The sequence below is a fragment of the Agrobacterium sp. a22-2 genome (assembly GCF_012276985.1).
Taxonomy (GTDB): domain Bacteria; phylum Pseudomonadota; class Alphaproteobacteria; order Rhizobiales; family Rhizobiaceae; genus Allorhizobium.
The window spans coordinates 280,092-335,283 of record NZ_JAAXMM010000005.1 but is presented as its reverse complement, the minus strand read 5'-3'; the positions used below and the strand labels follow the sequence as shown (position 1 = coordinate 335,283).

General features: G+C 61.9%; 54 protein-coding genes and 3 tRNA genes (1 of these 57 running past the window's edge). 39 read left to right on the top strand and 18 right to left on the bottom strand.

Annotated features, from left to right (window positions below):
• Positions 1-58: 58 nt before the first annotated feature.
• Positions 59-134, bottom strand: a tRNA-Val gene (locus tag HFC70_RS10620).
• A 345-nt stretch (positions 135-479) separates the two neighbouring features.
• On the opposite strand from HFC70_RS10620, the gene HFC70_RS10615 reads away from it, so the two are divergent.
• From HFC70_RS10615 to HFC70_RS10490, 26 genes are all read left to right on the top strand, one after another.
• Positions 480-556, top strand: a tRNA-Asp gene (locus HFC70_RS10615).
• An 89-nt stretch (positions 557-645) separates the two neighbouring features.
• Positions 646-722: transfer RNA gene (locus tag HFC70_RS10610), tRNA-Asp, on the top strand.
• A 244-nt stretch (positions 723-966) separates the two neighbouring features.
• A complete protein-coding gene (locus HFC70_RS10605; RefSeq protein WP_168473196.1) occupies positions 967-1,332 on the top strand; it encodes an NADH-quinone oxidoreductase subunit A in 366 nt (121 codons plus the stop codon).
• Positions 1,323-1,904 (top strand): NADH-quinone oxidoreductase subunit B family protein, encoded by a 582-nt coding sequence (locus HFC70_RS10600; RefSeq protein ID WP_168473195.1) that lies wholly within the window; start codon positions 1,323-1,325, stop codon positions 1,902-1,904. Before HFC70_RS10605 ends, HFC70_RS10600 begins: the two co-directional genes overlap by 10 nt.
• A gap of 17 nt (positions 1,905-1,921) precedes the next feature.
• Positions 1,922-2,524, top strand: coding sequence for an NADH-quinone oxidoreductase subunit C (locus HFC70_RS10595; protein ID WP_168473194.1), 603 nt, complete (start codon positions 1,922-1,924; stop codon positions 2,522-2,524).
• Between the two features lie 14 nt (positions 2,525-2,538).
• Positions 2,539-3,729: an NADH-quinone oxidoreductase subunit D gene (locus HFC70_RS10590; RefSeq protein ID WP_168473193.1), complete on the top strand. Its 1,191-nt coding sequence runs from the start codon at positions 2,539-2,541 to the stop codon at positions 3,727-3,729.
• A complete protein-coding gene (locus HFC70_RS10585; RefSeq protein ID WP_168473192.1) occupies positions 3,729-3,971 on the top strand; it encodes a hypothetical protein in 243 nt (80 codons plus the stop codon). Before HFC70_RS10590 ends, HFC70_RS10585 begins: the two co-directional genes overlap by 1 nt.
• 18 nt (positions 3,972-3,989) lie before the next feature.
• A complete protein-coding gene (gene nuoE / locus HFC70_RS10580; protein ID WP_168473191.1) occupies positions 3,990-5,135 on the top strand; it encodes an NADH-quinone oxidoreductase subunit NuoE in 1,146 nt (381 codons plus the stop codon).
• Positions 5,136-5,145: 10 nt separating this feature from the next.
• Positions 5,146-6,450 carry an NADH-quinone oxidoreductase subunit NuoF gene (gene nuoF / locus HFC70_RS10575; protein ID WP_168473190.1) on the top strand — a complete coding sequence of 435 codons (1,305 nt, stop codon included), beginning with the start codon at positions 5,146-5,148 and terminating at the stop codon, positions 6,448-6,450.
• 13 nt (positions 6,451-6,463) lie between these two features.
• The gene (locus tag HFC70_RS10570; RefSeq protein ID WP_168473189.1) at positions 6,464-7,243 is read left to right on the top strand and encodes a 5' DNA nuclease; all 780 of its coding nucleotides are present in this window, start codon (positions 6,464-6,466) and stop codon (positions 7,241-7,243) included.
• Positions 7,243-7,416: a hypothetical protein gene (locus tag HFC70_RS10565; RefSeq protein WP_168473188.1), complete on the top strand. Its 174-nt coding sequence runs from the start codon at positions 7,243-7,245 to the stop codon at positions 7,414-7,416. The genes HFC70_RS10570 and HFC70_RS10565 overlap by 1 nt, the downstream gene beginning before the upstream one ends.
• 15 nt (positions 7,417-7,431) lie before the next feature.
• Positions 7,432-9,513 (top strand): NADH-quinone oxidoreductase subunit NuoG, encoded by a 2,082-nt coding sequence (gene nuoG, locus HFC70_RS10560; RefSeq protein WP_168473187.1) that lies wholly within the window; start codon positions 7,432-7,434, stop codon positions 9,511-9,513.
• A 12-nt stretch (positions 9,514-9,525) separates the two neighbouring features.
• Positions 9,526-10,569, top strand: coding sequence for an NADH-quinone oxidoreductase subunit NuoH (nuoH, locus tag HFC70_RS10555; protein WP_168473186.1), 1,044 nt, complete (start codon positions 9,526-9,528; stop codon positions 10,567-10,569).
• Positions 10,570-10,609: 40 nt separating this feature from the next.
• Positions 10,610-11,101, top strand: coding sequence for an NADH-quinone oxidoreductase subunit NuoI (gene nuoI, locus HFC70_RS10550; RefSeq protein ID WP_168473185.1), 492 nt, complete (start codon positions 10,610-10,612; stop codon positions 11,099-11,101).
• Positions 11,102-11,256: 155 nt separating this feature from the next.
• On the top strand, positions 11,257-11,871 hold the full coding sequence (locus HFC70_RS10545) for an NADH-quinone oxidoreductase subunit J (protein WP_168473184.1): 615 nt from the start codon (positions 11,257-11,259) through the stop codon (positions 11,869-11,871).
• A 30-nt stretch (positions 11,872-11,901) separates the two neighbouring features.
• Positions 11,902-12,210, top strand: coding sequence for an NADH-quinone oxidoreductase subunit NuoK (gene nuoK, locus HFC70_RS10540; protein ID WP_168473183.1), 309 nt, complete (start codon positions 11,902-11,904; stop codon positions 12,208-12,210).
• Positions 12,211-12,217: 7 nt separating this feature from the next.
• The gene (nuoL, locus tag HFC70_RS10535) at positions 12,218-14,221 is read left to right on the top strand and encodes an NADH-quinone oxidoreductase subunit L (RefSeq protein WP_168473182.1); all 2,004 of its coding nucleotides are present in this window, start codon (positions 12,218-12,220) and stop codon (positions 14,219-14,221) included.
• A complete protein-coding gene (locus HFC70_RS10530; RefSeq protein ID WP_168473181.1) occupies positions 14,221-15,732 on the top strand; it encodes an NADH-quinone oxidoreductase subunit M in 1,512 nt (503 codons plus the stop codon). Before nuoL ends, HFC70_RS10530 begins: the two co-directional genes overlap by 1 nt.
• A gap of 17 nt (positions 15,733-15,749) precedes the next feature.
• On the top strand, positions 15,750-17,195 hold the full coding sequence (gene nuoN / locus HFC70_RS10525) for an NADH-quinone oxidoreductase subunit NuoN (RefSeq protein ID WP_168473180.1): 1,446 nt from the start codon (positions 15,750-15,752) through the stop codon (positions 17,193-17,195).
• A 23-nt stretch (positions 17,196-17,218) separates the two neighbouring features.
• A complete protein-coding gene (locus HFC70_RS10520) occupies positions 17,219-17,980 on the top strand; it encodes a biotin--[acetyl-CoA-carboxylase] ligase (RefSeq protein ID WP_168473220.1) in 762 nt (253 codons plus the stop codon).
• Positions 17,977-19,644, top strand: a complete 1,668-nt coding sequence (locus HFC70_RS10515; protein ID WP_168473179.1) for a ribonuclease J — start codon at positions 17,977-17,979, stop codon at positions 19,642-19,644. The genes HFC70_RS10520 and HFC70_RS10515 overlap by 4 nt, the downstream gene beginning before the upstream one ends.
• Positions 19,645-19,706: 62 nt before the next feature.
• Positions 19,707-20,111, top strand: a complete 405-nt coding sequence (gene mce / locus HFC70_RS10510) for a methylmalonyl-CoA epimerase (protein WP_168473178.1) — start codon at positions 19,707-19,709, stop codon at positions 20,109-20,111.
• A gap of 72 nt (positions 20,112-20,183) precedes the next feature.
• Positions 20,184-20,459 (top strand): DUF1467 family protein, encoded by a 276-nt coding sequence (locus HFC70_RS10505; RefSeq protein ID WP_168473177.1) that lies wholly within the window; start codon positions 20,184-20,186, stop codon positions 20,457-20,459.
• Positions 20,460-20,967: 508 nt separating this feature from the next.
• On the top strand, positions 20,968-22,290 hold the full coding sequence (gene proS, locus HFC70_RS10500; protein ID WP_168473176.1) for a proline--tRNA ligase: 1,323 nt from the start codon (positions 20,968-20,970) through the stop codon (positions 22,288-22,290).
• Positions 22,291-22,310: 20 nt separating this feature from the next.
• Positions 22,311-23,618, top strand: a complete 1,308-nt coding sequence (locus HFC70_RS10495; protein ID WP_168473175.1) for a lipoprotein-releasing ABC transporter permease subunit — start codon at positions 22,311-22,313, stop codon at positions 23,616-23,618.
• A 14-nt stretch (positions 23,619-23,632) separates the two neighbouring features.
• On the top strand, positions 23,633-24,322 hold the full coding sequence (locus HFC70_RS10490; RefSeq protein ID WP_168473174.1) for an ABC transporter ATP-binding protein: 690 nt from the start codon (positions 23,633-23,635) through the stop codon (positions 24,320-24,322).
• 25 nt (positions 24,323-24,347) lie between these two features.
• Here HFC70_RS10490 and HFC70_RS10485 read toward each other — a convergent pair whose 3' ends face one another.
• On the bottom strand, positions 24,348-24,932 hold the full coding sequence (locus HFC70_RS10485; RefSeq protein WP_246735719.1) for a hypothetical protein: 585 nt from the start codon (positions 24,930-24,932) through the stop codon (positions 24,348-24,350).
• A gap of 330 nt (positions 24,933-25,262) precedes the next feature.
• Between HFC70_RS10485 and dnaE the strand changes: the two genes are divergently transcribed.
• Both dnaE and HFC70_RS10475 read left to right on the top strand, forming a co-directional pair.
• Positions 25,263-28,760 carry a DNA polymerase III subunit alpha gene (dnaE, locus tag HFC70_RS10480; protein WP_168473173.1) on the top strand — a complete coding sequence of 1,166 codons (3,498 nt, stop codon included), beginning with the start codon at positions 25,263-25,265 and terminating at the stop codon, positions 28,758-28,760.
• Between the two features lie 95 nt (positions 28,761-28,855).
• On the top strand, positions 28,856-29,122 hold the full coding sequence (locus tag HFC70_RS10475; protein WP_168473172.1) for a hypothetical protein: 267 nt from the start codon (positions 28,856-28,858) through the stop codon (positions 29,120-29,122).
• A gap of 62 nt (positions 29,123-29,184) precedes the next feature.
• Here the strand turns inward: HFC70_RS10475 and HFC70_RS10470 are convergent, their stop codons facing one another.
• A complete protein-coding gene (locus HFC70_RS10470; protein ID WP_168473171.1) occupies positions 29,185-30,429 on the bottom strand; it encodes a L,D-transpeptidase family protein in 1,245 nt (414 codons plus the stop codon).
• Between the two features lie 145 nt (positions 30,430-30,574).
• Positions 30,575-31,879 carry a DNA polymerase IV gene (locus HFC70_RS10465; protein ID WP_168473170.1) on the bottom strand — a complete coding sequence of 435 codons (1,305 nt, stop codon included), beginning with the start codon at positions 31,877-31,879 and terminating at the stop codon, positions 30,575-30,577.
• A 134-nt stretch (positions 31,880-32,013) separates the two neighbouring features.
• On the opposite strand from HFC70_RS10465, the gene HFC70_RS10460 reads away from it, so the two are divergent.
• Positions 32,014-32,535 (top strand): GNAT family N-acetyltransferase, encoded by a 522-nt coding sequence (locus tag HFC70_RS10460; RefSeq protein ID WP_168473218.1) that lies wholly within the window; start codon positions 32,014-32,016, stop codon positions 32,533-32,535.
• Here the strand turns inward: HFC70_RS10460 and HFC70_RS10455 are convergent.
• Together HFC70_RS10455 and HFC70_RS10450 are read right to left on the bottom strand one after the other, a co-directional pair.
• The gene (locus HFC70_RS10455) at positions 32,530-33,177 is read right to left on the bottom strand and encodes a hypothetical protein (protein WP_168473169.1); all 648 of its coding nucleotides are present in this window, start codon (positions 33,175-33,177) and stop codon (positions 32,530-32,532) included. The two genes, HFC70_RS10460 and HFC70_RS10455, sit on opposite strands and share 6 nt — an antisense overlap.
• A complete protein-coding gene (locus HFC70_RS10450) occupies positions 33,177-33,470 on the bottom strand; it encodes a DUF3572 domain-containing protein (protein ID WP_368669610.1) in 294 nt (97 codons plus the stop codon). Before HFC70_RS10450 ends, HFC70_RS10455 begins: the two co-directional genes overlap by 1 nt.
• Before the next feature lie 138 nt (positions 33,471-33,608).
• Here HFC70_RS10450 and HFC70_RS10445 point away from each other — a divergent pair, with 138 nt between their 5' ends.
• Positions 33,609-33,980, top strand: a complete 372-nt coding sequence (locus tag HFC70_RS10445) for a response regulator (RefSeq protein WP_168473168.1) — start codon at positions 33,609-33,611, stop codon at positions 33,978-33,980.
• Between the two features lie 18 nt (positions 33,981-33,998).
• Positions 33,999-35,372: a PleD family two-component system response regulator gene (locus HFC70_RS10440; protein WP_168473167.1), complete on the top strand. Its 1,374-nt coding sequence runs from the start codon at positions 33,999-34,001 to the stop codon at positions 35,370-35,372.
• Between the two features lie 828 nt (positions 35,373-36,200).
• Here HFC70_RS10440 and rpmG read toward each other — a convergent pair.
• The 6 genes from rpmG to topA form a co-directional block, all read right to left on the bottom strand.
• Entirely contained in the window at positions 36,201-36,368 is a 168-nt protein-coding gene (rpmG, locus tag HFC70_RS10435) for a 50S ribosomal protein L33 (protein WP_007626161.1), read from the bottom strand.
• 93 nt (positions 36,369-36,461) lie between these two features.
• Positions 36,462-37,646, bottom strand: coding sequence for an MFS transporter (locus tag HFC70_RS10430; protein ID WP_168473166.1), 1,185 nt, complete (start codon positions 37,644-37,646; stop codon positions 36,462-36,464).
• Positions 37,647-37,656: 10 nt separating this feature from the next.
• A complete protein-coding gene (locus HFC70_RS10425) occupies positions 37,657-38,352 on the bottom strand; it encodes an NUDIX hydrolase (protein ID WP_246735718.1) in 696 nt (231 codons plus the stop codon).
• Positions 38,349-38,807 carry a DUF983 domain-containing protein gene (locus HFC70_RS10420; protein WP_168473165.1) on the bottom strand — a complete coding sequence of 153 codons (459 nt, stop codon included), beginning with the start codon at positions 38,805-38,807 and terminating at the stop codon, positions 38,349-38,351. Before HFC70_RS10420 ends, HFC70_RS10425 begins: the two co-directional genes overlap by 4 nt.
• A gap of 26 nt (positions 38,808-38,833) precedes the next feature.
• Positions 38,834-41,197: a ribonuclease R gene (gene rnr / locus HFC70_RS10415; protein ID WP_168473164.1), complete on the bottom strand. Its 2,364-nt coding sequence runs from the start codon at positions 41,195-41,197 to the stop codon at positions 38,834-38,836.
• Between the two features lie 3 nt (positions 41,198-41,200).
• The gene (gene topA, locus HFC70_RS10410) at positions 41,201-43,882 is read right to left on the bottom strand and encodes a type I DNA topoisomerase (protein WP_168473163.1); all 2,682 of its coding nucleotides are present in this window, start codon (positions 43,880-43,882) and stop codon (positions 41,201-41,203) included.
• Between the two features lie 260 nt (positions 43,883-44,142).
• On the opposite strand from topA, the gene HFC70_RS10405 reads away from it, so the two are divergent.
• Positions 44,143-44,376: a hypothetical protein gene (locus tag HFC70_RS10405; RefSeq protein ID WP_168473162.1), complete on the top strand. Its 234-nt coding sequence runs from the start codon at positions 44,143-44,145 to the stop codon at positions 44,374-44,376.
• Here HFC70_RS10405 and dprA read toward each other — a convergent pair.
• Genes dprA through HFC70_RS10385 form a run of 4 tightly spaced genes read right to left on the bottom strand, consistent with a single transcriptional unit; the run spans position 44,329 to position 48,357 of the window.
• A complete protein-coding gene (dprA, locus tag HFC70_RS10400; protein ID WP_168473161.1) occupies positions 44,329-45,480 on the bottom strand; it encodes a DNA-processing protein DprA in 1,152 nt (383 codons plus the stop codon). The two genes, HFC70_RS10405 and dprA, sit on opposite strands and share 48 nt — an antisense overlap.
• 3 nt (positions 45,481-45,483) lie before the next feature.
• Positions 45,484-46,083: a glycerol-3-phosphate 1-O-acyltransferase PlsY gene (gene plsY, locus HFC70_RS10395; protein WP_168473215.1), complete on the bottom strand. Its 600-nt coding sequence runs from the start codon at positions 46,081-46,083 to the stop codon at positions 45,484-45,486.
• A 43-nt stretch (positions 46,084-46,126) separates the two neighbouring features.
• Complete coding sequence (locus tag HFC70_RS10390; RefSeq protein ID WP_168473160.1) at positions 46,127-47,419, bottom strand: dihydroorotase; 1,293 nt, start codon at positions 47,417-47,419, stop codon at positions 46,127-46,129.
• Positions 47,416-48,357: an aspartate carbamoyltransferase catalytic subunit gene (locus HFC70_RS10385; protein ID WP_168473159.1), complete on the bottom strand. Its 942-nt coding sequence runs from the start codon at positions 48,355-48,357 to the stop codon at positions 47,416-47,418. Before HFC70_RS10385 ends, HFC70_RS10390 begins: the two co-directional genes overlap by 4 nt.
• Before the next feature lie 133 nt (positions 48,358-48,490).
• Here HFC70_RS10385 and HFC70_RS10380 point away from each other — a divergent pair, with 133 nt between their 5' ends.
• Both HFC70_RS10380 and HFC70_RS10375 read left to right on the top strand, forming a co-directional pair.
• Positions 48,491-50,134 (top strand): acyl-CoA dehydrogenase family protein, encoded by a 1,644-nt coding sequence (locus HFC70_RS10380; RefSeq protein WP_168473158.1) that lies wholly within the window; start codon positions 48,491-48,493, stop codon positions 50,132-50,134.
• A gap of 45 nt (positions 50,135-50,179) precedes the next feature.
• A complete protein-coding gene (locus tag HFC70_RS10375; protein WP_168473157.1) occupies positions 50,180-50,809 on the top strand; it encodes a GNAT family N-acetyltransferase in 630 nt (209 codons plus the stop codon).
• A gap of 18 nt (positions 50,810-50,827) precedes the next feature.
• Here the strand turns inward: HFC70_RS10375 and HFC70_RS10370 are convergent, their stop codons facing one another.
• Positions 50,828-51,751: an AEC family transporter gene (locus HFC70_RS10370; protein ID WP_168473156.1), complete on the bottom strand. Its 924-nt coding sequence runs from the start codon at positions 51,749-51,751 to the stop codon at positions 50,828-50,830.
• Positions 51,752-51,934: 183 nt separating this feature from the next.
• On the opposite strand from HFC70_RS10370, the gene HFC70_RS10365 reads away from it, so the two are divergent.
• Both HFC70_RS10365 and HFC70_RS10360 read left to right on the top strand, forming a co-directional pair.
• The gene (locus HFC70_RS10365; RefSeq protein WP_168473155.1) at positions 51,935-52,105 is read left to right on the top strand and encodes a hypothetical protein; all 171 of its coding nucleotides are present in this window, start codon (positions 51,935-51,937) and stop codon (positions 52,103-52,105) included.
• Entirely contained in the window at positions 52,102-52,434 is a 333-nt protein-coding gene (locus tag HFC70_RS10360; RefSeq protein ID WP_168473154.1) for a DUF6105 family protein, read from the top strand. The genes HFC70_RS10365 and HFC70_RS10360 overlap by 4 nt, the downstream gene beginning before the upstream one ends.
• On the opposite strand, the gene ruvX is transcribed toward HFC70_RS10360, so the two are convergent.
• Complete coding sequence (gene ruvX, locus HFC70_RS10355) at positions 52,377-52,865, bottom strand: Holliday junction resolvase RuvX (protein ID WP_168473153.1); 489 nt, start codon at positions 52,863-52,865, stop codon at positions 52,377-52,379. The genes HFC70_RS10360 and ruvX overlap by 58 nt on opposite strands.
• Before the next feature lie 110 nt (positions 52,866-52,975).
• Here ruvX and HFC70_RS10350 point away from each other — a divergent pair, with 110 nt between their 5' ends.
• The 3 genes from HFC70_RS10350 to gatA all read left to right on the top strand — a co-directional run.
• Positions 52,976-53,680 (top strand): metal-dependent hydrolase, encoded by a 705-nt coding sequence (locus HFC70_RS10350; RefSeq protein ID WP_168473152.1) that lies wholly within the window; start codon positions 52,976-52,978, stop codon positions 53,678-53,680.
• 68 nt (positions 53,681-53,748) lie between these two features.
• Positions 53,749-54,036 (top strand): Asp-tRNA(Asn)/Glu-tRNA(Gln) amidotransferase subunit GatC, encoded by a 288-nt coding sequence (gatC, locus tag HFC70_RS10345; protein ID WP_168473151.1) that lies wholly within the window; start codon positions 53,749-53,751, stop codon positions 54,034-54,036.
• 106 nt (positions 54,037-54,142) lie between these two features.
• On the top strand, positions 54,143-55,192 hold the 5' portion of the coding sequence (gatA, locus tag HFC70_RS10340) for an Asp-tRNA(Asn)/Glu-tRNA(Gln) amidotransferase subunit GatA (protein ID WP_168473150.1). 432 nt of this gene lie beyond the right edge of the window; 1,050 of the gene's 1,482 nt are visible here — the first part of the coding sequence; its start codon is at positions 54,143-54,145; its stop codon lies off the right edge, out of view.

The following is a 55,192-nucleotide window of genomic DNA, read 5'->3' as shown; positions in this document are numbered from 1 at the left end:
AAGCCCATGGAAAGCAACGCTGCCACGGTCAAACATAAATCTCAAACAAAAGGAAAAATGGTGGGCGATGACGGACTCGAACCGCCGACATCCTCGGTGTAAACGAGGCGCTCTACCAACTGAGCTAATCGCCCTAACGCTTGAGGCAGGTTGTCCCCGCCGCGTCGGTGGCCGTGATCTATGCGGATCGGCGAAAATCTGCAAGAGCGTTTGTGAAGTTTTTTTGTTTTTTTTAGCGGGTTGCACCGGCCGTAGTGCTGCAGTGCCTTGTTTGCCGGGCTTCTCGGCTCATGGGGAGGGGAGGGTGGAAACGGTGGAGGATTCCGTGCCGAAGCCGTATGCAAAACAATTTGCATTCCGTCACGGTTTTGTCTTCGATCACGCTTGACACCCATTCGCGAACCCCTTAGTTAGCCGCTCATCGACGGGCCACGGTTCGTCGGACAGGAGCGCTTGCCGCTCCCGTTTTCAAGATATGCGCGGGTGTAGCTCAGTTGGTTAGAGTGCCGGCCTGTCACGCCGGAGGTCGCGGGTTCGAGCCCCGTCACTCGCGCCATCTCTTGAAAGTTCTGTTTTGCTGCGGTTCGAACCTGGCTTTGCCGGTTCGTGTCGCAGACCGGATCGCAGAAATGTGATCCACAATGCGCGGGTGTAGCTCAGTTGGTTAGAGTGCCGGCCTGTCACGCCGGAGGTCGCGGGTTCGAGCCCCGTCACTCGCGCCATTTTCACCACAACCTCCCTGACATTCCTCAATTTTTATTGCGCCGCAACGGGATAATATGCCGATTTGCCGCGACACCCTTTTGACCGCCTGTTAAAGTCGCAGAGGTTGCGGGTGAAAAGCCCCGCCCGGTCTTGCGCAACCGCTCAGCCTGCGCTAACCACGGCTCTTAGCAACACTCTTTTCGGCTTGTTGGCTTCGGCCTGAAATGCCGCCCGGCATTCAATCAAGCGGGGATGGATATGATGACTGAACTGCTCAGTTCCTACCTTCCGATAGCAATTTTCATCGGTATCGCGCTGGTAATCGGCCTAGCTTTGCTGATCGCGCCCTTTGCCGTGGCCTTCAAGGCGCCGGACCCGGAAAAGCTTTCCGCGTTCGAATGCGGCTTCAATGCCTTCGACGACGCCCGCGTCAAATTCGACATCCGATTCTATCTGGTTTCGATTCTCTTCATCATCTTCGATCTGGAAGTCGCCTTCCTGTTTCCCTGGGCTGTGTCCTTCGGTGAAATCGGCTGGTTCGGCTTCTGGTCGATGATGGTGTTCCTCGGCGTCCTGACCATCGGCTTTATCTATGAATGGAAGAAGGGAGCCCTCGAATGGGAGTAGCCCCAGTGAACACGACCCTGGTTGCGCAGCAGCCCAAGGGGCTTGTGGATCCTTTGACCGGCAAGCCGGTCGGCAGCGACGATGCCTATTTCGGCGAGATCAACAATGAGCTCGCCGACAAGGGCTTTCTGGTCACCTCGACCGACGAGCTGATCACCTGGGCCCGCACCGGCTCGCTGATGTGGATGCAGTTCGGTCTGGCCTGTTGTGCCGTGGAAATGATGCAGGCCTCCATGCCGCGCTACGACATGGAACGCTTCGGCTTTGCGCCGCGCGCCTCACCGCGTCAGTCCGACGTGATGATCGTCGCCGGTACGCTGACCAACAAGATGGCGCCGGCCCTGCGCAAGGTCTATGACCAGATGCCGGAGCCCCGTTACGTGATCTCCATGGGCTCCTGCGCCAATGGCGGCGGCTACTATCACTATTCCTATTCCGTCGTGCGCGGTTGTGACCGTGTCGTGCCGGTCGATATCTATGTGCCGGGCTGTCCCCCCACGGCAGAGGCACTGATCTACGGTGTTCTCCTGCTGCAGAAGAAGATCCGCCGCACCGGAACGATCGAGCGCTAAGGGCAAAGGACAATACCATGAGTGAAGCCCTGAACGAGCTTGCGTCCTATCTCAAGGAGGCGCGAGGCTCGGTGATCTCCTCGACCGAGGTCAGCTATGGCGAGTTGACGCTGCTGACCACGCCGGCGGCCGTCATCGAATTGCTGACCTTCCTGCGCGACGACGTGCAATGCGGTTTCGTCTGCATCATCGATGTCTGCGGTGTCGACTGGCCGCAGCGCGAAAAGCGCTTCGATGTCGTCTACCACCTGCTGTCGCCGCGCCAGAACCTGCGCATCCGCGTCAAGCTGTCGGTGGCCGAAGATGAGCCGGTGCCCTCGGCAACCGCGGTCTATCCCGGTGCCGACTGGTTCGAGCGCGAAGCCTGGGACCTCTATGGCGTGATGTTCACCGGTCACCCTGACATGCGCCGCATCCTGACCGACTACGGTTTCGAAGGTCATCCGCTGCGCAAGGATTTTCCGACAACGGGTTTCGTGGAAGTGCGCTACGACGACAATGCCAAGCGCGTCATCTATGAGCCGGTCGAGCTGAAGCAGGAATTCCGGAATTTCGATTTTCTCTCGCCCTGGGAAGGCACGGATTATGTGCTGCCGGGCGACGAGAAGGCGGCCAAGTAGGGAAGCGGATTGCCATGACTGAACATAACGTCCGCAATTTCACCATCAACTTCGGCCCGGAACATCCCTCCGCGCACGGCGTGCTGCGTCTCGTTCTTGAACTGGACGGCGAAATCGTCGAGCGCGTCGATCCGCATATCGGCCTGCTGCATCGCGGCACCGAAAAGCTGATCGAGACCAAGACCTATCTACAGGCCGTTCCCTATTTCGACCGTCTCGACTATGTCGCGCCGATGAACCAGGAGCATGCCTTTGCCCTTGGCGTCGAAAAGCTGCTTGGCCTGGAGATCCCGATCCGCGGCCAGCTGATCCGCGTGCTTTATTCGGAAATCGGCCGTATTCTCAACCATCTGCTCAACGTCACCACCCAGGCCATGGACTGCGGCGCGCTGACGCCGCCGCTCTGGGGTTTCGAGGAACGCGAAAAGCTGATGGTGTTCTACGAGCGGGCCTGCGGCGCGCGCATGCATGCGGCCTATTTCCGGCCGGGCGGCGTGCATCAGGACCTGCCGCCGGAACTCGTCGACGATATCGACAAGTGGTGCGACCAGTTCCCGGCACGGCTCGCCGATATCGACAAGCTTCTGACCGGCAACCGCATCTTCAAGCAGCGCAACGTCGATATCGGCGTGGTCTCGCTGGAAGACGCCTGGGCCTGGGGTTTTTCCGGCGTCATGGTCCGCGGTTCCGGTGCGGCCTGGGATCTGCGCAAGTCGCAGCCCTACGAATGCTATTCGGATTTCGACTTCGACATCCCGGTCGGCCTGAACGGCGACTGCTATGATCGCTACCTGGTGCGCATGGAAGAGATGCGCCAGTCGGTACGCATCATGAAGCAGGCGCTGGCGCGGCTGAAGGGCGAGGCCAGAAGCGGTCCAGTGTCGTCGCTGGACGGCAAGGTCGTGCCGCCGAAGCGCGGCGAGATGAAGCGCTCGATGGAAGCCCTGATCCACCATTTCAAGCTCTATACCGAAGGCTATCACGTGCCGGCCGGCGAGGTTTATGCCGCGGTCGAAGCGCCCAAGGGCGAGTTTGGCGTCTATCTGGTTTCGGACGGCAGCAACAAGCCGTACCGGTGCAAGATCCGCGCTCCGGGCTATGCCCACCTGTCGGCCATGGATTTCCTGGGTCGCGGTCACATGCTCGCCGACATGGCGGCCCTGATCGGGTCCCTCGACATCGTGTTCGGAGAGGTGGACCGCTGATGCGATCTGGTCTGCTGGCCCTTGCTGTCGTGACATTTGCTGCCGGCGCCGTGGCGCAGGACAGTGACGTTTCGTCGAGCAGTTCGTCGGCAGACATGGCACAGCTCATCGATCAGGGATATGAGATCAAGGCCGCCGCCCCCAACGGCGCCAAGTTCGTCGTGTTCCTGCAGAAAGAAAAGTCGGCCTATGCCTGCGAGTTCGCCTCGGTGACGAATTCGCGGTGCAAAGCCATAAACTGAGATAAGGCGTGAGGAAGTATGTCCGTTCGTCGATTAGCCGAAGATCAATTCCAGCCTGCAGCTTTCTCCTTCAGTGAGGACAATGCGGCCTGGGCCGAGGCCACCATTCGCAAGTATCCGGAGGGCCGCCAGCAATCGGCGGTGATCCCGCTGCTGATGCGCGCCCAGGAGCAGGACGGCTGGGTGACGCGCTCGGCTATCGAGTTCGTCGCCGACAAGTTGTCCATGCCCTATATCCGCGTGCTGGAAGTCGCGACCTTCTATACGCAGTTCCAGCTGAAGCCGGTCGGCACGCGCGCCCATATCCAGGTCTGTGGCACCACGCCGTGCATGCTGCGCGGCGCCGAGGAGTTGATCAAGGTCTGCAAGAGCAAGATCCACGCCGAGCCCTTCGAGCGCAATGCCGACGGCACGCTGTCCTGGGAAGAGGTGGAGTGTCAGGGCGCCTGCGTCAACGCGCCGATGGTGATGATCTTCAAGGACAGCTACGAAGATCTCACGCCGACCCAGCTCGAGCACATCATCGATCGTTTTGAAGCAGGCAAGGGTGCCGACATCAAGCCCGGCCCGCAGGTCGACCGTGTCTATTCGGCCCCAGTTGGAGGACTGACCTCGCTGACCGAAGAGATCAAGCCGGTGAACACGCTGGATGTCCAGCCTGCGGCACCCGCGGCCTCCGTTCCGCCGGCCAATGCCGGTCGCCCGAATACGGCAGCCGACGAGACCAACCCGGCGCTGAAGACGCCGGCGACCGACAAGAAGGCTGCCGCTGCCAATGCCAAGGTATCCGGCGAGAATGCCGACAAGGCGGGCGACGCCGTGGTGACGACGGGCGAGGGATCGCCGTCCGCCAAGGCCGCCGCCGCGCCGAAGCCGTCGCTCGACGATCCGGCCCGTCCGGCCGGCATCGAGAAGCCCGCCACCGTCGACGACCTCAAGCTGATCTCGGGCGTCGGTCCGAAGATCGAAGGCACGCTGCACAGCCTCGGCATCTTCACCTTCGCTCAGGTGGCCGGCTGGACCAGTGCCGAGCGCGAGTGGGTCGACGGTTACCTGCGCTTCAGCGGCCGCATCGAGCGCGACGACTGGGTCAAGCAGGCCGAGGCGCTGGCCCGAGGCGGCGAAGCGGAATACATCAGGGTCTTCGGCAAGAAGCCACGGTAAGGGTTGAGACATGTTAAAAGATCAGGATCGCATCTTTACCAATATCTACGGCCTCAAGGACAAGTCCCTGAAGGGCGCGATGAGCCGCGGCCACTGGGACGGCACCAAGCAGATCCTTGAAAAGGGTCGCGACTGGATCATCAACGAGATGAAGGCGTCCGGCCTTCGCGGTCGTGGCGGCGCAGGCTTCCCGACCGGTCTCAAGTGGTCCTTCATGCCGAAGGAAAGCGACGGTCGGCCGCATTATCTGGTGGTCAATGCCGACGAATCCGAGCCCGGCACCTGCAAGGACCGCGACATCATGCGCCACGATCCGCATACGCTGATCGAAGGCTGTGTGATCGCCTCTTTCGCCATGGGCGCCAATGCCGCCTATATCTACGTTCGTGGCGAATACATGCGCGAGCGCGAAGCGCTGCAGGCTGCGATCGACGAATGCTATGATGCCGGTTTGCTGGGCAAAAACAACAAGCTCGGCTGGGACATGGAGATCTTTGTTCACCATGGCGCCGGTGCCTATATCTGCGGCGAGGAAACGGCCCTTCTCGAAAGCCTCGAAGGCAAGAAGGGCCAGCCGCGCCTGAAGCCGCCGTTCCCGGCCAATATGGGCCTCTACGGCTGCCCGACCACGGTCAACAACGTCGAGTCGATTGCGGTTGCCCCGACCATCCTGCGCCGCGGCGCCGGCTGGTTTTCCGGCATCGGCCGGCCCAACAATGTCGGCACCAAGCTGTTCATGGTCTCCGGCCATGTCAACCGTCCCTGCACGGTCGAAGAAGCGATGGGCATTCCCTTCCGCGAACTGATCGAAAAGCATTGCGGCGGCGTTCGCGGCGGTTTTGACAATCTGCTGGCCGTCATCCCCGGCGGCTCGTCCTGCCCGGTGGTCAAGGGTGAGAACATTCTCGACGCGCCGATGGATTTCGACGGCATGCGCGACGTGAAATCCTCGTTCGGCACCGCGGCGGTGATCGTCATGGACAAGTCCACCGATATCATCAAGGCCATCTGGCGCCTCTCGGCTTTCTACAAGCACGAGAGCTGCGGCCAATGCACGCCGTGCCGCGAAGGCACCGGCTGGATGATGCGCGTCATGGAGCGCATGGCCAAGGGCAACGCCCAGAAGCGCGAAATCGACATGCTGTTCGATGTGACCAAGCAAGTCGAAGGACACACGATCTGTGCGCTCGGCGATGCGGCCGCCTGGCCGATCCAGGGCCTGATCCGCAATTTCCGTCCCGAGATGGAAAAGCGCATCGACGAATATACCCGCAACGCCATGGCCCATGGCGTCGTTCTGGAAGCAGCCGAGTAAAGGAGCCGGTTTGATGGTCAAGGCATCGGATAAGACGAAGGACGGAGGTGCGCCCGAGACGGCTGACTTCAGCCGCGTCGCCGACGCGTTGAAGGACATGCCGGCCGTTCCGCTGCATCCGCTGATGGCCCACCCGGTTGCAGCCTTTGCGGCAGCAACGGCCATCGGTTTCGGATTTGCCACCCAGATGACCAGCGCCTTCTTCGGCTCCCTGCAAGGGGCGATGGAGGCAAGCAACAGGCTGGCCCGCAAGCCGGACGAAGCGATCGTCGAAGAGGATGCACCGGTCGAGGATCTGCCGGCGGAAAGCCCTGAGCCGGTAGCGGCTGTCGCAGCACCCGTAGCGGCCAAGCCCGTTGCGACGCCGAAGCCGGCCGCCAAGCCATCCGCCGCCAAGGCGCCTGTGGCAAGCCGCGTTGCCAAGGCGAAAGCCGCCCCTGCGGTAAAGCCCACGCCTGCTGCAAAGGCGGCGCCTAAGAGCGTGAAGACGGAAAAGGCCGCCGACAAGCCCACGGTTGCCAAGCCGGTTCAGGCCAAGGCCGAGCCAGCATCGCAAGCGCCGGAAAAGACCACGATGTCGAAGGCAAAGCCGGATGATCTGAAGAAGATTTCCGGGATCGGCCCGAAGGTAGAGCAGGTTCTGAACGGCATGGGCTATAGCCGCTATGCGGATATCGCCGCCTGGACCGAGGCCGATATTGCCAAGGTGGAAGAGACGCTCGGCTTTTCCGGCCGCGTCGGTCGCGATGACTGGGTCGGCCAGGCCAAGACACTGAAGGGGAGCAAGGGCTGATGCCGCTGCTGTCCCCGGACGCAAGATTATGGCGCAAGACCAACGACTCAGGCAAAGCCGGGTGGTGGGTTTCGCGGCTCGATGAATTGAACATGCACGGCAACAGCGATAAGGCCCCGGCCCCTTCGCAATTGCCGGAGGTTAAACTCTGGCAAATTACGCTCGGTGCGTGAGACAGGAAGGCGAATATGGCAAAGCTGAAAGTCGACGGTAAAGAGATCGAAGTTCCGGATCATTTCACGCTGTTGCAGGCGTGCGAGGAAGCCGGCGCCGAGGTCCCGCGCTTTTGTTTCCACGAACGGCTGTCGGTTGCCGGCAATTGCCGCATGTGCCTCGTCGAAGTGAAGGGTGGCCCGCCGAAGCCGGCGGCCTCCTGCGCCATGGGCGTGCGCGACGTGCGCGGCGGCCCGAATGGCGAATTGCCGGAGGTTTTCACCAATACGCCGATGGTCAAGAAGGCCCGCGAAGGCGTGATGGAATTCCTGCTGATCAACCATCCGCTGGATTGCCCGATCTGCGACCAGGGCGGCGAATGCGACCTGCAGGACCAGGCCATGGCCTTCGGTATCGACAGTTCGCGTTACACCGAGAACAAGCGCGCCGTCGAAGACAAGTATATCGGACCGCTGGTCAAGACCGTGATGAACCGCTGCATCCACTGCACGCGCTGCGTCCGCTTCAGCACGGAAGTGGCCGGCGTTGCCGAGCTGGGCCTGATCGGCCGCGGCGAGGATGCCGAGATCACCACCTATCTCGAGCAGGCCATGACCTCGGAGCTGCAGGGCAATGTCGTCGACCTCTGCCCGGTCGGCGCCCTGACCTCCAAGCCGTTTGCCTTCACCGCCCGTCCGTGGGAACTGGGCAAGACCGAATCGATCGACGTGATGGACGCGCTGGGTTCGGCGATCCGCGTCGATACCCGCGGCCGCGAAGTCATGCGCATCATGCCGCGCGTCAACGAACAGATCAACGAAGAGTGGATCTCCGACAAGAGCCGCTTCATCTGGGACGGCCTGAAGACCCAGCGTCTCGACCGGCCTTACGTGAAGAAGGACGGTCGCCTGCAGCCGGCCAGCTGGGCCGACGCCTTTGCCGCCATCAAGTCGGCCGTTTCTTCGACCAGCGGCGACAAGATCGGTGCCATTGCCGGCGACCTGGCCTCGGTCGAGGAAATGTATGCGTTGAAGGAACTGCTGAACGCGCTGGGGTCGGCCAATACCGACTGTCGCCAGGATGGCGCAGCCCTTGATCCGGCGCTCGGCCGCTCAAGCTACCTGTTCAACCCGACCATCGAAGGCATCGAGGCTGCTGACGCGCTGCTGATCGTCGGCGCCAATCCGCGCTATGAGGCCTCGGTGCTCAACGCTCGCATCCGCAAGCGCTGGCGGCGCGGCGGCTTCCCGATCGGCGTGATCGGTGAAGCCGGCGAACTGCGCTACGACTACAGCTATCTCGGCGCCGGTCCGGACAGCCTGTCCGAACTGATCGCTGGCAGCGGTGCCTTCTTCGAGGTGCTGAAGAATGCCAAGAACCCGATGATCATCATCGGGCAGGGCGCGCTGGCGCGCGCCGATGGCGCAGATATTCTGGCCAGCGTCGCCCAGCTGGCGCAAGCCGTGGGTGCGGTCACCGAAAGCTGGAACGGCTTTGCCGTCCTGCATTCGGCCGCATCCCGCGTCGGCGGCCTCGATCTCGGCTTCGTGCCGGGCGACAAGGGGCTGGCCGCGGCAGAGATGCTGAGCGGCATGGACGTGCTGTTCCTGCTGGGCGCCGACGAGCTGGATTTCGCCACCAAGGGCGCGAAGTTCACCGTCTATATCGGCTCGCACGGCGACCAGGGCGCCCATAACGCCGACGTCATCCTGCCGGGCGCGACCTATACCGAGAAGTCGGGCATCTGGGTCAATACCGAAGGCCGCGTCCAGATGGGCAACCGCGCCGGTTTCGCGCCGGGCGAAGCCCGCGAAGACTGGGCGATCATCCGCGCCCTGTCGGACGTCTTGGGCAAGAAACTGCCCTTCGATTCGCTGCAGGCTCTGCGTGCCAAACTCTATGCGGCTTACCCGCATTTCGCAGCCATCGACGAGATCGCGACAGGCGATAGCGGCGAAATTGCCGCGCTTGCGAAAAAAGCCGGGAAGATGGGCAAATCCGGGTTTGCGTCGACGGTCAAAGACTTCTATTTGACGAACCCGATAGCGCGCGCTTCGGCGGTCATGGCCGAGTGCTCGGCATTGGCCCGCAACAATTTCCAGGCTGCGGCAGAGTAAGGGCAGGGGACCATGGACACCTTCGTTTCGACCTATGTCTGGCCCGCGGCCATCATGATCGGCCAGTCTCTTTTGCTGCTGGTCGCGCTGCTTGTTTTCATCGCCTATATCCTCCTTGCCGACCGCAAGATCTGGGCTGCCGTCCAGATGCGCCGCGGCCCGAACGTCGTCGGTCCGTGGGGGCTGTTCCAGTCCTTTGCCGACCTTTTGAAGTTCGTCTTCAAGGAGCCGATCATCCCGGCCGGCGCCAACAAGGGCGTCTTCCTTCTGGCGCCGCTGGTCTCCGTGACGCTGGCGCTTGCCACCTGGGCCGTCGTGCCGCTCGCCGATGGCTGGGTGATCTCCAATATCAATGTCGGCGTCCTCTACATTTTCGCGATCTCCTCGCTGGAGATCTACGGCATCATCATGGGCGGCTGGGCTTCCAATTCGAAGTACCCGTTTCTCGGCGCGCTGCGTTCGGCAGCCCAGATGGTGTCCTATGAAGTGTCGATCGGCTTCGTCATCGTCACCGTGCTGCTCTGCGTCGGTTCGCTGAACCTGACCGATATCGTCAATGCCCAGCAGGACGGCCTCGGCACGATGATGGGCCTGCCGGCCTCGTTCCTCGACTGGCACTGGCTGTCGCTGTTTCCGATGTTCGTCATCTTCTTCATTTCGTCGCTTGCCGAGACCAACCGTCCACCTTTCGACCTTCCGGAAGCCGAATCGGAACTGGTTGCCGGCTTCATGGTCGAATACGGCTCGTCGCCGTACATGATGTTCATGCTCGCCGAATATGCCGCCATCGTGCTGATGTGTGCGCTGATGACGATCATGTTCCTCGGCGGATGGCTGCCGCCGGTCGACGTGTGGTTCCTGAATTGGGTACCGGGCATCTTCTGGTTCGTGCTGAAGGCATCCATGGTGTTCTTCATGTTCGCCATGGTGAAAGCCTTCGTGCCGCGCTATCGCTACGACCAGTTGATGCGTCTGGGCTGGAAGGTCTTCCTGCCGCTGTCGCTCGCCATGGTCGTCATTGTTGCATTCGTGCTGAAGCTGATGGGATGGGCGTGATCATGACCGTTCCTTCTTGCCGCAGATTTGGAGGTTGAAGATGGCTAGTCTCTCCCAGGCAGTCAGTTCCCTGTTCCTGAAAGAGTTCGTCGGCGCGTTCTTCCTGTCGATGCGCTACTTCTTCGCCCCCAAGGCGACGATCAACTATCCGTTCGAAAAAGGGCCGATCAGCCCGCGTTTTCGTGGCGAGCATGCCTTGCGCCGCTATCCGAACGGCGAGGAACGCTGCATCGCCTGCAAGCTGTGCGAGGCCATCTGTCCTGCCCAGGCCATCACCATCGAGGCCGGGCCGCGCCGCAACGACGGCACGCGCCGCACGGTGCGTTATGATATCGACATGGTGAAGTGCATTTATTGCGGTTTCTGCCAGGAAGCCTGCCCGGTCGACGCGATCGTCGAAGGTCCGAATTTCGAATTCGCGACCGAGACCCGCGAAGAGCTCTATTTCGACAAGGCCCGCCTGCTCGAAAACGGCGACCGCTGGGAACGGGAAATCGCACGCAATATCGCATTGGACTCGCCTTACCGCTGATCCGAAGCGAACGAACGTCTGGGCGGGACGTGCAGCCGCAAAGGCTCCGCCCGGATACGGGATTGAAACGAAGTGCCGACCGTTAAGGGATATCGGCGGCACTTTATCGGATGGCGCGCAAGGCTCCGTCCGGGGGAAGATGAAAAGGCACCAACATGGGTCTTCAGGCTCTCTTTTTCTATCTGTTCGCCTTCGTCGCAGTGGCTTCGGCGTTCATGGTCATTTCGGCGCGCAATCCGGTTCATTCCGTATTGTTCCTGATCCTGACCTTCTTCAACGCCGCCGGACTGTTCCTGCTGACGGGCGCTGAATTCCTGGCGATGATCCTGCTGGTCGTCTATATCGGCGCCGTGGCGGTTCTCTTCCTGTTCGTGGTGATGATGCTCGACATCGATTTCAACGAGCTGCGGTCCGGAGCGCTGAAATATGCACCGATCGGTGCCCTGGTCGGCTTGATCGTCGCGGCCGAACTGGTGGTGGTGATCGGCGGCAGCGCCATTTCGCCGCAGGCGGCCAAGGCCATCACCATGCCGATCCCGTCTCCGGTCGAGCGCGAAAACACCGCGGCTCTCGGCGACGTGCTCTACACCCACTACGTCTTCTACTTCCAGATCGCCGGTCTCGTGCTTCTGGTGGCGATGATTGGCGCGATCGTGCTGACGCTGCGTCATCGGGTGAACGTCAAGCGCCAGGATATTTCGAAACAGGTTGCCCGCAACCCTGCGACCGGCGTCAAGGTCGTCAAGGTCAAGCCGGGCCAGGGCGTATGAGCCGCCAGCAAGAGGTCAAGGAACACTAAAATGGAAATCGGACTTTCCCATTACCTCACCGTCAGTGCGTTGCTCTTCATGCTGGGCGTTTTCGGCATCTTCCTCAATCGCAAGAACATCATCGTCATTTTGATGTCGGTCGAACTGATCCTGCTGGCCGTCAATGTGAACATGGTGGCGTTCTCGTCCTTCCTGAACGACATCGTCGGCCAGGTCTTCGCCTTGTTCATTCTGACCGTTGCGGCCGCGGAAGCGGCCATCGGCCTTGCAATACTCGTTGTCTTCTATCGCAATCGCGGATCGATCGCCGTTGAAGACGTCAATATGATGAAGGGCTGACACGGCTATGATAGTGTACAAGGCAATTGTCTTCCTTCCCTTGATCGGCGCGCTGATCGCCGGCCTGTTCGGCCGTCAGATCGGTGCCAAGGCCTCCGAATACATCACCAGCGGCCTGATGATCCTGACTGCCATCCTGTCCTGGGTGGTGTTCCTGCAGGTCGGCTTTGGCGAACATGCCGAAGGCCACGACGTGATCAAGGTGGCACTGTTCCGCTGGATCCAGTCGGGCGGCATCGACGTCGAATGGTCGCTGCGCATCGACACGCTGACCGCCGTCATGCTGGTGGTGGTCAACACCGTCTCGACGCTGGTCCACGTCTATTCGATCGGCTACATGCACCACGATCCGCATCGGCCGCGCTTCTTTGCCTATCTGTCGCTCTTCACCTTCGCCATGCTGATGCTGGTGACCGCCGACAACCTGCTGCAGATGTTCTTCGGCTGGGAAGGCGTCGGCCTTGCCTCCTACCTGCTGATCGGCTTCTGGTTCAAGAAGCCGTCGGCAACGGCGGCCGCCATGAAGGCCTTCATCGTCAACCGCGTCGGCGACTTCGGATTCATCCTCGGCATTGGCGGCGTGTTCGTGCTGTTCGGCTCGATCAATTTCGAAACGATCTTTGCCGCCGCCCAGACCTATCTGCCGGCCGAAGGGGCTGCGACCAGCGAAGCGGTGATCAACCTGTTCGGCATGCAGCTCGACAAGGGCCATGCCATCACCGCCGTCTGCCTGCTGCTGTTCATGGGTGCCATGGGCAAGTCGGCGCAGTTCCTGCTGCACACCTGGCTGCCGGACGCCATGGAAGGCCCGACCCCGGTCTCGGCCCTCATCCATGCCGCGACCATGGTCACCGCCGGCGTCTTCCTCGTCGCCCGCATGTCGCCGCTGTTCGAACTGTCGCCCGATGCCCTGACCGTCGTCACGGTCATCGGCGCCATCACCGCCTTCTTTGCCGCGACCGTCGGCCTGGTCCAGAACGACATCAAGCGCGTCATCGCTTATTCGACCTGTTCGCAGCTTGGTTATATGTTCGTGGCGCTCGGCGTCGGCGCCTATGGCGGCGCCGTGTTCCATCTGTTCACGCATGCCTTCTTCAAGGCGCTCCTGTTCCTGTGCGCCGGCTCGGTCATCCATGCCGTCGATGGCGAACAGGACATGCGCTACATGGGCGGCCTGCGTCCGCACATCAAGGTCACCTTCTGGATGATGCTGCTGGGCACCCTTGCCATTACCGGCGTCGGTATCCCGGGCACGATGTTCGGCTTTGCCGGTTTCTTCTCGAAGGACGTCATCATCGAATCGGCCTACGCCTCCCATTCGGCGGTATCGGGCTTTGCCTTCACCCTGCTGGTCATCGCGGCTCTGTTCACCAGCTTCTATTCCTGGCGCCTGATGTTCATGACCTTCTTCGGCAAGCCGCGCGCTTCCGCCGATGTCATGCACCATGTGCACGAATCGCCGATGGTCATGCTTTTGCCGCTGGGCTTGCTGGCCGTTGGTGCCGTATTGGCCGGCGTCGTATTCGAGGGCTACTTCTTCGGCCATGAGTACGAGCATTTCTGGAAGGCCGCCCTGTTTACCTCGGCCGAGAACGAGATTCTCGAAGAGTTCCACCACGTCCCGCTCTGGGTGAAGTGGAGCCCGTTCTTCGCCATGCTGGTCGGCTTCGTGACCGCCTGGTACATGTACATCAAGTCGCCCTCGACGCCGAAGGTGCTGGCAAGCCAGCATCGGGTTCTCTACCAGTTCCTGCTCAACAAGTGGTATTTCGACGAACTCTACGACTTCCTCTTCGTCCGCTCGGCCAAGGCGCTTGGCCGCTTCCTGTGGAAGAAGGGTGATGTCGGGGTCATCGATGCCTATGGCCCGAACGGTATAGCCGCCGGCGTTTCCGGCCTGACCCAGCGCGTCGTCCGCCTGCAGTCCGGCTACCTCTATCACTACGCCTTTGTGATGCTCATCGGCATCGCGGCGCTCGTTACCTGGATGATGCTCGGGAGTTCCTTCTGATGACCGATTGGCCCATACTCTCAGCGGTCACCTTCCTGCCTTTGGTGGGCGTAGCGCTCTTGCTGCTGACCCGCGAAGACAGCGCGTTCGGACGCCGCAACATCCTCAACGTCGCGCTGCTGACGACGGTGTTCACCTTCGTGGTCTCGCTTTTCATCTGGATGGGCTTCGACAATTCCGACGCCGGCTTCCAGATGGTCGAGAAAAAGGAATGGCTGAACACCGGTATCTCCTACCATCTCGGCGTCGACGGCATTTCCATGCTGTTCGTCGTTCTGACCACCTTCCTGATGCCGATATGCGTTCTGGCCAGCTGGACCTCGGTGACGGTGCGGATCAAGGACTACATGATCGCCTTCCTGATCCTGGAAACCATGATGATCGGCGTGTTCGTCTCGCTCGATATCGTGCTGTTCTACGTGTTCTTCGAAGCCGGCCTCATTCCGATGTTCATCATCATCGGCGTCTGGGGCGGCAAGGACCGCGTCTATGCCTCCTACAAGTTCTTCCTCTACACACTGCTCGGCTCCGTGCTGATGCTGCTGGCCATCATGGCCATGTACTGGGATGCCGGCACGACCGATATCCCGGCGCTGCTCGCTCATGATTTCCCGCCGCAGATGCAGACCTGGCTCTGGCTGGCCTTCTTCGCCTCCTTTGCGGTGAAGATGCCGATGTGGCCGGTGCACACCTGGTTGCCGGACGCCCACGTGCAGGCGCCGACCGCAGGCTCGGTCATCCTGGCCGGCATCCTGCTGAAGCTCGGCGGCTACGGTCTGCTGCGCTTCTCGCTGCCGATGTTCCCGCTGGCGTCCGATTTCTTCGCGCCGATGGTCTTCGCCCTGTCCGTCATCGCCATCATCTACACCTCGCTGGTGGCCATGATGCAGGACGACATGAAGAAACTGATCGCCTATTCGTCGGTCGCCCACATGGGCTATGTCACGATGGGGATCTTCGCCGCCAATACCCAGGGCGTGCAAGGCTCGATCTTCCAGATGATCAGCCACGGCTTCGTTGCCAGCGCGCTGTTCCTCTGCGTCGGCGTCATCTACGACCGCATGCATACCCGCGAGATTTCCGCCTATGGCGGCCTTGCCAACAACATGCCGAAATACGCCTTCGCCTTCATGATCTTCACCATGGCCAATGTCGGTCTTCCCGGCACGTCTGGCTTCATCGGCGAATTCCTGACGCTGATCGGCGTGTTCCGCGCCAATACCTGGGTGGCTCTGTTTGCCGCCACCGGCGTCATCCTGTCGGCGGCCTATGCGCTCTGGCTCTATCGTCGCGTTGTCTTCGGTCCGCTCGAGAAGGAAAGCCTCAAGGCGCTGCTCGATCTGTCGCCGCGCGAACAGGTCATTCTCTACCCGCTGATTGCCCTGACGATCTTCTTCGGCTTCTATCCGGCACCGATCAATGACGTGACCGCGGCCTCCGTGGACGCGCTCCTCAACCACTACTCCGCAGCCCTGCAGGCGGCGCAATCCGTTGCGCTCTCGGTGAACTGACGACGGGATATTTCGAAATGACTGCTGAAACACTCCTAGCCAGCCTGCATCTCGTCACGCCAGAGCTGATCCTTGCGGTCGGAGCGCTCGCACTGCTGATGATCGGCGTTTTCTCCGGCGACAAGTCGACGCCGACGGTCACCGGGCTTGCCGTGGCGCTGCTGATTGCCGCCGGCCTGTGGATGATCCTCGTGCCGGCTGAGGGCGAGGCCTTCGGCGGGGCGTTCATTGCCGACGGCTATGCCCGTTTCATGAAGATCCTGGCACTGGTCGGTTCGATCACCGCAATGATCATGGCGGTCGGCCATGCCCGCTTCGATCATCTCGATCGGTTCGAATTCCCGGTCCTGCTCGTGCTGGCAACGCTCGGCATCATGCTGATGATCTCGGCCAATGACCTGATCTCGCTCTACCTGTCGCTCGAACTGCAGTCGCTGGCGCTCTATGTCGTGGCCGCGATCAACCGCGACAGCCTGCGCTCGACGGAAGCCGGCCTCAAATATTTCGTGCTCGGTGCGCTGTCTTCGGGCATGCTGCTCTACGGCATGTCGCTGGTCTATGGTTTCACCGGCAATACCGGTTTCGACGAAATCGCCGCCGTCCTGATCGCCGGCGAACCGCAGCTTGGCCTGATCTTCGGCCTGGTCTTCGTGTTGGCGGGTCTCGCCTTCAAGATTTCCGCCGTGCCGTTCCACATGTGGACGCCAGATGTCTATGAAGGGGCTCCGACCCCGGTGACCGCTTTCCTGGCCGCGGCCCCGAAGGTAGGCGCCATGGCCATTCTGGTGCGCATCGTCATCGGCGCTTTCGAGCCGGTCTTCGCCGAATGGCAGCAGATCATCGTCTTCATCTCGATCGCCTCGATGATCCTCGGCTCGGTCGCCGCCATCGGCCAGCGCAATATCAAGCGCCTGATGGCCTATTCGTCGATCGGCCACATGGGCTACGCGCTGGTGGGCCTGGCCGCCGGCACGAAGGCCGGCGTCACCGGCGTCATCGTCTATATGCTGATCTATCTCGTGATGACGCTCGGCACCTTTGCCTGCATCATGGCTATGCGCCGCAAGGAAGGCGGCAATGTCGAGAACATCGATGATCTGGCCGGCCTGTCGACCACCAAGCCCTTCATGGCCGTTGTCCTGACCGCCCTGATGTTCTCGCTGGCCGGCATCCCGCCGCTCGCCGGTTTCTTCGGGAAGTATTTCGTCTTCCTGGCCGCCATCGAGGCAAAGCTCTATGGCCTGGCAATCATCGGCGTGCTGGCCTCCGTCATCGGCGCCTTCTACTACCTCCGTCTGGTCAAGGTCATGTGGTTCGACGAGGCGACCGGCGAGTTCGCCCGTGTCGCCGGCGAATTGCGGCTGGTCTTCGGCCTGTCGGGTCTGTTCGTGGTGGCCTATGTCCTGTTCGGCGGACCGATCGGCAGTGCTGCGGAGGCGGCAGCGGCCTCGCTCTTCTATTGAGCGCTTTTACGCCATCGCGCCGGATGTCGCTCGACGATTTCCGGCATGAAGCCTTCGATGTGCTGGCCTCGACCAATGCCGAATGTCTGGCCCGGGCGCGGGCCGGAGACCACGGCCTGCTGTGGATCACGGCAGGCCGGCAGACCGGCGGCCGCGGCCGTCGCGGCCGACCTTGGGTTTCCGAGCCCGGCAATCTCTACGCGTCTCTTCTGCTGATCGATCCCGCTCCCGTCGGCGATCTGCCCTCCTTGCCGTTGGCCATTGCCCTGGCCGTGCATGATGCGGTTCGGGCCGTTCTGCCGATCGATGCGCCGCCGCTTGAGGTCAAGTGGCCGAACGATGTGCTGATCGGTCGGCGCAAGATCTCCGGCATCCTGCTGGAAGGCGAACCGTTGGCCGATGGTCGCCGCGCTCTGGTCATCGGCATCGGCATCAACATTACAGCCAAACCCGGCGAGACGCCGTATCCCGTGGCAGCGCTCAGCGATTTCGGCGTCAGCATCTCGCCGGAGGAGCTTTTCGCGCGACTGTTTGCCGCCATGGCGGAGGTGCTGGAGCTGTGGAATCGCGGGCAGGGGGTGGGTGCCGTGACCGCCCGCTGGCGTTCCGTAGCCTGCGGCATAGGCGAAAAAATTACGGTCAATCTGCCGGACCGGTCGATTTCGGGTTATTTTTCCGGAATCGATGATAAAGGCATGTTGATGCTCGATCAGGGTCACAGCGGCATTTTGCCGATTGCCGCGGGCGATGTATTCTTCGAGCAAATTGGGCCTAGAGACGAATGACAAAAAAAGACGAACTGGTGTTTCTGCCGCTTGGCGGTGTGGGTGAGATCGGTATGAATCTCGCTCTGTACGGCTACGGCGAACCAAAACATCGCCAGTGGATCATGGTGGATTGCGGCGTGACCTTCCCCGGTCCCGATCTGCCAGGCGTCGACCTCGTGCTGCCCGATATCCGTCATATCCTCGCCGACAAGAAGAGCCTCAAGGGCATCATCATCACCCATGCCCATGAAGACCATTATGGCGCGCTGAACGACCTGTGGCCCGGCCTCAACGTTCCGGTCTATGCCTCGGCGTTTACCGCCGGCATGCTGGAGGCCAAGCGCGAATACGAAGGCAGCCGCGCCCAGATCCCGATCACGCCATTCAAGGCGGGCGACCGGATCAATGTCGGTCCCTTCGAGATCGAAGCCATCGGCGTCAACCATTCGATCCCCGAGCCGATGTCGCTGGTGATCCGCTCGCCGCTCGGCAATGTCATCCACACCGGCGACTGGAAGATCGACCACGCGCCGTCGCTGGGGCCATTTACAGACGAGGCCCGCTTCCGCGAGGTCGGCAAGGAAGGCGTGCTGGCGCTGATGTGCGACAGCACCAATGCCATGCGCGACGGCGTTTCGCCCTCCGAGCAGGAAGTCTCGGAAGGCCTTCGCCAGATCATCGAACATGCCGAGGGCAGGGTGGCGATCACCACCTTCTCCTCCAATGTCGGCCGTATCCGCTCGATCGCCCAGGCGGCCGAAGCCGCCGGCCGCGAAGTGCTGCTGCTCGGCAGCTCGCTGAAGCGCGTCACTTCGGTTGCCTATGACGTCGGCCTGATGGAAGGGGTAAAACCCTTCATCGCCGAGGACGAGTTCGGCTTCATTCCGCGCGACAAGGTGGTCGTCATACTCACCGGAAGCCAGGGCGAGTCCCGCGCGGCACTCGCCAAGCTGTCGCGCGACGAGATGCGCAATGTGGCGCTGACCGCGGGCGACACTGTCGTGTTTTCCTCCCGCGCCATTCCCGGCAACGAGAAGGCGATCAACGACATCAAGAACGGCCTGGTCGAACAGGGCGTGCATATCATCACCGACTCCGAGGCTCTGGTGCACGTCTCCGGTCATCCGCGGCGCAAGGAATTGCTGCAGATGTACGAATGGACGCAGCCCGCCATCCTGGTGCCGGTGCATGGCGAGGCGGCCCATCTGACGGCGCAGGCCGAATTGGGCACCCAGGCCGGCATCAAGTCCGTGCCGCGCGTGCGCAACGGCGATATCCTGCGAATTGCTCCAGGCCCCGCCGAAGTGATCGGCGAAGCGCCGCATGGTCGCGTCTTCAAGGACGGCAAGCTGATCGGCGATTTCGACGAAATGGGCATCGGCAATCGCCGCAAGCTGTCCTTTGCCGGCCATGTCGCCGTCAATGTCGTGCTCGATGCACGCTATGATTTCCAGGGCGATCCCGAGATCGTTGCCTTCGGCCTGCCGGCCTATGACAACGAGGGCGAGGACATGGAAGACACGCTCTATGATGCCGTGCTCGGCGCCGTCGAGAGCATTCCGCGCACTCGCCGCAAGGATCTTGGCGCGCTCAGGGAGAGCATCCGCCGCACGATCCGCTCGACGGCCAACGAATGCTGGGGCAAGAAGCCGATCGTCACGGTTTTTGTAACCAAAGTCTGATTGGCGCTGAGGTTTCCGGAAAGGTATAGGCTCAAGGCCATTCTTTGACGGGAGAGACCTCGATGCTTGGACGGGTAAACCATATCGCGATCGCCGTGCCGGATCTGGCCGCGGCGACCGCATCCTACCGCGACACCCTCGGCGCGACGGTGTCGGCGCCGCAGGCACTGCCGGAGCATGGCGTCACGGTGGTCTTTGTCGAACTGCCGAACACCAAGATCGAATTGCTGGAGCCGCTCGGGCAAGCCTCGCCGATCGCCTCCTTCCTGGAGAAGAACCCGGCCGGCGGCATGCACCACATCTGCTACGAGGTCGCCGATATTCTCGCTGCCCGCGATCACCTGCAGAAGAGCGGGGCTCGCGTTCTGGGCAGCGGCGAACCGAAGACCGGCGCCCACGGCAAGCCGGTGCTGTTCCTCCACCCCAAGGACTTCTTCGGTACGCTGGTCGAACTCGAACAGGTGTGACGAAGAACCGCTCGCGGCGGGTTTGTGATTGCGGGAAAATGTCCCTATAAAGCCGCCACGACCTCTGGGGCATTGCACATGCAGTTTATCTCGGCTTTTGCCGTTTATTTCATCATCTGGTGGATCACGCTCTTCGCCATCCTGCCGATCGGCCTGAAGACCCAGGCCGAGGATCAGGATGTCGTGCCGGGCAGCGTCGAGAGCGCGCCGGCGAAGTTTCGCGGCGGACGGGTCGTGCTGCTCACGACACTGGTCTCCGGCGTGATCTATGGCAGCTGGTATATCGCCTCGACCTATTTCGGCATCGGCTTCGACAGCCTGCCGCGCATCCTGCCGAATTTCGACTGAAACGGACGAGGCGTTTTACTTGAGGCGCAGGAGGCGCAGCCAGTAGAGATGCGGCTTGTCGAAAGGCAAAAAAAAACAAGGTCAGAAGACCTTGTTTTTCCAAGTATCGCGTGATCTTTCACCAATTAAGGGGCAGCGAACGGGCGCGCCTAAGATCTTATCCTCCCAAGACTTGACCGCGAAATCGACATGAATTTAGGCTTCATGCCTCTTTTGTAAGCTGACGTTAGCTCAATAAAATCGCGTTGTCATCCCGTTTTTTGCATTTTTGCTACAGTTCGTGAAAAAAATCCGGGGCAGCCAAAATGCCGCAGAAGTGATTGGATTTTTGTCTGCTTGTGGAGGCGAGCAATTGCCCGGCGATGTTTAAAATGCCCTGGTAAGACCGTGATTCTACACAGTCATGCGGGTTTTCTTCCTGTGTGGAACCAGCTATGAACGCAACCGAAAACAAACTTCTCGGCCGATTCCGCTGATTGTACGGAATCCCTAGCATCTGGAATCCGACATGCGTCTGTCACGCTACTTTTTGCCCATCCTGAAAGAGAACCCCAAGGAAGCGGAAATCGTTTCCCATCGCCTGATGCTGCGCGCCGGCATGATCCGCCAGCAGAGCCAGGGCATCTATTCCTGGCTGCCGCTCGGCAAGCGGGTTCTGGACAAGGTGAACGGTATCATCCGCGAAGAGCAGAACCGTGCGGGCGCTATCGAGATCTCGATGCCGACCCTGCAATCGGCCGAACTCTGGCAGGAAAGCGGTCGCTACGAAGACTATGGCAAGGAAATGCTGCGCATCCGCGACCGTCAGGACCGGCCGATGCTCTATGGTCCGACCAACGAGGAAATGGTCACGGACATTTTCCGCTCTTACGTGAAGTCCTACAAGAGCCTGCCGCTCAACCTCTACCACATCCAGCTGAAGTTCCGCGACGAGATCCGTCCGCGCTTCGGCACCATGCGCTCGCGCGAGTTCATGATGAAGGACGCCTATTCCTTCGACCTGACCCAGGACGAGGCGATCCATTCTTACAACAAGATGTTCGCCGCCTATCTGCGCACCTTCTCGCGGCTTGGCCTGCGCGCTATTCCGATGCGCGCCGATACCGGCCCGATCGGCGGCAATCACAGCCATGAGTTCATCATCCTGGCCGACACCGGCGAATCGGAAGTGTTCTGCCACAAGGATTTCGTCAATTTCGACATTCCGTCGGTCGATACGAATTTCGACGATGTCGACGGACTGAAGGCGATCTTCGACCAGTGGACCTCGGTCTATGCGGCAACCTCCGAAATGCACGATGCGCCGGCCTTCGAGGCCATTCCCGAAGCGGATCGCCTGTCGGCACGCGGCATCGAGGTCGGTCACATCTTCTATTTCGGCACCAAATATTCCGAGCCGATGGGCGCCAAGGTGCAGGGACCGGACGGCAAGGAACACGTTGTCCACATGGGATCCTATGGCATTGGCCCGACACGCCTTGTTCCCGCCATCATCGAAGCCTCGCATGACGAAAACGGCATCATCTGGCCGGCATCGGTCGCCCCGTTCGATTGCGTGGTGATCAACATGAAGGCCGGCGATGCTGCCTGCGACGGCGCCTGCGAGACGCTCTATGCCGCTTTGACCAAGGCCGGCAAGGACGTGCTGCTGGACGACACCGACGATCGTGCCGGCACCAAGTTTGCAACGGCCGATCTGATCGGCGTACCGGTGCAGATCATCGTCGGTCCGCGGTCCGTCGCCAGCGGCGAGGTCGAGGTGAAGGATCGCAAGACCGGCGCGCGTGAGACCATGACGATAGAGGCTGCCATCAACCGGTTGGCAGTCTGACTGTTGAGCCAGGAGGCGTAATGAACAGCGAAACTGCCGGCACAGAGGCGGGTCCAGCCAGCCCAGGCAACTCTGCTCGACCGTTTTCCGCGTTCGAACGCATGGTGGCCTGGCGCTATCTGCGCTCGCGACGCAAGGAAGCGGTGATCTCGGTGATCGCCGGCTTTTCCTTCGTCGGCATCATGCTCGGCGTAGCAACACTGATCATCGTCATGGCGGTCATGAACGGTTTCCGCACCGAGCTGATCTCGCGCATCCTGGGCATCAACGGCCATATGATCGTCCAGCCGGTCGATGGACCGCTGAACGACTATGCAGCCCTTGCCGACAAGTTCGCCGCCATTCCCGGCGTCACCATGGCTCTGCCGCTGGTCGAGGGCCAGACGCTGGCCTCCGGCCGCGACGGTGCCGGCACCGGTGCGCTGGTGCGCGGTGTCCGCGCCGACGATCTGGTCAAGCTCAAGGAAGTCTCCGGCAATATCCGCGCCGGCGATCTCGTCGGTTTTGCGGCGGGCGAGGGCGTGCTGGTCGGCTCGCGCATGGCGGCACAGCTCGGCATTTCGGCCGGCGACAACATCACGCTGGTCTCGCCGGAAGGCGACGTGACGCCGCTCGGCATCAACCCGCGCGTCAAGTCCTATCCGGTTTCGGGCATTTTCGAGATCGGCATGTCGGAATATGATTCGACGATCATCTACATGCCGCTCGAGGAATCGCAGCTCTATTTCAATGCCGAAGGCCTTGTGCAGTCGATCGAGCTGTTCGTCAGCGATCCCGACAATGTCGATCAGCTTCGCCCGCTGGTCGAGGCCGCCGCCGGGCGCCAGATCTTCATCAGCGACTGGCGCCAGCGCAACCAGACCTTCTTCTCCGCCCTGCAGGTGGAGCGCAACGTCATGTTCATGATCCTGACGCTGATCGTGCTGGTGGCGGCCCTCAACATCATTTCGGGCCTCATCATGCTGGTCAAGGACAAGGGCAGCGACATCGCCATCCTGAAGACCATGGGCGCGACCTCCGGCTCGATCATGCGGATCTTCTTCATGACAGGGGCGGCGATCGGCATTACCGGCACGCTGGCCGGCGTGGCGCTCGGCGTCGTCGTCTGTCTCAACGTCGAATCCATCCGCCAGTTCTTCTCCTGGCTGTCGGGAACCGTGCTGTTCGATCCGGAACTCTATTTCCTCAGCCAGCTTCCGGCGGACATGAATGTCGGCGAAACCGTCGCGGTGGTCATCATGGCGCTGGTCCTATCCTTCCTGGCGACGATCTTCCCGGCTTGGCAGGCCTCGCGCCTCGATCCCGTTCAAGCGCTGCGTTACGAATAAGGATCCCGTCTTTCATGGCAAAGAAAACCGCGCTTGGCCTTTCCGGCATCGAACGCAATTACGGACAGGGCGAGACCGTGCTGACGATCCTGAAGGACGCCAGCCTCAATCTCTATGAAGGCGAGACCGTGGCGCTGGTGGCCCCGTCGGGCACCGGCAAATCGACGCTGCTGCACATTGCCGGCCTGCTGGAACACCCGACTGAAGGCGAAGTGCTGATCGGCGGGGAGAATTGCTCCGGCCTGTCGGCAGACCGCCGCACGGCGATCCGCCGCAACTCGATCGGCTTCGTCTATCAGTTTCACCATCTCCTGCCGGAATTCACCGCGCTGGAAAACATCATGATGCCGCAGCTGATCGCCGGACTGCCGATGGCGGAAGCCCGCGAGCGGGCCTCGCAATTGCTCGACTATATGCGCATCGGCCATCGCGGCGATCATCGTCCCTCGGAACTGTCGGGCGGCGAACAGCAGCGCGTCGCCATTGCCCGTGCCGTTGCCAATGCACCGCTGGTGCTGCTGGCCGACGAGCCGACCGGCAATCTCGATCCGGAAACGGCCTCTTATGTATTTTCCGCGCTGGAGGCCCTGGTCCGGCAATCCGGGCTCGCCGCGTTGATCGCCACCCACAATCACGAACTGGCCCGGCGCATGGATCGCTGCGTGACGATCGTCGACGGCAAGATCGTCGACTTCGTCGCCTGACCGGCCAACGTGCGGGGGGACCGGTTCAGTCCAGCCCGCAGGCCTTCTGGCCGATATCGTCGCTCCAGTCTTCGATCGATACGGTTTTGGGGGCGGTGCTGCCGGCCGTTTCGCCTTTCTTGAACTTTCCTGTCACCACATTGTAGTCACAGGAGCCGCCTGCGTCCGGGTCAAGCGTGTCGTAGTGTGAGTAGGTGTAGCCGGCGACGATGAACCGGCCCTCGCGATAGGCCAGCGTCAGGGTCTGCTCCCAATGGTTTCGGCCGATCGCGGAATTTTGCGACATCACGGCGATCGAGCCATTGGCAAGCGCCGTGATCGCCGGGTCCTGGCCATAAAAGCCGTCCAGTTGGGTATTGCCCCAGATCTTGTCTGGCGCGGATGCAACCAGCTTCAGAAGCGGGCGATCGCTCTCCGTCAGATAGAGATAGATGCCGATCTCTTCGTCATCACTGCCCGGTGCAACCAGAATGGCCAGGTCCAACGCACCGTCCTTGTTCCAGTCACCGGACGCGCCGGAGAGAATCCGCCCGGCCGGAAACGTGTCGGCGAAAACGCCCGTGGCCGGCAGCAGCCCAACCAATACCCCGGCGACAAACATTCTGATCATTGCCATTCCCCCCAAGCTTTTCCACAGCAGTGTGTCGGACTCGGCTCCCGAAGTCACCTCCCATGGCGGTACAAAAAATGGTGTTGACAACGGAACAAAGAACGAACATAAAGAATACATAACGAGTAAGGAGAGCCATGACTGACATTCTTCGTGACGTCGCCGCATTCGCCTCTATCACCGTTTTCGTCGCCAGCTTTTCGGTCATTGTGCTGGCTCTCTGATCTTTGCAGCCGTAAAGCTGTCGATACGCCATAAGCAGTTCTGGACTTCCGGGGCTTGAGGCCCGACAATCTCCCCCGAGTCTTTGGATGCGATGGGAATGTTGGAATGGATGGCAATGTCATGGCGGCGCGGCCGGCGATGGGGGGGCAGGCGTCCCCCGGCTTCGTGCATCTACGGGTCCATTCCGCCTTCTCGCTGCTGGAAGGCGCATTGCCGCTGAAGAAGATCCTCGGCAAGGCCGTGGCGGACGCACAGCCCGCCATTGCCATCACCGATACCAACAACCTGTTCGTGGCCCTAGAATTCTCGCAGAAGGCCATGGACGAGGGGCTGCAGCCGATCATCGGCTGCCAGCTGGCGATCGACATGGAAGATGCCGGCGACGAGAAGCGCGGCGGTAATTCCGGTTTTGCCCGCTATCCGTCGATTGTCCTGCTGGCCTCGACGCCGGCCGGTTATGAGCGCCTGGTCGATATCGTCAGCCGTGCCTATCTTGACGGCGAAAGTTCGAGCGCCGTGCATATCTGCGCCTCCTGGCTGATCGAGGGCGGTGCGGACGGGCTGATTGCCTTGACCGGCTTTACCGGCGGTCCCGTCGATATGCCGTTGAAGGAGGGCCATAAGGCCCAGGCCGAGGCCCGGCTGTCGACTCTGAAGGGTATTTTCGGCGACCGGCTCTATGTCGAATTGCAGCGCCAGGCCGGCTATGACCGTGCTCACGAGCAGAAGATGATCGCGCTCGCCTATGAGCATGATCTGCCGCTGGTCGCCACCAACGAGGCCTTCTTCCCGACGCGCGGTGACTACGACGCCCACGATGCGCTGATGGCGGTGGCCCACAATGCCATCGTCTCGGATGACCGCCGTTTCCGGCTGACGCCGGACCACTACATGAAAAGCCGTGCCGAGATGTGCGCGCTGTTTGCCGATCTGCCGGAGGCGCTTGCCAATACGGTCGAGATCGCCACGCGCTGCTCCTTCGTGCTCGACACCCGCAAGCCGATCCTGCCGCGCTTCACTGGTGCCAGCGACGATCCGAAGGAGGCCGAGCGCGCCGAAGCGGCCGAGCTGCGCCGCCAGGCGATCGAAGGTCTCGACCAGCGGCTGCTATCGCTCGGTATGGCGCCCGGCTACGAGGAAAAGGAATATCGCGACCGGCTGGATTTCGAACTTGGCGTCATCGAGCGCATGGGTTTCCCCGGCTACTTCCTGATCGTTGCCGACTTCATCAAATGGGCCAAGCAGCACGATATCCCGGTCGGGCCGGGCCGCGGTTCCGGTGCGGGCTCGCTGGTCGCCTATGCCCTGACCATCACCGACGTCGACCCCTTGCGCTTCTCTTTGCTGTTCGAGCGCTTTCTCAATCCCGAACGCGTCTCGATGCCCGACTTCGACATCGACTTCTGCCAGGACCGCCGCGAAGAGGTCATTCGCTACGTCCAGCAGAAATATGGCCGCGAGCAGGTGGCGCAGATCATCACCTTCGGGTCCTTGCAGGCCCGCGCCGCCCTTCGCGACGTCGGCCGCGTGCTGGAAATGCCCTATGGCCAAGTCGACAAGATCTGCAAGATGGTGCCCAACAACCCGGCCAATCCGACGCCGCTGTCGAAAGCGATAGAAGAGGATCCGAAATTTCAGGAGGAGGCCGACCGCGAGCCGGTCGTCGCCCGCCTGCTCGATATCGCCCAGAAGATCGAAGGCCTTTATCGCCACGCTTCGACCCACGCCGCCGGCATCGTCATCGGCGATCGGCCGCTGTCGAAGCTGGTGCCGATGTATCGCGATCCGCGCTCCGACATGCCGGTCACCCAGTTCAACATGAAATGGGTCGAGCAAGCCGGCCTGGTGAAGTTCGACTTTCTCGGCCTGAAGACGTTGACAGTGCTGAAGACGGCGGTGGATTTCGTCAAGCTGCGCGGCATCTCCGTCGATCTGGCGGCTTTGCCGCTGGATGATGCGCCGACCTACGAGATGCTGTCGCGCGGCGAAACGGTCGGCGTGTTCCAGGTGGAATCGGCCGGCATGCGCAAGGCGCTGATCGGCATGCGGCCCGACTGCATCGAGGACATCATCGCGCTGGTGGCGCTCTATCGTCCGGGCCCGATGGAAAATATCCCGACTTACAATGCCCGCAAGCATGGCGAGGAGGAGCTGGAATCGGTCCATCCAAAGATCGATTATCTGCTGAAGGAGACGCAAGGGGTTATCGTCTACCAGGAGCAGGTCATGCAGATCGCCCAGGTCCTGTCGGGCTATTCGCTCGGCGAGGCCGATCTCTTGCGCCGCGCCATGGGCAAGAAGATCAAGGCGGAGATGGACCAGCAGAGCGAGCGCTTCATCGACGGCGCCATGAAGAACGGCGTCTCCAAGCCGCAGGCCAGCAACATCTTCGAACTGCTGGCGAAATTCGCCAATTACGGCTTCAACAAGTCCCACGCCGCGGCTTATGCCATCGTCTCCTACCAGACCGCCTATATGAAGGCCCATTTCCCGGTCGAGTTCTTGGCAGCGTCGATGACGCTCGACATGTCCAACACCGACAAGCTCAACGACTTCCGCCAGGATGCCGGCCGTCTCGGCATCGCCGTCGTGCCGCCTTCGGTGCAGACCTCGTTCCGCCATTTCCAGACGGGCGACCAGCGCATCTATTACTCGCTGGCCGCCATCAAGGGCGTCGGTGAGGCCGCCGTCGAGCATATCGTCGCCCAGCGCGGCGACACGCCCTTTGCCAGTATCGAGGATTTTTGCCTGCGCATCGACCCCAAGCAGGTCAACCGCCGCGTCTTCGAAAGCCTGATTACCGCCGGCGCCTTCGATTGCTTCGGCTATGACCGGGCCGAAATGATCGCCGGCCTCGACCGCATCATCGGCTATGCCCAGCGCATCCATGAAAACAGGGTGCGCGGCCAGTCGGATATGTTCGGCGCCGGTGCCGCCAGTGGGCCGGAGCGCATCGGTTTTCCGCCGTTCACGCCCTGGCTGTCCTCGGAAAAGCTGCTGCGCGAATTCAATGTTCTGGGCTTCTATCTCTCGGCCCATCCGCTCGATGCCTACCGCTCCATTCTGGAAAAGATGCGCGTGCAGAACTTCGCCGATTTCTCCAATGCGGTGAAGCAGGGCGCCAATGCCGGGCGGCTGGCCGGAACGGTGATCGCCAAGCAGGAGCGCAAGACCCGCACCGGCAACAAGATGGGCATCGTCACCTTTTCCGATGCGACCGGCCAGTTCGAAGCTGTGCTGTTTTCCGAGGGCCTTGCGCAATATCGCGATTTCCTGGAACCCGGCAAATCCCTGGTCATCACGGTTGCCGCCGAGGAACGGCCGGAAGGCATCGGTCTGCGCATCCAGACGGTTCAGTCGCTGGAGGAAAAGTCGGTGCAGATGCAGAAGGCGCTCAGGGTCTTCGTGCGCGACGCCGGGCCCCTAAAGACGGTTGCCGCCCATCTCAACGCCCGCGGCGACGGTCTGGTGTCCTTCGTGGTCATCAAGGAGGATGGCCAGCGCGAAATCGAGGTTGAACTGACCGAGAAATACCGCATCTCCCCAGATATCGCCGCCGCCCTGCGCTCGGCGCCCGGAGTCATCGACGTCGAACTGGTGTGAGTTACAGGGGACTAATGAGAGGACGAACGGATGGAGTGTTGGGCAGATCAGATTGGCCTTGCCGCATCGAACGTTCTAATTCGGGATCGTGGACGATGAACCAATCCATTTCATTGGATGGCGGACGTAAAAGGTTGATACTTTTCGATCCGGATGAGGTTCTTGACGGGCGTTATGAGAATTTGGTTTGCGTAGACAGCGCTGGAGCTGTTGTCTGGCGTGCCGAACTGCCGGGAGCTCCCGATGTTTTCCTATCGCTTTATGTCGAACACGGCGAAATCCATGCACACACCTGGAGTGGCTATGAGGTCGTTATTAATCCCGAGAATGGAAGAATTATGCGCGCCGATTTTACCAAATAACTGACTGTCTAATCGGCACGCATGAACTTCCTTCGAAGGGCCATGAGGGGGGGCTCAGCCGATCAGACCGGCTTCTTCCGCGTAATGGTGATGAAATCCGTTCCAGGGCCGGTTTCCGGGCCGATGCCGGTGTCGGAGATGGTGATGGAACTGCCTTCGCCGAGCATGGCCTCGATCCTGGCGCGGATATCGGCCGGGATGGTGATGCGGTCGAGCGCTCGGCTGGCGTCGAACACCGCCGTATTGTCGGCCGGGATGACGATGCCGAGCCGCTTCAGGGTGGCGGGCGACAGGTGGTTTTCCAACGATACTGCATGCCATTCGGCCTTGCCGGAATAGCGGTTGACGTCTGTCGCCTCGATGAAATGCGTGCCGAGCGCGATTTCCGGGCTCGAAATGCCGATCGGCGCCTCGAACATCGGCTTGAACTTCTGCCGCACCAGGATCTGGCCCGCCGGCGGCTCGCCCTTACCGGCCGCCTTGTAGAGCCCGGTCAGCATCTCGGCGCTGATGAGTTCACCGCCGGTCGCAATGCCCTTCCAGCGCTTGAAGCCGTTGACGGCGCTGACCGTCAGCCTGCCGATATGGCCGTCCGGCACACCGGCGTCGAAACCCAGTTCGTTCAGCAGGACCTGCATGTCGAGGATCGTCTCGCGCTCGCCGCGCCGGGTGATCAGGATCCGCACCGGCGGCAGGTCGTCCAGCGCCACGGTGGCCGAGGCGCCGGCTTTGGGCAGGACATCGATCATCGCCACCTCGACGGGCTTGGCACCCGTCTCGATGTTGCCCGGCCGCAACTGCGCGTCCGACAGCAATTGGCCGCCCTCGGTGCTGGCGGTCGGCTTGAACAGCGTGGCATGGCTGATCGAGACCGGAACCACGGGCTTGTCGGTGATGATCACATGGGCGCCACGCTCCGTCATCTGGAACAGCGCCTTGGCAAAATCGCCCGGCATGCGCACGCAACCGTGCGAGGCCGGGTAGTTCGGCACGCTGTTGGATTCGTGCAGCGCCACGCCGGACCAGGTGATGCGCTGCATCCACGGCATCGGCGCGTTCGAATAGAGATTGGACTCGTGGTATTTCTTCTTCTCAAGGATCGAGAAGATGCCCGACGGCGTCGTATGGCCCTGCTTGCCGGTCGACACTTTCGAGGTCGCCACCACCTGGCCGCCGTCATAGACGACCATCTGCTGGGTGTCCTTGGAAACCATGATCTGCAGCGTTCCGCCACCGCCGGCCCATGCCGGCGTGACCAGCGCGGTCGCGGAGAGAAGGCCGAGGCTGAACGCCAGAGACTTGATCATGAGTTTCATCCTGTTACGCAAAACCGATCCCGCTAAAATAAATGACGAAGTTTAAGGAAGGTTTGAAGCGGGGGGTGTCTTCACATTTAAGTGTTCATATGCACGGATGTGGTATAGTTCGCCCCCTTCGAACGAAGGGGCAAGTTCACTCGCCGGGCTCGGGACGAGGCTTTCGGGTGCCGAATGTGTAGCCGGTCTCGACGGTCGACTTGCCGAATTTCTCGCGCAGCTTGTCCATCGCCCCTTCGGCCGCCGCCCGCCGCGCTGCCTGGGCGTCGACCAGATCCGGAGGATCGGCAAGGGCTGCCTCGCGCAGGTCGGTGACCCCGATGCCGATCAGCCGGAAGCGCGTGCCATCCGTCTCCTTCTCCAGCAGCGACAGGCCGGTGCGAAAGATCCGGTCGGCAAGCTGGGTCGGGTCCTCCAGGCGGCGGTTGCGGGTGCGGCCCTTGAAATCAGCCGTCTTCAGCTTCAGCACCACGGTGTGGCCGGCGATGCCGGCCTTCTTCAGGCGCCAGGCGACTTTTTCCGACAGCGAGCGCAGGTGCGGCACGAGATCGTCGTGACGCCAGATATCGTCGAAGAAGGTGGTTTCCGACGAAACGCTCTTGGCGGCATCGTTGAGATGCACCTCGCGGTCGTCGATGCCGCGCGATAGCCGCGACAACCGCTGGCCGATCGACCCATAGCGGCGCATCAGCTCGGTTTCCTCCATGATCTGCAATTGGCCCACCGTGCGGATGCCGTCGCGCTCCAGGGTCGCGGCAAAGGCCTTGCCGACGCCCCAGATGGTGGTGACTGGCCGCGGCGCCAGGAAGGAGAGCGCCTCCGCCTCGCCGATCACCGAAAAGCCGCGGGGCTTCTGCAGGTCGGAGGCCACCTTGGCCAGGAACTTGCAATAGGAGAGCCCCACTGACACCGTGATGCCGACCTCCCGCTCGACGCGTTGCGCAAACCGGGCGAGCACCTGCGCCGGCGGCGCATGGTGCAGCATTTCCGTGCCGGACAGTTCGAGAAAGGCCTCGTCGATCGAAATCGGCTGAACCAGCGGCGTCAGCTCTTCCATCATGGCGCGCACCTGCCGGCCGACCCGGACATATTTCTCCATGTTAGGCGGGATGACGACCGCCTGCGGGCAGGCCTCCAGCGCCTTGAACATCGGCATGGCCGAGCGCACGCCATGGATACGGGCAATGTAGCAGGCGGTGGACACCACGCCGCGCTTGCCGCCGCCGATGATCACCGGCTTGTCGGCGAGATCAGGATTGTCGCGCTTCTCGATCGAGGCATAGAAGGCGTCGCAGTCGATATGGGCAAGCGTCAGCCGGGCCAGTTCCGGATGATAGACAAGCCGCGGACTGCCGCATTGACTGCAGCGCTTTCTGCCCTCCGGCTGGCCCGTCAGGCAGTCGCGGCAAAATCCCGGAAGATGATCGTTTTGCGCGGCCATGATGAGAACAAAGGTTGAACATTGCTACCTTACGCGCTAGCCTGACTGCACTCAAGAGGCAAGATTCGAGGAATGGGACGGTGTTCACAACAAAGCCTTTGACCGCTGAACTCTGGCCCGATTTCGAGACGGTGATGGGGCCGCAAGGCGCCTGCTACGGCTGTTGGTGCACCTATTTCCGCCTCGCGCCGGCTCAGCGCAAGCTGCTCGGAGGAGCTGAGAAAAAGCAGCATATGCGGGCGCGCGTGCTGTCCGGGCCGCCGCCGGGCCTGATCGGCTATCGCGATGGCCAACCGGTCGGCTGGGTGCAGGTGGGGCCGCGCGGCGATGTGCCTAACTGGAATTCGTCGCGCACCGTGTCGCGCCCGGTCGACGAGGCCGATGCCGCCGATCCGGGTGTCTGGGCGATCAGTTGCTTTTTCGTCGTCTCGTCCGGCCGTGGCGCCGGCCTCAGCCATCTCTTGCTGGCCGCGGCCGTCGATTTTGCCAGACAGAATGGCGCAAGCCGCGTCGAGGCCTGTCCGATCGATCGCACCAAACAGTCGAAATCCGTTGGGCTTTATGTCGGGCCGACGCGGATTTTTCGTGCCGCCGGTTTTGAGGAAGTGGCCTTGCGCAAGGCGGGCAGGCCGCTGATGCGGTTGGCGCTCTTATGAGGCCCGGCTGGTGCTGCAATGCCGGCGGATGTGCTGCGTTGCCTCGGGCCAGTCGGCAACGCGCAGGACGGGCGGCTCGGCCAGCGGCGCATGGCGATGGATCTCGGAGACCGGGATCATGTGCAAGAGCAGGCAATCGGCGACATGGGTGCCGACCGAGACAAGATTATGCGCCATGTCGTCGATGAAGGCGACCGGCAACGGGCGTCCGCCATGCAGGGTTTCGACAACTGGCCCCTTGGGCTGTTGCGTTGCCACCAAGGGCTGGGAAAAGCCGATCGCGTCGAGCAGGCGCCGGCGGCGGTCGGCAAAGCGCGGCGGCATGGCGGTCAGGAACACGATGTCGGCGTCACAGGAGATGGCCTCGATGGCTGCAGCCGTCGTGGCAAACGGCGTCTGCCAGGTCTCCTGGGCGTCGAAGAAGGCTTCGATGAGGTCGCTGACCTCCCGGTCGGGCAGGGGAGCTTCCGTCGCTTGCGAAACGATATTGCCATGCAGCCGGAACGAGCGGGGAACCAGCCTGTGACCGAGACTGTCGAGATAGGATTGAAAGGGGACGATGAATTGCAGCACCACGTCATCGACGTCGCAGACCACCAGCGGCCGATCGGTCAGCCTGACATGATCGAGGTCGAGCTCCATCAATATTCTCCCGAATCGAGCCCCGGCGCGGAAAAATACTGCCAGGCCATCATGACTGTTTCGGGCGCCGTGTCGGTCGCCGCGCAGAAGGCGAGCAGCGTCGGCTCATGGGAGGCGAGAAAATCGACGATGCCGGCCAGAAAGCCGGGATCATCGACCGCCTGGCGCAGTTGATCCGCCTGAACGCCGCTAAGCGCCAGAAAGCGGCCAAGCATGTCGGGCTCTCCGGCCAGCCAACCGAGAATCGCAATGGCGGTTTCCTGGGCAGCTTGGCTCGAGGGGGCCGATCTCACGGATTTATTGCGTATTTCTTTCAAGGGTTACCTCTTTTTCAACTAAATGATTCTAACATCAATCCATGGGGGCAATGCAATCGGCGTGAAGACACTCCATATACAGACGGTTGCAATATGGGACGCAAGGACAATGGAATGCCCAAAAAGGTCATGATAGTCGAAGACAACGAGCTGAACATGAAGCTCTTCCGCGACCTTATCGAGGCATCCGGTTACGTCACCATCCAGACCCGCAATGGTTTGGAGGCGCTCGATCTGGCCCGCAAATATCGCCCCGATCTCATTCTTATGGATATCCAGCTTCCCGAAGTGTCCGGTCTCGAAGTCACCAAGTGGCTGAAAGAAGACGACGAATTGCATGTCATCCCGGTCATCGCCGTCACGGCCTTCGCCATGAAGGGCGACGAGGAGAGAATACGCCAGGGCGGCTGCGAAGCCTATGTTTCCAAGCCGATTTCCGTGCCGAAATTCATCGAGACGATCAAGACCTATCTCGGCGACGCTTGAACCTACAGGACAGCCTGCATGACCGCGCGAATTCTTGTCGTTGACGACATTCCGGCAAACGTGAAGCTGCTCGAGGCTAGGCTGCTGTCCGAGTATTTCGACGTGCTGACCGCCGACAACGGATTCAAGGCGCTGGAGATCTGCGACCAGACTCAGGTCGATCTGATCCTGCTCGACATCATGATGCCGGGTATGGACGGCTTCGAGGTTTGCGACCGGCTGAAATCCAATCCGAAGACCGCCCATATTCCCGTCGTTATGGTCACGGCTCTCGACCAGCCCTCCGACCGTGTGCGTGGCTTGAAGGCAGGCGCAGACGATTTTCTGACCAAGCCGGTCAACGACCTGCAGCTCATCTCGCGGGTCAAGAGCCTGGTGCGCCTGAAGACGCTCAGCGACGAATTGCGCATCCGCGCCGAGACGGCACAGAAGATCGGCATGGAAGATCTGCTGAAGATGAACGACGGGCGCATGGAAGAGGCCGGCCAGGTGCTGCTGGTCGATAGCCGCGGCAGCTCGCAGGAGCGCATCGTCAAGGCCCTGAAGCCCGTTGCCGATGTCGCGGCGATGTCAGATCCGCAAGCCGCCCTGTTCGAGGCGGCCGAAAACCCGTTCGATCTCGTGATCGTCAATGCCAATCTGGAGGACTACGATCCGCTGCGTCTCTGCTCGCAGCTGCGCTCGCTGGACCGCACACGATTCATTCCACTGCTGTTGATCGCCGACCATGGCAACGAGCCGATGGTCGTGCGGGCGCTGGATCTCGGCGTGAACGACTATATCACGCGGCCGATCGACCCGAACGAACTGGTGGCCCGCACGCTGACGCAGATCCGGCGCAAGCGCTTCAATGACCGGCTGCGCACCAGCGTCAACCAGACCATCGAACTGGCCGTGACGGACAGCCTGACGGGGCTCAGCAACCGGCGCTATCTGGATGGCCACCTGAAGCTGCTGTTCAACCGGGCCATCGCCCGCGGCCGGCCGCTGTCGATCTGCCTGACCGATATCGACCGCTTCAAGCAGGTCAACGATACCTATGGCCACGACGCCGGCGACGATGTGCTGCGGGAATTTTCCGCCAGAATTCGCTCCACCGTTCGCGGCGCCGATCTTGCCTGCCGCTATGGTGGCGAGGAATTCGTGGTGGTCATGCCCGATACGTCGCTGGATGTCGCGGCGGCGGTGGCCGAACGGCTTCGCGAGCGCATCGAAAACAAGCCATTTCAGTTGCGGACCTCGGCTGCCGAGCTGAGTGTGACGGCGTCGATGGGCATTGCGACGATCATGCCGGGCATCGACACCCCTGAACAATTGCTGAAACAAGCCGACCGAGCCCTGTACCAGGCCAAAAACACCGGCCGTAACCGGGTCGTTGCCGTGGCGGCCTGACTTGGTGTGAGTCGCGAAAGCCTCACATTTCTTTGTCAAGTTCCCCAAATCGGCTATTGCGCGGCGCAGCGCTGTGGATAACATTGCATCCACGATAGTTTTTTCGCACGCCCGATCCTTGGTCCGGTCTGCGCCCTGTTTTCTGCGCCTCAAAGTATTGTCATGTATTGAGCGTAGGAAAATTTGCCTTGAATGTCGATGCGAAGGAAAAGACCTGCTCAGCCGGTACTTGCGGCGGGGAGGTGTGGCCAATTTTGGCTTGTATTGGCTTCTTGTAGGTACTGTCGGCCAAAAATTCTCACGTTGTTGGATTTTACGACCACTTCCGTCATCAGTATGTATTTAACTCAATATATGAAGGGTAGGCGGACTGTTATACTTTGTTGGCCGATAGCTTAGCTGTGCTGTCCAGTGTGTCGGGACCTGTTCGCTCTTAACCATAGTGCAAGTGAATTTATGTCACAGTTAAGAAATTGTTGATTTTTTTCGTAACTTGCGCAAAGTTGGGTCAACAAGAGGTTACGTTCTCCTTGTGAGACAGAGATACCCCATGATGCTCAGGTCCGCCGCATCTCCTGGGTCGTGGGGTCGGTCGGTGGACATGCGATGTGAATACGGTTCCTCGTGCCGTTATTGCATGTCTGCCGACCCCCTTATTCAACAAAAACGCCGCGCTCGAAAGGAGCGCGGCGTTTTTCGTTTTAGGCTGGTCGCGTCTTGTTTCTGATTTGGTCGGCGCCGGCGCCGGCGTCAGCGCTTGCACTCTGCACAACGAAAAACGCGCGGCCTTGCGACCGCGCGTTTTTGAAATTCCACCAAAATCAAGGTTTACTTGATCTTGGTTTCCTTGAACTCAACATGCTTTCTTGCGACCGGGTCATACTTGGTCTTCGTCATCTTGTCCGTCATCGTACGGCTGTTTTTCGTCGTGACGTAGAAGAAACCCGTGTCGGCTGTCGACAGCAGCTTGATCTTGATTGTTGTAGCCTTCGCCATGGTCGTCCTGCCTTCACTAAAAAATCAAGCCGTGGACGACCGGATGGCTCCACGGCAAATTCTGGCGGGAAACTACAAATAGCTCCCGAAAAGTCAACCCTCTTTCGGCCGAAAAAGCAGCCGGCCGATGGAAAGCAGGACATAAAGCGCAAAGAAGCCGGCAATTGCCCAGGCAAACCCGTCATTTCCGGAGATGTCGATCGCCGCCCCGATCGCCTGTGGGCCGGCCACCGTGCCGACCGCATAGCAGAAAACGAAGGCGGCATTGGCGGCCGCAAGGTCCGAACCGGTGAGTCGCGAGCCGAGATGGCTGAGCCCGATCGTATAGAGGCCGGAGACGCTGCCGCCCCAGAACAGCAGTACGACCGCCATCAGGATCCAGTTCGAGGTCAGCAGCGGCAGCAGCAGCGCGCCGAACAAACCGATCACCGCCATCAACGACAGCAGCAGGCGGCGATCCTTGAGCTTGTCGGACAGCATGCCCAGCGGGATCTGGAACACCATGTTGCCGACCCCCATGGCCGTCAGCAGTAGGGCGGCCTGCGATTCGGTAAAGCCGGTGCGGGTGGCATAGATCGGGAACAGCGACAGACCGCCGGCCTCCACTGCGCCGAACACGAAGACGGCGGCGGTCGCCGTCGGCACCAGGAAAATATAGCGCAGAAAGTGTCGACTGGGCTTTTCGTCCAGGGCCGGGCTTTCGTTGCGGGCGATATAGATCGGAATTGCGGCGGCGAGAATGGCGATGGCGCCCACGGCGAAGGGTAGGATGCCGTCGCTGCCGATCAGCGAGAACAGGAGCGGCCCGGAGGCAAAGCCGATGCCGAGGACGGTCGCATAGATGCCGAGCACCAGGCCGCGCCTCGAGGGCGGGGCGGCGGCGTTGATCCAGAATTCCGACAGGATGAAGAGGGTTGTCGTGGTGCCGTGGAAGACGATGCGCAGCGGGAACCACATCCAGAAGGCTTCGGCATAGTAGAAGCCGAGCGCGCTGATGGCGGCAAACAGCACGGCCCACAGCATGGTGCGGGCAACGCCGAAGGAATGGGCAAGCTTGGTGGTGATCGGCGCCGCGGCCATGGCGGCAATGCCGGCCATCGCCGAATTGAGGCCGATCAGCGTCGACGATATGCCGCGCTTTTCCAGGATGATGCTGAGCAGCGGCAAGCCCAGGCCGATGGCAATGCCAACCGCCGAAATAGCCGAAATGGCGGCAAACAGCGAAGGCCAGTGGATGTCCTCGCGGTGGCCGGTATCACCGTTCATCGGTTGAGACATGGGGTGATCCTTAAATGATGCCGCAATGGAATCGGCCGCGCCGTGCGAAGTAAAAAGGCCCGCTACTTCCAAAGGGTAAAGACGGATCAAGTTTCATCTGCATCTTCACGTGCTCGAGTATCGTCTGGGTAATAGACGGCATGTTCAGACCTGAAACATCGTCGATGTCAAGCCAGCGCACATCGTGCAATTCATCCGAATCGCTGATCTGATCGGGATCGATGCTGGTTTCGTCGGCAAAGGTCAGGAAAAAGCGCGTGTCGAACCGGCGGACATTGCCGGGCGGCGTAATGGCGCGTGCCACGTAGCGCAGGCTGGAGAGGTTTATCGCCCCGGCGTCGGCATCCCCGTCCTTGCCGGTGATCGCAAGGCCCGTTTCCTCCCGCAACTCGCGGACGGCCGCAATCGCCAGCCCGCGGGCGCGCCGTAGTGCGGTTTCGCCCTGCTCTCCCTCCAGCAGCCGCGCCAGCACATCGGGGTGCAGATCGGCAGCGAAGGGGCGGGATCCGTCGGCGCGGTCGCGGCGCCCGCCTGGAAACACGTACAAGTCAGGCATGAAGGTATGCTTGCGGTCGCGCTTGCCCATCAGCACGCGCACGCGATCCCTGCTGCGGTCAAGCAGCATCAGCGTCGCCGCATCCTTCGGACGCATCCGCAGCGAGACGGTCGAACCTTTGGGTTGCCCTTCGAAAGGGTGGGGCGTCATGCGTCGGGCTTTGGCGGAAGGATGTCCTCAGGACTGTCGTCCTCGCCGCTGAAGCCATGCATGCGCAGCGCCCATTGCAGCCCGACCACGCCACCCTTGATCGGCTGCAGCGTGGCAAGGGCTATGATCACGCCGAGCGGCGCCCAGATGGCGAGATGGACCCAAGAGGAGGCGGGAAACACCAGGTCGGTCATCATGAAGCCGCCCAGCAGCACATGGCCGAGCACGATGATCACCAGATAGGGCGGCAGATCGTCGGCGCGATGGTGGAACATCTCCTCGCCGCAGGCGGCACAATGGTCAACGGGTTTCAGGTAGCTGCCAAACAGCTTGCCGCCGCCGCAGGCCGGGCAGCGGCACAGCAGGCCACGACCGATCGACCGGCCGAGCGGACGCTCGGGCAGTGGATCCGCGCCGTAGCGGACAACGGGGTCTGCAGGCGTGTCAGTGTGCATGCCGGGTTCCTTTCCTGTCGTCGATATCAGCGTCGGCCGCGTGGTGGTCGTGTTCCGGGCTGCCGATATGCGCCGGATTGGGTCCGCCGCGACGCTTTGTGAAACGAGCGGATGCCGGTCGGCATTTTGCGGCCCTCGCTCAACATTTCAAAACGCAAGGCGCCGGCCAGCGGGATCGCTTCCACAAGCTTAACGGACACCGCGTCGCCGAGCTGGAAGCCAAGTCCGGTCTTTTCGCCGGTCAGAGCCTGATGAGCCTCGTCATAGAGGAAATAGTCGCGCCCCAGCGTCGAGATCGGGATGAAACCATCGGCGCCGAACTGTGGCAGGCTGATGAACAGGCCGGATTTTGTGACGCCGGAAATCCGGCCGTCGAATTCGTCGCCGATGCGACCGGCCAGGTGATGGGCGATCAGCCGGTTGACCGTGTCGCGCTCGGCGGCCATGGCGCGGCGCTCGAAGGTCGAGATTTCGGCTGCCACATCGTCGAGCCCGGCCTCTTCCTCCTGGGTGATGCCGCCATCGCCGAGCCCCAGCGACCCGACCAGGGCGCGATGCACGATCAGGTCGGCATACCGGCGGATCGGTGAGGTGAAATGGGCGTATTTCAGCAGGTTGAGACCGAAATGGCCGATATTCTCCGGACTGTAGATCGCCTGGCTCTGGGAACGCAGCACCATTTCGTTGACCATGGTCTGGTGCGGCGTGTCGATCGCCTTGGCCAGGATGCCGTTGAAGCTGTTGGAGCGCAGCGCGCCGCCTTTGGCCAGCGAGATGCCGATCGTCGCCAGGAATTCGCGCAACGCCTCCTGCTTGGAGAGCGTCGGGGCATCGTGGATACGGTAGACCAGCCGCTGCTGCTTCTTTTCCAAGGTCTCGGCTGCCGAGACATTGGCCTGGATCATCATTTCCTCGATCAGCTTGTGGGCGTCGAGGCGGTCGGGAATATGGACGCGGTCGACCGTGCCATCCTCTTTCAGGATCAGCTTGCGCTCCGGCATGTCGAGTTCGAGCGGCTGGCGCCGCGTGCGCCCGCGTTTCAGGATGGCATAGGCATGCCATAGCGGCTTCAGGATGGGCTCCAGCAGCGGGCTGGCCTTGTCGTCAGGATTGCCGTCGATCGCCGCCTGGGCCTGTTGATAGGAAAGCTTGGCGGCACTCTTCATCATGATGCGATGGAAGGTATGGCTCGCCTTGCGTCCCTCGCTGGAAAACACCATGCGCACGGCAAGTGCCGGCCGGTCGACGCCTTCCTTCAGCGAGCACAGATCGTTGGAGATCCGCTCGGGCAGCATGGGCACGACGCGGTCCGGGAAATAGACCGAATTGCCGCGCTTCAACGCCTCGCGGTCGAGCGCCGATTTCGGCCTGACATACCAGGAGACATCAGCGATCGCCACGGTGACGATGACGCCGTCCGGATTGTCGGGCGATGGATCCGGCTCGGCATAGACCGCGTCGTCATGGTCCTTGGCATCATGCGGATCGATGGTGATCAGCGGTAGCTGGCGCCAATCCTCGCGATGGGACATGGTTGCCGGCCCCGCCGCATCGGCTTCCGCCAGCACGGAGGGCGGGAAAATATAGGGAATGCCATGGGCGTGGATGGCGATCATCGAGATCGCCTTTTCCGAGGCGACCGATCCGACCACGGACAGAACCTTGGCGCGCGACAGGCCGAGGCGTCCGGCGCGGCCGATTTCGACCTCCACCAGATCGCCGTCCTTGGCATCGCCGAGATCGGCGGCATCGATCACCATTTCTTCGCCGCGCCGCTCGATCGGCATCAGCCGTCCGCCGCCGCCCGGCATTTCCCGGTAAACGCCAAGCAACGCGCCGCGGCGCTTGTCGATCACCTTGATGATGCGGGCCGTATAGGCCGGGCCGTCGCGATCCTTGGCCGGGAAGATCTTTGCCAGCACGCGGTCGCCGAGACCGCCGACAGGGGTCTTGCCATTGGCCCGGTCGGCGCTCGACTGGCGAATGGCGACGGCCGGGGCCACGCCCAGTTCCTCCGGCCATTCGGCCGGCCGGCCGATCAATTCGCCGTCCTTGTCGCGGGTGGTGATATCGAGAACGGTAACCGGGGGCAGGGTGCCGGGACGCGACAGCGTCTTGCGGCTCTTCTGCAGCAGGCCGTCCTGCTCCAGATCGCGCAGTAGCGCCTTCAATTCGACACGCGTATCGCCCTTCAGCCCGAAGGCCTTGGCGATCTCCCGCTTGGAAGCGCGATCGGGATTGTCGGCAATGAAGCGCAGCAGGACATCGCGCGGCGGCACGGCGCCGTGGATGATCACCGGTTCATCGGCTTTCGAACCGGCGCCAGCACGCCGCGCTTTGCCGGTGTCTGCGCCGGTCGGCCGGGTTCTGTCGCGCGGGAATTTTACCACCTGTCAGCTCTTCTTCGTTTTGCTCGCGGCCTTGGCTTTGGGCTTGGCAGCCGCTTTGGGTTTGGCGGCCGCTTTCGCCTTGGGCTTTGTCTCGCCGCCGTCGGCCGTCTTGGCAGACTTGCTGGCCGCCGTCTTGGCCGGTGCCTTCTTGGCTGCCGCCGCCTTGCCGCCGCCCTTGCTGGCCCGCTCGACGATCAGCGCCAGCGCTTCCTCGACGGTCACGGTCTGCGGATCCTTGCCCTTGGGCAGCGTCGCATTCACCTTACCCCAATTCACGTAAGGCCCATAGCGTCCATCGCGCACCGTCATGGCGCCGCCATCCGGATGGTCGCCCAGTTCCTTCAGAGCCGCGGGCGTGCCGCGGCCGCTGGGTCCCTTGCTCTTCTTTTCGGCCAGCACCGTCACCGCTCGGTTGAGGCCGATGGTGAACACATCCTCGATGCTGTCGACATTGGCGTAAGAGCCGTCATGCAGGATGAACGGCCCATAACGGCCGAGCCCGGCGGTGATCATCTTGCCGCTCTCCGGATGGGTTCCTACATCGCGCGGCAGGGAGAGCAGCGACAAGGCCTTTTCGAAATCCACGTCGTCCGGCTTCCAGCCCTTGGGCAGCGACGATCGTTTGGCCTCCTTGCCGTCGCCGCGCTGCACATAGGGGCCAAAGCGGCCGCTGCGCAGCGTGATGTCCTCGTCGGTCGAGGGATCCTTGCCGAGCGTTTTGGTCTCGCTGAGGGCCGCATCGGCCTCGGCGCCGTTTTCGGAGGACAGCTGGCGGGTGAAATTGCAGTCGGGATAATTCGAGCAGCCGACAAAGGCGCCGTATTTGCCGAGCTTCAGCGACAGATTTCCTGTGCCGCAGACCTGGCAGATGCGCGGGTCGCTGCCGTCTTCCCGCTTCGGGAACACCAGCGGCGCCAGCGCCTCGTTGAGCGCGTCGAGCACATTGGTGACGCGCAGCTCCTTGGTATCCTCGATCTGGGCGAAGAAGTTCGTCCAGAATTCGCGAAGCACGTCTTTCCAGTTGAGCTCGCCGGCCGAGATCTTGTCGAGCTTCTCTTCAAGGTCGGCCGTGAAGTCATATTCGACATAGCGCGTGAAGAAGCTCTCAAGGAAAGCCGTCACCAGCCGGCCCTTGGCCTGCGGGATCAGCTTGCGCTTGTCGATGGTCACGTAGTCGCGGTCGCGCAGCGTCGCAAGCGTTGCCGCATAGGTGGAGGGCCGGCCGATGCCGAGCTCTTCCATTTTCTTGATCAGCGTCGCTTCGGAATAACGCGGCGGTGGCTCGGTGAAGTGCTGGGTGGCGTTGATCTTCTGCTTGGCCAGCTTTTCCCGGGCGTTGATTTCCGGCAGGCGGCCATCTTCCTCGTCGTCTGCGGCCTCGCCCTCTTCCTTCTGGTCGACATAGGCGGCAATGAACCCGTCGAAACGGATCACCGAGCCAACGGCCCGAAGGCCGGCCTTCTCGCCGTTGCGGTCGGCCAGGATTTCAGCGGTTGTCCGTTCGATCTCGGCCGATGCCATCTGGCTGGCGATGCCGCGCTTCCAGATCAGGTCGTAGAGCCGCAGCTGGTCGGCGTCGAGGAAGCGGCGAACCATGTCCGGCGTGCGGTTGAAGTCGGTCGGGCGCACGGCTTCGTGCGCTTCCTGGGCATTCTTGGCCTTGGCGGTATACTGGCGCGCCTTTTCCGGCAGGTAACGATTGCCGAACTGGTCGGCGATGGCGGCGCGGGCCGCATCGATCGCCTCGGGCGCCATCTGCACGCCGTCGGTACGCATATAGGTGATCAGACCGACGGTCTCGCCGCCGATGTCGATGCCTTCGTAAAGTCGCTGCGCCACCTGCATGGTGCGCGACGCCGAAAATCCGAGCTTGGAGGAGGCGGCCTGCTGTAGCGTCGACGTGGTAAAGGGCGGCGCCGGATGACGCTTGACGGGCTTTGCCTCGATCGTGTCGACAACATAGTTGGCGCCGTCGAGCAGATCCTTAAGGCGAGCGGCCTCGTCGCCGTTGGTCACGGTATTGCGCTGGATGCGCTTGCCGTCGACCGAAACCAGGCGGGCTTCGAAGTCGTCACCGCGCGGCGTCTTCAAAAGCGCCGAGATATTCCAGTATTCTTCCGAAATGAAGCGTTCGATTTCGCTTTCCCGGTCGCAGACCAGCCGCAGCGCCACGGACTGCACGCGGCCTGCCGAGCGGGCGCCCGGTAGCTTGCGCCACAGCACCGGCGACAGGTTGAAGCCTACGAGATAGTCGAGGGCGCGGCGCGCCAGATAGGCGTCCACCAGCGGACCATCGATGTCGCGCGGATTGGCCATGGCATCGAGCACGGCCTTCTTGGTGATCGCATTGAAGACGACGCGCTTGACCGGCTTGTCGCCGATGACCTTCTTCTTCTTCAGGAGATCCAGCACATGCCAGGAAATCGCTTCGCCCTCGCGATCCGGGTCGGTCGCCAGAAACAGTCCATCGGAGGATTTGACCGCGTCGGCAATATCCTTCATGCGCTTCGTCGAGGCACCGTCGACTTCCCAGAGCATCTCGAAGTCCTGGTCCGGCAGCACTGATCCGTCCTTGGCAGGCAGATCGCGCACATGTCCGAACGAGGCCAGGACCGTGTAGCCCGGGCCAAGATATTTGTTGATTGTCTTGGCTTTGGCGGGCGACTCTACAACGACTACATTCATAGTGTTTCTCTGAACTTGCGTTCGTGTTTTCAACGTTCGGAAGGATTCCGGCGGTTTGTTCCGGGAATCCGGCTCCCCGACATGGACAGGGATTCGGCTGCGGTCAAGAGGGGCGGGCCATTTTATGTCGGCCACAACGCGATACAACCTGTGGAAGATGTTCCGCATATTGCAATTCTAGATAAATAGTTTTATCGTTTTCCGAGCTTGTGGTTGAAGCCCCCGGCAGACTTTGGACACCCGATCCACAGGAACGAAAAATGGCCGCCAATAATGTGAGCCCTGAAAGCAGCACCGCTCAGACGAAAGAGAATATTGCCTATATCCGCCAGATGCTGGGAGAGTTGCGATTGGTCGCTCAGAAGGAAGGCGCCGAGATGCTGTGCTACCTGATCGAGATGGCCTATGTGGAGGCGGGCGATGTGCAGGCGGGCCGCCGGGCCCTGTCAATCCAGCGCAGCAATGGAGACAAGCCCACCCGGGTGCCGGTGTAGGCGGCCGGCGATATCCAGTTCCAGCAGCACGAGATAGACGGACGAGGCCGGCAGTTCGGTATGCCGGATGATATCGTCCACCTCGACCGGCGTCGGGCCGAGTGCATCGACGATCCGCGATCTCTCGGCATCGTCGGGCGGCGGCATCAGCGGCTTTTCCTCGTCCTGCGTCGGTTCGCGGGCCTGAACCGGCGAGAACAGGTCGATCTTCGACAGCGGCGCCAGTGCCTCCAGAATGTCGGCCGCTTCGGTGGTGACGATCGCTCCGTCCTTCAACAGCCCGTTGGTGCCGTGGCAGCGCGGATCAAGCGGCGAGCCGGGAACGGCAAAGACCAGCCGGCCGAAATCGCCGGCCAGCCGGGCCGTGATCAGCGATCCTGAGCGGCTGGCCGCCTCGATGACCACGACGCCCAGCGCCACGCCGGCGATCAGCCGGTTGCGGCGCGGAAAATCCCGGGCGCGGGGTTCCCAGCCGAACGGCATTTCGCTGATGGCAAGGCCGGTTCCGTCCCAGATTTCCTTCAGCAGGCCGATATTTTCCGGAGGGTAGGGCTGGTCGAGACCGCCGGCCATGGCGGCGATCGTGCCGGTCTCAAGGCTTGCCTGATGGGCCGACGTGTCGATGCCGCGTGCCAGGCCGGAAATGATCGTGTATCCGGCCCGGCCGGTATCGCGCGCCATCATGGCGGCGAACTTGGCGCCGCTGATCGAGGCATTGCGCGATCCGACAATGCCGATGGCCGGTTTCAGGCCTGCCTTCAGATTGCCTTTGACCGCCAAGAGTGGCGGGGCGCCGTCGATCTGGCGAAGGGCAGGGGGATAATCCGGTTCGCCGATGCCGACGAAAGTGGCCCCGAACCGCCGGGCGGTCTCCAGTTCCCGCTCGGCTTCGCTCTCGGTGGCGATCCGGATGGCGCGCGTCGAGCCGCCGCGTCGCGACAGTTCCGGCAGCATGGCAAGCGCGGTTTCGGCCGTGCCGAAATGGTTGATCAGATCGCGAAAGGTGGCGGGGCCGACATTGTCGCTGCGGATCAATCTCAGCCAGGCGATCCTTTGCCTCTCCGTCAGCGCAATCCCGGTTCGTCCTGCGCCGCCGAGCGACATGCCCTATCCTTTTTGTCCGATCTTGCTTTCGGTGCCGGCGATCAGCCGCTCGATATTGGCCTTGTGCTTCCACCAGGTGATGGTGGTCATGGCCGCCGTGACGAGCGCTGCCTCCTGCTGGCCCAGTATCCACAGGACAACCGGAATGACAAGGGTTGCAACCAGAGCGGACAGCGAGGAATAGCGGCTGAAATAGGCCATGCCCAGCCAGACGACGGCAAATACCGGCACCATCAGCGGCACGACGCCGAGCAGCGTGCCGATATAGGTGGCGACGCCCTTGCCGCCCTTGAAGCCGAGCCAGACCGGAAAGAGATGGCCGATAAAGGCGGCGAAGCCCGCCAGCAGACCGGCATTGCCGCCGAAGACGTATTGAGCGGCAACCGCGGCAGCCGTCGCCTTCAGCGCGTCGAGCAGCAGGGTTGCTGCCGCCAGTTTCTTGTTGCCGGTGCGCAGCACGTTGGTTGCGCCGATATTGCCCGATCCGATCGAGCGCAGGTCACCGAGACCGGCCATGCGGGTCAGAAGCAGGCCGAACGGGATGGAGCCGAGCAGATAGCCGAGGCTCAAGACCGCGATCAGCGCGGGCAGTCCGATATCCATGAAGTTCACTGTGGCCACGACCGGTCCCCCCAATGCGCAGGTGTCAGAGCGAAAAAACCAAGAGCCCCGCGACATAGGTCGCGACGGCCCGGCCCGAGAAACGGGCGTCTTCGAAAGGCGTGTTCTTCGAGCGCGAGGCAATGCCGTCTTTCGCGACCAGCCAAGGCTCGTCGAGATCGATCAGCGTGATATCGGCGCGCGCGCCCGGTTTCAGCGTTCCGGCGTCGAGTCCGAAGATCTGCGCCGGCCGCGTCGACATGGCGTCGATCAGCCGCATCAGCGGCACCTGGCCGTTGTGATGCAGACGAAGTGCTGCCGCCAGCATGGTCTCGAGACCGATCGCCCCGTCGGCCGCATCGGCAAAGGGCAGGCGCTTGGTATCGACATCCTGCGGATCATGGGACGAGACGATGATGTCGATATCGCCGGCGGCCAGTGCATTGGCCATGGCCATGCGGTCGTCTTCGGCGCGCAGCGGCGGCGAGAGCTTGAAGAACGTGCGGTATTCACCGATGTCGTTTTCGTTGAGCGCCAGGTGGTTGATCGATATGCCCGAGGTCACGTTGACGCCGCGCTGCCGGGCCGACTTGATCGCCTCGACCGATTCCGGCACGGAAATCTTGGCGGCATGATAATGGGCGCGGGTCAGCCCGGCGATGCGCAGGTCGCGCTCCAGCGGAATGATCTCCGCCTCTTTCGGCACGCCGGACAGGCCAAGCCAGCTTGCCAGCAGCCCCTCGTTCATGACGCCCGAGGTTCCGAGATACTGGTCGCGCGGCTCCAGCGCCACCACGGCCGAAAACTCGCGGGAATAGGTCATCGCCCGGCGCAGCACCTGCGTGTCGTAGAGCCCGTGACGGCCATTGGTGAAGGCCACCGCGCCGGCTTCCTGCAGCAGGCCCATTTCGGTCATTTCCGTGCCATGCAATCCCTTGGTGAGTGCCGCTGCCGGATAGACATGGACAATCGCCGTATCGCGGGCTTTCTTCTTGACGTATTCGACGAGCGCGATGTCGTCGATTACCGGATCGGTGTCCGGCATCATGATGAAGGAAGTGACGCCACCGGCGGCGGCCGCACGGCTCGCCGAGGCGATCGTCTCGCGGTGTTCGGCACCCGGCTCGCCGACGAAGACACGGGCATCGACCAGGCCCGGAACGGCGGTAAGCCCTAAGCAGTCGCGCACCGTAGCACCGTCCGGACTGCCCTGGTTGCGGGCGTCCGCGCCGGCCGCCAGGATGCGGCCGTCCGCGCCGATGAGGATGCTGCCGACCTCGTCGATGCCGCGGGACGGGTCGACGATGCGGACATTGTTCAGAACGGTTGGCGCGCTCATGCCCGTTCTCCCTGGTTCTGCGAGATCAGCAGGGCTTCCATTACGGCCATGCGCACGGCGACCCCCATTTCGACCTGCTGTTCGATGACGCTTTGTGGTCCGTCGGCGACTTCCGAAGAAATCTCGACGCCGCGGTTCATCGGGCCGGGATGCATGACCAGCGCATCGTCCTTGGCATATTTCAGCTTTTCCGCGTCCAGACCATAATAATGGAAATACTCGCGCACCGACGGCACGAAGGCGCCGGACATGCGCTCGCGCTGCAGGCGCAGCATCATCACCACGTCGGCATCCTTCAGGCCTTCCTTCATGTCGTGATAGACCTCCACGCTCATGTCGGCGATGCCGGCGGGCAGCAACGTGGCCGGCGCCACGACCCGGACGCGGGCGCCCATGGCGTTCAGAAGCAGGATGTTGGAGCGCGCCACGCGCGAATGCAGCACGTCGCCGCAGATTGCCACGATGATCCGCGCCAGCTTGCCCTTGGCGCGCCGGATGGTCAGCGCGTCGAGCAGGGCCTGGGTGGGATGTTCATGCTGGCCGTCGCCGGCATTGATCACCGAGCAGGCGACTTTCTGCGACAGCAGGGCGGCAGCACCGGCGGACGAATGTCGAACCACCAGGACGTCGGGCCGCATCGCGTTCAGCGTCATCGCCGTATCGATCAGCGTTTCGCCCTTCTTGACCGACGAATTGCCGACCGACATGTTCATCACGTCGGCGCCGAGCCGCTTGCCGGCCAGTTCGAACGAGGACTGGGTGCGGGTCGAGGCTTCGAAAAACAGGTTGATCTGGGTCAGGCCGCGCAGGGTCGAGGTCTTTTTCTCGCGCTGACGGCTGATTTTCACCGCCTCATCCGCCTTGTCGAGCAGAAAGGTAATGTCTTGGTGGGTAAGGCCCTTGATGCCAATGAGATGGCGGTGGGGAAAGAAGACCATGAGACTGTCCTCCGGAAGTGGTCGCGCGGTCTATAAAGATTGCCAGCAGCCGGGGCAAGCATATGGTATGGCGATAGACATTTGTTCCCCATATTAAACGAATCGGGACGCGTAAGAAGAGTTGTATGAGCAGATGAACCGGACGGACGAAAAACTCGCGGAATTGAACCAGCCCAAGCCCTGGTCCGGCATCAATGCCTATCGCACCGACCCGCTGATCGTCGATCTCTCGGCCAATCTGCACCGCAGCCTCCGGGAAGAATTCGACGCGATCGGCCGTTATGTCACCTCGCACGAAGCGCAGGAACTGGCCCGCATGGCCAATCAGAGCCCGCCGCAACTGCGCACCCACGGGGTGCGCGGCGAGCGGCTCGACACCGTCGAGTTTCACCCGGCCTGGCACGCTTTGATGCGCCGCTCCATGTCGGCCGGCCTGCATTCTTCCGTCTGGGATGGCCAGACCGATGCCAAGGGCGCCGAGCACAAGGCGCGCGCCGTACGCTTTTTCCTGACTGCCCAGCTCGAATGCGGTCATCTCTGCCCGCTGACCATGACCAATGCGTCGGTGGCGGCCCTGATGGCCTCGCCCAGGGTGCAGAAGGAATGGGCGCCAAAAATCCTGTCGCGCAAATACGATTCGTCCAACCGCCCGGCCATGCAGAAGACCGCCGTGACGCTCGGCATGGGCATGACGGAAAAGCAGGGCGGCACCGACGTGCGCGCCAACGTGACCGCAGCCACAAGGGCCGGCGACGGCATCTACCGCCTGTCCGGCCACAAGTGGTTCATGTCGGCACCGATGAGCGACGGTTTCGTCATGCTGGCCCAGATGCCGGAAGGCATGGGCTGCTTCCTGGTACCGCGGCTTCTGGAAGATGGCACGGCCAACGGCCTGCAGTTCCAGCGTCTGAAGGACAAGATCGGCAATCGCTCGAATGCCTCGTCCGAAGTCGAGTTCACCGATGCCTTCGGCTATCTGCTCGGCGAGCCGGGCGGCGGCATCCGCACCATCCTGGAAATGGTCACCCTGACGCGGCTCGACTGCGCGCTGGCCTCGGCCGGCATCATGCGGGCCTCGATGGCCGAGGCCGTGCATCACGTGCGCGGCCGTGCGGTGTTCGGCAAGAAGCTGATCGACCAGCCAATCATGACCCGCGTGCTGGCCGACATGGCGCTCGATGTGGCGGCGGCGACCGCCTTGTCCTTCCGGCTGGCCGATGCCTTCGACCGGGCTCGCGACAGTGCGGCCGATGCCGCCTATGCCCGCGTCATGACGCCGGTCGTCAAATACTGGGTCTGCAAGATGGCGCCGCCGCTGATCTATGAGGCGATGGAATGCATCGGCGGCAGCGGCTATATCGAGGAGAGGGCGATCGCCCGGCATTATCGCGAGGCGCCGGTCAACGCCATCTGGGAAGGCTCCGGCAATGTCATGGCGCTCGACGTGCTGCGCGTGCTGGCCCGCGGCAAGGACCTCTTCGCCATGGTCTTTGCCGAGCTGGAACGGGATCTCGGTCCCTCGGGCAAGAAGACCATCGAGGTGCTGCGCGTCGCCATGGCGCTGTGCGAAAAGGACGAGGGCGCCGCCCGCCTGCTGGTCGAGCAGATGGCACTGGCCGCAGCCGCTGCCGAACTTTACCGGCTTGGAGCCGGCAAGATCGCCGACGCCTTCCTCGAAACGCGCCTCGCCGGCGGTTGGCGCTACACTTACGGTGTGCTCGACGCCCGCTTCGACGCACGCTACGTCATCGACCTGCTCTATCCACCGGCGGCTTGAACCCGTCGTTCTGGCAGGGCAGCCAATGGTGCGAGGGAGGCGAACATGCACACGACAGGATTTAGCATTCGTCTCTGCCAACCCGGCGATATCGATAGTCTCTATACCATCTCACTGGCCACGGCCGATGCCGGTCGCGATGCGTCGCATCTTTATCGCGACGGCCGAATGGTGGGCCATATCTATTCGGCGCCGTACGCACATCTGAGCCCGCAGACGGCATGGGTCGCGGAAGACGCCGAAGGCGTCGCCGGCTATATCGTCGGCGTCTTCGACACCAATGCTTTCGAGGAGGAGCTGGAACGAAGCTGGTGGCCGCAGCTGCGTGCACTTTACAAAGTGCCGAGCGGAGATCCACAGGACTGGGATGCGGATCAACGCCGCAGCTTTGCCATTCATCACCCGAAACGGGCTTTGCCGGAGATCGTCACTCTGTTCCCGGCCCATATCCACATGAACCTGCTTCCCCGCCTGCAGGGGCAGGGCGCTGGCCGCGCACTTCTCTTGCAATGGATGGCAATGGCACGGCGCGCCGGGGTTACCGGCGTCCATCTGGGTGCCAATGCCGGCAATCATCGCGGCATAGGCTTCTGGGCCGCGCAGGGCTTTAGCCGGCTAGGCCCGCCACTCGTTTCGTCGGCTGAAAGCACGGTATGGTTCGGGCAAAGCTTGTAGCGGCTATTGCCTGATGGCCTAGAGGCTGACCACGAACAGCACGGCGGGAATGGTGAAGAATGCCGCTGCCGTCTGGATGGTGGCGGTTGCGGCATAAAGCGGGGCGTCGCCGCCCATCTGCTTGGCGAGCAGATAGCCGTTCATGGCGGTCGGCACCGCGGCGCTGAGCGCCAGCATGGTCAGCGCCTCGCCTTCGACATCGAAGGCGAGCGCCAATGCGACCATGACGATCGGAAACACGATCAGCTTCAAGACGGTGGCAAGGACGGCGGAAGGATGCGGTTTCAGCGCATCGGAGATCTTCAGGCCGGCCCCGACCATGATCAGTCCGAGGCTGAGCGAGGATTGCGAGACCAGTTCGACCGTCTGCATCAGGGGGCCATAGATCGGCAGGCCCGTCAGGTTGACGATGACGCCGGTTCCAGCACCGAGGATGATCGGGTTCGAAATGATCTTCACGGCAAAATCCTTCAGGTTGCGATCGCCGCCGCCGAACCACACCATGACCCCGACATTGATGAAATTGAGCGGCACGATGATCGCCGCCATCACGAGGGCAACCAAGGTGAGCCCCGATGGCCCCGCCACCTTTTCGGCGATCGCCAGCGCCATGAAGCCGTTCCACCGCGTCGTCGTCTGAAAGATGGTGGTGAAGGCCGGCGTGTCGACGCCGTTGCGCCTCAGGAGCGGCCAAAGCGCCAAAGTGCCGATCGACATGAGCAGCACGGACAGATTGGCAACGATGCTGACGGCGCCGGTTTCGATCGCCGAAAAATCCGCTTGCGACAGGGTGACGAACAGCAGGGCCGGGAAGAGCACGTAAAAGCCGAGTTGCTCCAGCCCATCCCACAGCGAGCCATTGATGAGCGGCCATCGCTTCAGCCCGACGCCGAGAAGGACGAGTAGGAAGACCGGCAGGATGCTTTCGAAGGTAAGGATCATGGGGAGACCTGAAGGAAAGGGCCGATATAGCCGCTCGGCCGGCCTTAGGCAAATACGGCCCGCCAGGGCGCCCTCGCCGACTTATCCCCAGCCCGCATTAACCTTAATAAAAGGTTTACGTTGCCGGCAAAGAGTTAACAGTCCAGTTTCCCCGATCAGGGAAACCGGACACGGATAGGCCATATGGGAACCGCTGCGGGGCGATATGCATTGCTGCTCGTCATGATGACGTTCTTTGCAATGCTCGCATTGGATATCACCGTTCCAGCGGTCGTCCTGAGCGTGATGGCCATGTCCAACTGGCTGGTTCAGGAGGGCATGCCCTCAAGCCTTGGTGGGAGTAGAACCGCATGAAGTGGTTGCTGGTGTTCTGGGCGGGGCCGATCATTATTCTCGGCACCTGGTATGGCCTCTCCTACAACGACATGAGCTTCGGCATCTTCATGCTGACCCGTCAGGCCCATGATCTGGTGTTCCAGGTCTATGGCAATCTCCTCGGCATCGAGCCTGAGACCATTCCGCCGCTGGTGGCGCGCGCCATCGTCGTCGACAGCGCCGTGTTGTTTGCGCTGGTCGGCTTTCGCCGCCGCGCCAGGATCCTGGCCTGGTGGCGCGGGGGCGACCGTCAGGAAGGGGAGGCGGCCTCCCTTGCCAGTCCCGACAACCTGTCCAGGGCGCCCTGAAGAATGAAGCTGGCGGCCGCCGAATCGATCCGGTCGGCACGTTTGGCCCGCGATACGTCCATTTCCAGCAGTGCCCGTTCGGCCGCCACCGTCGACAACCGCTCGTCCCAGAACACGAAGGGAATGTCGGTCTTATCCGACATCGCCCGCACGAAGGCCTTCGTCGCCTGAACCCTTGGGCCCGACGAACCGTCCATGTTGACCGGCAGGCCGATGATGAAGGCGGCGACCTTTTCCTTGGCGGCAAACTCCAGCAGGACTTCGGCATCCCTAGTGAACTTGACGCGCCTGATGACCGTGCGCGGCGTGGCGAACCGCCGGCCGATATCCGACATCGACAACCCTATGGTCTTGGTGCCGAGATCAAGGCCGGCCACCGCTTCGCCGGGCTTGAGGGCGGCGGCGAGTTCATCGATGGTCAGAATTGTCATGGAATTTGCTCATTCGGTAGATTATCTCATCACCACTGGTCGTTCCGGCCTTATGACATATTTTGCGTGAGCGACACCATTTCAAACGGCGATACTCAAAGGAGCATTCCATGAAAATCACCTGGCTCGGCCATTCCGCCTTCCGGCTTGAAACCGCCAAGGCGAAGATCCTGATCGACCCGTTCTTTTCGGGGAACCCGTCCTTTGCCGGCCTTGATGCCAAGGATGCGGCGCAAGGGCTGACCCATATTCTTCTGACCCACGGTCATGGCGACCATGTCGGCGACACCGTGGCCCTGGCCAAGGAAAGCGGCGCAACGGTTCTCGCCAATGCGGATCTCGCTGCCTGGCTCGGATCGAAGGGGGTTTCCAAGCTCGAGATGGGCAATACCGGCGGCACGGTCGGTTTCGACGGTTTTACCGTCACCTTCACCAATGCCCTGCATTCCTCGGCGATGTTGACCGAGGATGGCGTTTCGCATTCGCTCGGCAATGCCAATGGGCTGATGCTGCATTTCGAGGACGAAGCCTCGCTGCTGCATATGGGCGACACCGACATCTTCTCCGACATGGCGCTGATCAACGAATTGCACCAGCCCGATATCGGCATCGTGCCGATCGGTGACCGGTTCACCATGGGCGGTGCCGTGGCCGCACTCGCCTGCCAGCGGTTCTTCAACTTCAAGACCGTGCTTCCCTGCCACTACGGCACGTTCGGCATCATCGACCAGACGCCGGAGAAATTCGTGGCAGGCATGGATGGCACCAAGACCCGTGTCGAGACCCCGAAGCCGGGCGGACACGTCACCGTCTGACAAATCCCCGTTGCGCGACAAGGTCGCGGACATTATAGCGGGGAGGACAACCGCCCTGGAGAATACCGATGTCCGTTGATCTTGCCACCGTCAAGCGCGTCGCGCACCTTGCCCGCATTGCTCTCAATGATGAAGACGCCGAGCGCATGATGGGCGAACTGAATGGCATTCTCGGCTTCGTCGAGCAATTGTCCGAGGTCGACGTGTCCGGCGTGGAGCCGATGACCTCGGTCACCCCCATGGTGATGCGCAAGCGGCAGGACGTGGTGACCGATGGCAACAAGGCCGACGATATCGTCGCCAATGCGCCGGAGACCGACCGCAATTTCTTCCTCGTGCCGAAAGTGGTGGAATAGGCAGCCCGCGGCGCCGACCAGCGCGCCGCTGTTGTTGCGAGCCTGACCCATTCGAGATTGAAGCGGCCCGCGTGCCGCGCGTTCCTTTTCAAAGTGAAGCGAAACCATGAGCGACCTGACCAGCCTGACCATTGCCGAAGCCCGCGACAAGCTTGTGGCCAAGGAGATCAAAGCCGTCGAACTGACCGACGCCTATATTCAGGCGATCGAGGCGGCCAATGATGCGATCAATGCCTATGTGACAGTAACGCCGGACAAGGCCCGCGACATGGCGGCCGCCTCGGACGTCCGTCTCTCGGAAGGCAAGGCCGGCGCGCTGGAGGGCATTCCGCTGGGGATCAAGGATCTGTTCGCCACCAAGGATGTCCACACCCAGGCCTGCTCGGACATTCTCAACCGCTTCAAGCCGAAATACGAATCGACCGTCACCCAGAACCTCTGGAACGATGGTGCCGTCATGCTGGGCAAGCTCAACATGGACGAATTTGCCATGGGTTCGTCCAACGAGACCTCCCATTACGGACCGGTGATCAACCCCTGGCGGGCGACGGGCTCCAACCGGCAGCTCGTTCCGGGCGGCTCGTCCGGCGGTTCCGCCGCAGCGGTTGCCGCCCATCTGTGCGCCGGCGCCACGGCCACCGATACGGGCGGCTCGATCCGCCAGCCGGCGGCGTTTACCGGCACCGTCGGCATCAAGCCGACCTATGGCCGCTGCTCGCGCTGGGGCGTCGTCGCCTTTGCCTCGTCGCTCGACCAGGCCGGCCCGATCGCCCGCGACGTGCGCGATGCGGCTATCCTCCTGAAGTCGATGGCAAGCCTCGACCTCAAGGACACCACCTCGGTCGATCTGCCGGTTCCCGATTACGAGGCGTCGCTCGGCCAGTCGCTGAAGGGTATGAAGATCGGCATTCCGAAGGAATACCGCGTCGACGGCATGCCGGGCGAAATCGAAACCCTGTGGAGCCAGGGCATTGCCTGGCTGAAGGATGCCGGCGCCGAGATCGTCGATATCTCCCTGCCGCACACCAAATACGCGCTGCCGGCCTATTACATCGTCGCCCCGGCCGAAGCCTCTTCGAACCTCGCCCGCTATGATGGCGTGCGCTACGGCCTACGCGTCGACGGCAAGGACATTGCCGACATGTACGAGAAGAGC

What these genes read in the sequence shown, in the direction of transcription:
- HFC70_RS10605 (WP_168473196.1), top strand. Translation starts at nt 967, where the DNA reads ATGACTGAACTGCTCAGTTCCTACCTTCCGATAGCAATTTTCATCGGT.
- HFC70_RS10600 (WP_168473195.1), top strand. Translation starts at nt 1,323, where the DNA reads ATGGGAGTAGCCCCAGTGAACACGACCCTGGTTGCGCAGCAGCCCAAG.
- HFC70_RS10595 (WP_168473194.1), top strand. Translation starts at nt 1,922, where the DNA reads ATGAGTGAAGCCCTGAACGAGCTTGCGTCCTATCTCAAGGAGGCGCGA.
- HFC70_RS10590 (WP_168473193.1), top strand. Translation starts at nt 2,539, where the DNA reads ATGACTGAACATAACGTCCGCAATTTCACCATCAACTTCGGCCCGGAA.
- HFC70_RS10585 (WP_168473192.1), top strand. Translation starts at nt 3,729, where the DNA reads ATGCGATCTGGTCTGCTGGCCCTTGCTGTCGTGACATTTGCTGCCGGC.
- nuoE (WP_168473191.1), top strand. Translation starts at nt 3,990, where the DNA reads ATGTCCGTTCGTCGATTAGCCGAAGATCAATTCCAGCCTGCAGCTTTC.
- nuoF (WP_168473190.1), top strand. Translation starts at nt 5,146, where the DNA reads ATGTTAAAAGATCAGGATCGCATCTTTACCAATATCTACGGCCTCAAG.
- HFC70_RS10570 (WP_168473189.1), top strand. Translation starts at nt 6,464, where the DNA reads ATGGTCAAGGCATCGGATAAGACGAAGGACGGAGGTGCGCCCGAGACG.
- HFC70_RS10565 (WP_168473188.1), top strand. Translation starts at nt 7,243, where the DNA reads ATGCCGCTGCTGTCCCCGGACGCAAGATTATGGCGCAAGACCAACGAC.
- nuoG (WP_168473187.1), top strand. Translation starts at nt 7,432, where the DNA reads ATGGCAAAGCTGAAAGTCGACGGTAAAGAGATCGAAGTTCCGGATCAT.
- nuoH (WP_168473186.1), top strand. Translation starts at nt 9,526, where the DNA reads ATGGACACCTTCGTTTCGACCTATGTCTGGCCCGCGGCCATCATGATC.
- nuoI (WP_168473185.1), top strand. Translation starts at nt 10,610, where the DNA reads ATGGCTAGTCTCTCCCAGGCAGTCAGTTCCCTGTTCCTGAAAGAGTTC.
- HFC70_RS10545 (WP_168473184.1), top strand. Translation starts at nt 11,257, where the DNA reads ATGGGTCTTCAGGCTCTCTTTTTCTATCTGTTCGCCTTCGTCGCAGTG.
- nuoK (WP_168473183.1), top strand. Translation starts at nt 11,902, where the DNA reads ATGGAAATCGGACTTTCCCATTACCTCACCGTCAGTGCGTTGCTCTTC.
- nuoL (WP_168473182.1), top strand. Translation starts at nt 12,218, where the DNA reads ATGATAGTGTACAAGGCAATTGTCTTCCTTCCCTTGATCGGCGCGCTG.
- HFC70_RS10530 (WP_168473181.1), top strand. Translation starts at nt 14,221, where the DNA reads ATGACCGATTGGCCCATACTCTCAGCGGTCACCTTCCTGCCTTTGGTG.
- nuoN (WP_168473180.1), top strand. Translation starts at nt 15,750, where the DNA reads ATGACTGCTGAAACACTCCTAGCCAGCCTGCATCTCGTCACGCCAGAG.
- HFC70_RS10520 (WP_168473220.1), top strand. Translation starts at nt 17,219, where the DNA reads ATGTCGCTCGACGATTTCCGGCATGAAGCCTTCGATGTGCTGGCCTCG.
- HFC70_RS10515 (WP_168473179.1), top strand. Translation starts at nt 17,977, where the DNA reads ATGACAAAAAAAGACGAACTGGTGTTTCTGCCGCTTGGCGGTGTGGGT.
- mce (WP_168473178.1), top strand. Translation starts at nt 19,707, where the DNA reads ATGCTTGGACGGGTAAACCATATCGCGATCGCCGTGCCGGATCTGGCC.
- proS (WP_168473176.1), top strand. Translation starts at nt 20,968, where the DNA reads ATGCGTCTGTCACGCTACTTTTTGCCCATCCTGAAAGAGAACCCCAAG.
- HFC70_RS10495 (WP_168473175.1), top strand. Translation starts at nt 22,311, where the DNA reads ATGAACAGCGAAACTGCCGGCACAGAGGCGGGTCCAGCCAGCCCAGGC.
- HFC70_RS10490 (WP_168473174.1), top strand. Translation starts at nt 23,633, where the DNA reads ATGGCAAAGAAAACCGCGCTTGGCCTTTCCGGCATCGAACGCAATTAC.
- HFC70_RS10485 (WP_246735719.1), bottom strand. Translation starts at nt 24,932, where the DNA reads ATGATCAGAATGTTTGTCGCCGGGGTATTGGTTGGGCTGCTGCCGGCC.
- dnaE (WP_168473173.1), top strand. Translation starts at nt 25,263, where the DNA reads ATGGATGGCAATGTCATGGCGGCGCGGCCGGCGATGGGGGGGCAGGCG.
- HFC70_RS10475 (WP_168473172.1), top strand. Translation starts at nt 28,856, where the DNA reads ATGAACCAATCCATTTCATTGGATGGCGGACGTAAAAGGTTGATACTT.
- HFC70_RS10470 (WP_168473171.1), bottom strand. Translation starts at nt 30,429, where the DNA reads ATGATCAAGTCTCTGGCGTTCAGCCTCGGCCTTCTCTCCGCGACCGCG.
- HFC70_RS10465 (WP_168473170.1), bottom strand. Translation starts at nt 31,879, where the DNA reads ATGGCCGCGCAAAACGATCATCTTCCGGGATTTTGCCGCGACTGCCTG.
- HFC70_RS10460 (WP_168473218.1), top strand. Translation starts at nt 32,014, where the DNA reads ATGGGGCCGCAAGGCGCCTGCTACGGCTGTTGGTGCACCTATTTCCGC.
- HFC70_RS10455 (WP_168473169.1), bottom strand. Translation starts at nt 33,177, where the DNA reads ATGGAGCTCGACCTCGATCATGTCAGGCTGACCGATCGGCCGCTGGTG.
- HFC70_RS10445 (WP_168473168.1), top strand. Translation starts at nt 33,609, where the DNA reads ATGCCCAAAAAGGTCATGATAGTCGAAGACAACGAGCTGAACATGAAG.
- HFC70_RS10440 (WP_168473167.1), top strand. Translation starts at nt 33,999, where the DNA reads ATGACCGCGCGAATTCTTGTCGTTGACGACATTCCGGCAAACGTGAAG.
- rpmG (WP_007626161.1), bottom strand. Translation starts at nt 36,368, where the DNA reads ATGGCGAAGGCTACAACAATCAAGATCAAGCTGCTGTCGACAGCCGAC.
- HFC70_RS10430 (WP_168473166.1), bottom strand. Translation starts at nt 37,646, where the DNA reads ATGTCTCAACCGATGAACGGTGATACCGGCCACCGCGAGGACATCCAC.
- HFC70_RS10425 (WP_246735718.1), bottom strand. Translation starts at nt 38,352, where the DNA reads ATGACGCCCCACCCTTTCGAAGGGCAACCCAAAGGTTCGACCGTCTCG.
- HFC70_RS10420 (WP_168473165.1), bottom strand. Translation starts at nt 38,807, where the DNA reads ATGCACACTGACACGCCTGCAGACCCCGTTGTCCGCTACGGCGCGGAT.
- topA (WP_168473163.1), bottom strand. Translation starts at nt 43,882, where the DNA reads ATGAATGTAGTCGTTGTAGAGTCGCCCGCCAAAGCCAAGACAATCAAC.
- HFC70_RS10405 (WP_168473162.1), top strand. Translation starts at nt 44,143, where the DNA reads ATGGCCGCCAATAATGTGAGCCCTGAAAGCAGCACCGCTCAGACGAAA.
- dprA (WP_168473161.1), bottom strand. Translation starts at nt 45,480, where the DNA reads ATGTCGCTCGGCGGCGCAGGACGAACCGGGATTGCGCTGACGGAGAGG.
- plsY (WP_168473215.1), bottom strand. Translation starts at nt 46,083, where the DNA reads ATGGATATCGGACTGCCCGCGCTGATCGCGGTCTTGAGCCTCGGCTAT.
- HFC70_RS10390 (WP_168473160.1), bottom strand. Translation starts at nt 47,419, where the DNA reads ATGAGCGCGCCAACCGTTCTGAACAATGTCCGCATCGTCGACCCGTCC.
- HFC70_RS10385 (WP_168473159.1), bottom strand. Translation starts at nt 48,357, where the DNA reads ATGGTCTTCTTTCCCCACCGCCATCTCATTGGCATCAAGGGCCTTACC.
- HFC70_RS10380 (WP_168473158.1), top strand. Translation starts at nt 48,491, where the DNA reads ATGAACCGGACGGACGAAAAACTCGCGGAATTGAACCAGCCCAAGCCC.
- HFC70_RS10375 (WP_168473157.1), top strand. Translation starts at nt 50,180, where the DNA reads ATGCACACGACAGGATTTAGCATTCGTCTCTGCCAACCCGGCGATATC.
- HFC70_RS10370 (WP_168473156.1), bottom strand. Translation starts at nt 51,751, where the DNA reads ATGATCCTTACCTTCGAAAGCATCCTGCCGGTCTTCCTACTCGTCCTT.
- HFC70_RS10365 (WP_168473155.1), top strand. Translation starts at nt 51,935, where the DNA reads ATGGGAACCGCTGCGGGGCGATATGCATTGCTGCTCGTCATGATGACG.
- HFC70_RS10360 (WP_168473154.1), top strand. Translation starts at nt 52,102, where the DNA reads ATGAAGTGGTTGCTGGTGTTCTGGGCGGGGCCGATCATTATTCTCGGC.
- ruvX (WP_168473153.1), bottom strand. Translation starts at nt 52,865, where the DNA reads ATGACAATTCTGACCATCGATGAACTCGCCGCCGCCCTCAAGCCCGGC.
- HFC70_RS10350 (WP_168473152.1), top strand. Translation starts at nt 52,976, where the DNA reads ATGAAAATCACCTGGCTCGGCCATTCCGCCTTCCGGCTTGAAACCGCC.
- gatC (WP_168473151.1), top strand. Translation starts at nt 53,749, where the DNA reads ATGTCCGTTGATCTTGCCACCGTCAAGCGCGTCGCGCACCTTGCCCGC.